The sequence below is a fragment of the Nostoc sp. genome, assembly GCF_036917635.1.
GTDB lineage: Bacteria > Cyanobacteriota > Cyanobacteriia > Cyanobacteriales > Nostocaceae > Nostoc.
Genome location: NZ_JBALCW010000102.1, coordinates 1 through 57,671 on the forward strand (window position 1 = coordinate 1; position 57,671 = coordinate 57,671).

The window sequence follows — 57,671 nt, forward strand, 5'->3', positions numbered from 1 at the left end:
CCTTCCCGAACTCAGAGGTGAAACGCTGCTGCGGCCACGATAGTTTAGGGGTAGCCCTACGCAAAAATAGCTCGATGCCAGGATTTTTAATTCAACTCAAGCCTTCTCAAAAAATGATAATGAGAAGGCTTTTGTTTTTTCTGCAATATACTCCTAAAACAACAGAAAAACTTATTTTTTAAAAGCTGATTTCACGAGCGTTGCAGTAGATGCACGAACTTAAGTGATCGATTTGGGTTCTTCTAGCTACGGAGAGGACAGCATTAATATGAGCAGGGCTTCCAGCCTTACCCAAATGCTTGTACTTGCTCAATTTTTTGGGTTGAGTTGTGGAAAAAATTGGTTTGGTCGCGTGTAATTTATAGTACTAATAAGCTTGCTTATTTCCGCGTGCTTGGTAACGCAAAACACAACAATCAGGTGGTGCTACTTCCCCTGAAGCCTGAATTTGTTGAATAGAGAGTTGTAAAGTCGCAATGGCTTGTTGTAGGAGTTCGGCTCTAGAAATAATGTCAGAGTCAACTATCTGGCATTGAAAGTCCGTATGGTACACGCGAACAAAGTATTCTTTATTCCACCATCTATTTTCCCTTAACCGAGCAGTATTGCAACCAATTGGGGTTTTCCATGCTACTTCCTACCCTTCTCCTGACGCAGAAGGGTTAGAATTTGAGTATTACCTGCCCAAAGTCCTGGCTCAACTTTCCAACACAGAAACTTCAAAAGTCTTGTAGACTACTAAGGGAATGCTAAAAATAAATTTTTCAGCAAAATTTTAATTAGTAAAGTCAGCGTAGCGATCGCCACCCTGGAAGTAACAATCAAAAGTTTTTTGCAGTTGGGGGACACACCGTTATTTAAATACCCATCGTATAATCAGTAATGCCTTTGCCAAAACCTACCTTTAGATTTACATGCAGGATTAAAGCGATCGCCTCTTCGACAGCTAAGAATCTAATCAGAGAATGCTTTAGTGTAGCTTACCGTAGGTATCACTTGTTTTCAATTGGGACGGAAATTTCTCTTACGTTGTTTGTGTCTTGCAACTTCTTTGCGCTTGTGTTTTTCCAAAGGCGTTTCAAAGTGACGATGCTTTCTCATGTCTGGAAAAATACCTGCTTTGGAAACTTCTCTCTTAAATCGACGTAAAGCTGACTCAATTCCTTCATTTTCGCCCACAAATACTTGGGTCATTTTCATCTCCTATTTAATTGGTACTGGGCAATTTTAAGCTATCCAGTAGACCGGAGCGCAAAAAGGGCAGATAATGATTCTGCCCTAAAGACGTTAAAACTTAATTTTTGATCTTAAAGCTTAGTAGCGTCCTCCTCCTCCTCGAGAGTATCCGCCACCGCCGCCGCGACGATCGCCACCAAAGGAACCACCTCTATCTTCCTTGGGTTTAGCCTTATTCACTTTCAGGTCGCGTCCCATCCACTCAGCACCATCAAGAGCTTCAATGGCAGCTGTTTCTTCAGCTTCTGTACCCATCTCTACGAAAGCAAAGCCGCGTGGACGTCCTGTTTCGCGGTCGGTAGGCAACTGAACCCGTTTTACAGAACCATGTTCGGCAAAAACAGATGTGAGGTCTTCTTGTGTGACCTCGTAGGATAGATTACCTACATAAATTGACATGCGTTATCTCCAAAATCATAGGTGTGTAGAGATTTAGATTTCGGAGACAAGCTTGTTAAGACCAAAAGGGAAAAGCCTGTCAATACTAAAAACAAACGCTGTAACCGAATTTTATTCTCACCTAATAACCTTAGCACATCATTGAGTTCTTACCCACCGTAACTAAAGATTGGGGATTAGGGATTAGGGATTGGAGACAAATTTATTTATTACCCAGTTCCCACTCACCAGTCCTCAGTCCCAAGTACCCAATTCCTAGTCCCCAGTCACCTCATAATATTGAGTAGCAGATATTCCCCAATTAATTGCAAAATAAATGCAGTTAGTCATTGTTACTAATTGGAAATGCCGACTACACTTGCTGACGCACAAAATTTACTTTCTGACCTGATCGCCCGCTACTGTGAGCGTGTAGATTATCTGATGATTCGCCTTGAAGAAGCAGAAGGGACTGATATCTTGTTGCGTGGCGACAAGGTAGAAACCCTAAGCGTTGGCATCTCCATTGGTGGACATATTCGCGCTTGTTATAAAGGTGGATGGGGTTTGAGCTGCTTTAACCAACTGGCGACAATTCCGGATCGGATAGAAGAAGCGATCGCTGCTGCTCGGATGGTTGGTGATGAAGAAACTTTACTTGCACCTATTGACCCCGTGCAAGCAGTATGCATTCTACCCCTAAAAGGCACTGATCCTCGAAAAATCCCACTCTCTAAGAAAAAACAATTGTGCGATCGCTATACTGAATTGCTCAAAAGCGTTGATCGCCGGATTACCACTACCTCGGTGCGTTATGGTGACAGCGCCCAAAAAGTGATCATAGCTACCTCAGAAGGCACTTTGATCGAGCAATCTTGGGTGGATATGGAAATGCGCTTTGCGGCTACCGCCAGAAATGGTGAAACCGTACAAACTGGACGGGAAACTACTGGCTCTCGCAAAGCTTATGAAGATTTAACTGATTTAGATGAACAGGTAAAAAGTGCAGCTCAAAGAGCGATCGCAGCTTTATCTCTGCCATCGGTCAAAGGCAATACTTATACCGTAGTCATTGACCCAATTCTCACGGGTTTGTTTGTCCACGAAGCCTTTGGACATCTTTCTGAGGCCGATATGGCTTATGAAAACCCCGATCTGTTGGAAGTGATGACCATTGGACGGCGGTTTGGCCCAGAAGAACTGCAAATTTTTGATGGCGCTGCCCCAGAGGGACATCGCGGGAGCTATTTTTACGATGATGAAGGCACGCCTGCTACTACTACTCAACTAATTAAAGATGGAGTTTTAGTTGGACGTTTACATTCTCGTGAAACCGCAGGCAAATTGGAGGAAGCGCCTACGGGCAACGCACGCTGTCTCAATTATCACTTTGCTCCCATTGTGCGGATGACAAATACCTGGATTGAACGAGGTAAAACACCAGTCAAAGACTTATTCACCGATATCAAAGAAGGAGTTTATGCCCGTAATTGGTTAGGTGGGATGACGAATGGGGAAATGTTCACCTTTAGTGCTGGGGAAGCGTGGATGATTAGAAACGGCAAAATTGCTGAACCTGTGCGGGATGTAACGCTTTCGGGAAATGTATTCCAAACTTTAGCGGATATTGAGGCAATTGGTGATGATTTTTACTGGGATGAATCTGGCGGTTGTGGTAAAGGAGGGCAAAACGGTTTGTCAGTGGGTTGTGGTGGACCTAGTCTCCGAATTCGAGATGTAGTGGTTGGTGGGGAAACGTAAACCCCAACCATTGTAGCATTAGGTCTGTATTGGACAAGTTTGTAGTAAGCACTTTAATCCTGATTTTTAAGCACTAAAGTGCTTACTACCAACCATCAAAACTAACTTGACAGACTATTAGTCTCACGGGATAATGGCTCAATTAAAATCAATTTACTAGCCAGAAAGCGACATTACGCACATAAGTTTTGATATCTTCTAAGGCGCGTGGCTCTTTTTTTATGCCATCTCCTGGTGCTTCATCTACAAAAGTAGGACAGCCTTTGTTAATATCCCAGTTGTAATCTACTAAATGATGAAAGCTAGAGTTTGCTACTGCTCGTCCTAGTATATTCCCTTGTTCATCTTGATGATGCTCGATGGCAACAACCAAATTGAAGTTACGACCTGTAACTAAACTTTTACCCAAAGCAATTACCCGCGCATTAGCATTGCCCAAAGGCACGCCAATACCGCCTTCATGGGGATGTGTTGGAAAAAATTCGATACTTCCCGAAAGGGAATTGGGATTTTTTAAAAGTTCGTGAATGGGTTCAATAATTGTAATCTTTTGATAATCGCCGTTAGCTCCAGAATGATAGTTAGGCCAGGATATATAAGTTGTGTATGAGTCATCTCGGCTCCAGCGCGATTCATCGGGATCGGGATTTTTGGTGTTGAAATAGTGGACATCACCAATGTCAACTAAACCACACATCGAACAGCCCATATCTTGATGATCGCGTGTTGTCAAAATACCGCCGCCGCGTTGCCGAAAAGCATTAATTCCGGCAATGTCTTTTTCGGTTAAACCCTTATTCACCTCTAAGCCAAATAGCCAAAGTTCATCAAAATCTGATTTGTCGAGACTACTTAAAACTGGGTCATTGCCTACTGCATCTGATTCGTAATCGCGTCCGGTAACTTCAAATAACGAGTTTCCTACTTCGTCTTTAATCGATGCTAAGTAATCTTGTAACATCGAGAAACGAAAAATGCTCCAGTCATCTTCAGTTGTCGGAATTGTAGTCTGCAAAAGAATACGAATTGATTTTGCCATAACCTTTGCCAGATGAACACCACAATTGAGTATAGCGATCGCTTTGCACTAATGCTTAATTAAATACCTCAACATCCCTCCCAAGTATGAAAAAAATCACAACTCTAGGTAGTAGCGCTAGTAGTTGAGGATGGCTAATCTAGATAAAAGTGATTCGATATTCACTCCGGTTTGATTCACCACACCAATCCTCCGTGGCGCGTGCTGGGGATTTACTGCCTGTCTGAGTAAGCTGAATATTAATTAAACGTTCCTTAACACAGCGACAGATATGAAAGCAGATCAACTCCTGAAAAACTATGCCGCAGGTGTCAGAGACTTTACTGGTGTCAATTTGAGCGAAGCAAACTTAAGGGAAGCTAATCTCAATGGCATAATTTTAGATAGAGCAATTTTAGATGGAGCTAATCTAAGTCACGCTAATTTAGCCCAAGCCAGTTTGATTGAGGCAGACTTAAATGGAGCGGATTTGAGCAATGCTGACCTCAGTGGTAGTAACTTAAGCGGAGCTATCTTGGATGGAGCTATTTTGGACGGAGCAGCAATGGAAGGAGCTAATTTGAATCAGGCTGATTTGACGGTTGCTAAACTGATTGAAACTAACTTGAGCGAAGCGGATTTGCAGGAAGCTAGTTTGATAGGGGCGAATTTAGATGGAGCCGATTTGAGTGGTGCAGACTTAACTGTAGCCGATTTATCCCAAGCAAATCTCACTCAAGCAGATTTGAACCAGACAAATTTGAGCGGAGCAAATTTGGATGGAGCCAATATAGAAGGAACAATCCTGGATGAAAATATGTAATACGATTTTGAATTTTAGATTTTAGATTTTGGATTGGAAACCGCTTACTGTATCTGGGTTTTCTCTGTCCATCTATCGCAATCATTTTTCAAATTGGTATAACCAAATTCGTAATTCGTAATTAAATTCGCTTTTAACCCATTTCCCAAAATCTCAGCACCTGATTTTACTGATGTACCCAAGGATTTTTGGGCTTATAGCGCTATCTAAATTGCGGCTAGCGGTGGCTTTGTTGGCAGATTTAGACATGTCTAGGATGGTCACGCTCTGTCGTACCAGTTCGTGGAAGCAAGCTACGTGCAGCGTCTCCAAGAGTTGTGCGGGTTATACACACTTTTTGCCCCGAACAAAATGTCCAACGGCTACAGGTGATTGTCTCGCTAGTAAACGGAGTGGGACTTCCAGCTGTTGATAGGGATATTTTAAAAGTTTATAGCCGCCATACCATTCCCGACTATGCCAGAGAAGCTGTTGCCACTACTGCACCATGAAGAACATTTGTCAACTAGTCCAGTTCCAAAACTGCTTGCATCTTGACGTCCGGCATTGCAGCAATGGTTTATTAGGCATTAGTAGCCATTAGGCAAACATCTGCGACTAAATCAGTCTATGTAGGGTTGCATTCTAGAAGTTGACAAGTAAAATAGGAAACACTGCTTATCGGCTTGGTACTCGTGGAAAAAAAACCATGTAGTTAAAAGCACGTTAGGCTAATATGCGATGGGTGAAAAATCTTAGACCTATTGCCTAAAGCTAATAGCCCCATGTTAACAACACTTCCAGATACTTCTGCCAACCTGGCGATCGCTTTATTAATTAACTATAGTTTCGATCTCAGTGGCTATACTGCCAATGAGCTAGTTGAGCGTTGGCAAACGCAATACCCGCTTAATTGGCTACACCTGGCAGTGATTGAGGCACTATATCAAGGTCGTTATAAAGCTGTTTCCGTGCAGCAAATTTTAGTATTTTGGCAGCGCCGGGATCAAGCTACATATCATTTCAACATGGAATTTGAACGGATGATTTGTAGCAAATTTCCCCAAAGTTTAACCTCATCCCCTGCGCCAGTCCTACCGCCAGCGAATAAAAATCCTATTGTGGAGAAAGTCACGAGTCCTCAATTACCACCTGCTAAGATTCGCAACGGCTATCAACACAGCAATACTGCAACTCTACAACTGAAAAGTTCCGAACAAAAAACATCTTTGAGTGACGAAGAGGGGCAGCAAGAAGATGGAGATAATAAAACTGTCTTAAAGTCTGTGCTTTCTAGGAAATTTGCCTCTTCGGCAACCCTTGAGCTATCGTCTGCTGTTAGCCAAAGGCAAACTTCACAAGAAAGTCCACCGCCTTCACCATCACCAATTCCTCATCAACGACAGCCAAAGCTGCTCCCATCTGCTGCTATTCATGCCCCAATCGGGCAATTTACGCCAGAAAAAAGCGATCGCTCTGAATCTTTTACATCTAAACTCAAAGCGATGTCTGGGGAACAGAATCCGTCAGTTGGGGGGAGTGGGGGAGTGGGGGGATGAGGGGGATAAAGAAAGTGTTTTCTCAATGCCCAATGCCTTCTAGATTTTTATTGTGCAACTAACTGCTTGAAGCGCTCATCATCGGCAATATCATCAAAATCTAGGTCAGTTACTGCGTCTTGTTTATACCTGGGATTAAGTTCAATTGCTTGTTGTAAAGTTAACAGAGATAGTTCAACTTGTCTTTGCAGTGCGTAACAGGCTGCTTTGTTATAAAAGGCACTGTCATAATCTGGGTTAATTTCTAAGGCTTTGTTAAAACTAGCGATCGCTTCATCATCGCGTCCCAATCTTACCAAGGTATAACCGCGTTTATCCCAGATTTTGGGAGAATTGGGTTGGAATTCCAGCGCTTTCTCAAAAGACGCTATTGCCTCTTCATATTGTTCTAATGCTACTAGGGAAAGACCGCGATTCAACCAAGCAACTGCATCATCAGGCTTGATTTGTGTAGCTTTGTCAAATGAGTCAAAGGCTTGCTGATGCTGTTGTAAGTTACCAAAAGCAACGCCGCGATCGCACCAAGCTTGATGATAATCTGGTTGAATCGCAATAGCTCTATTGTATGATGCGATTGCATCTTTGTAGCGTTTCAATCTCCCTAGAGTTAGACCTCGTTTTAACCAAGTCACAGGTTCATCAGCTTGGATTTTAACTGCTTGGTTGTAAGCTGCGATCGCATCTTCATAGCATCTTTGGAAAAATAGCTCATCTCCCTGTTTTACATACTCATCAGCAGTGAATTCTGGTTCTTGTGGCTGTTGGTGTATTTCTTCCTCAACTTCAGAATTCACAACCTCTGGAATGGATGCAGGTGTCATTTCAACGTCAACTTCAGAATTCACCGCCTCTAAGATAGATTGACGTGTAATTTCAGTTAGTTCTTGAAGAATAAGATCCTTTCTTTCTTGGGCATCCAATTGTAACTCAGAAAGTTGGGAGACAAACTCACTTTCTAATTTTTCTAACTTCTCAAAAATTAGAATCTTTTGTTGTTGAGCATTAAATTCTAATTCGGAGAATTGCGAAGTAAACTCAGAACTAGATTTTTCTAAATTCTCAATGATTAGCTCTTTGCGTATTTGAGCATCTAATTGTAATTCAGATAGTTGAGCGGCGAATTCTGACTGCAATGCTGCTAAAACCTCAACAATTTGATTCTTTTGTTCCTGAGTATCTACCTGTAATTCAGATAATTGAAATTTAAATTTTTTATCAAATCTTCCTAAATTCTCAAGTGTTATATCTTTTTCTCTCTGAGCATCTACCTGTAATTTTGATAATTCTTCCGCAAATTCTGACTGCAATTTTGTTAAACTTTCAATACCTATATCCTTTTGCTTTTGAGCATCAGACTGCCATCTTGAAAGTTGAGATGTGAACTCCGACATTGATACTTCTAAATCACCAACGGCTAGTTCTTGCTGTTGTTGCACGCCTAACTTTAAATTAGACAGTTCCTCTGCCATGACAGATGCTAATTTTCCGATATTATCCAGTCCTATATCTCTTTGTTGTTGAATATCAAACTCTAACTTAGATAGAACAGAAGCGAATTGTGACTCTAAAGTTTGTATATTCTCTTGAGATTTTTTCAGTTCAGTTTCTAATCTACTTAATACCTGTGCTTTAGCTAAATCTAGTTCAGATGTAAGGTTTGATAAATATTTTTTTTGTTCCTTTTTAATCTGTTCTTGTAAATTAACCGTTTCCTGTTCTAATTCATAATTTATTTTTTTAGCTTCTTGAATAATATTTTCAGCCTCTTGTTTAACGGTGGCTAGCTGATTTTGTAATTTTTCTATTCCCTGTAGTTGTTGCATTGCTCTATCAACAATTTCACGGATTACCACCCGTCGCAGAAGCCAAAATAAAACAATGATTGCGACTGGAAATAGACTTAATATAACTAGCCAGACATTTAGTAAGATAGTTGTCTGGCTAAAAGCGCTATTAAAATCAGATTGGACTTGCTGTTGAATTCGCTTTTCTGCTCGTAGCCGCGTTAATTCTTCCCGTTCCTGATTTGATAACACCAAAGCAGGAGTTAGTGCTGGCGAAGGTGATGATGCAGATTGTCCACTGGCAATTCCAGGGGACAGCAGTAAGGGTAAAAAGACAATGGTGCTTTTTACAATTAAAGCGAAAACAGCTTGATTTTTGCTCTTCATAACAACCATCTCAGTCTGTTGGTCAGTTTTTGAAGCGGCGTGCCTCTCTCCAATCTATAACAGAATTAAGTAGTGAAATGTTGTAGAGGCAGTGGGAAATGCTGAACAATCCTTAACTAATCCGTTCCCTCGCCCTTACTGTACGGACAATTTCAGTCGTGGAGTGCAGTCAAGTTTTTAACATTTTTTGGGAGATACTATTATAACATTACTAGGTGAAAACCAAGTAGCACAAATAATAATTTATCAACCTCTAGAAGACAGATTGCAGGAAAATTGGCGTTTTATCAGAGCATTCATCGAACTAGGCTCGGGCTTTGTTTCTACAGATAGCAGTATGCAAAGTGTCAGATGTGCGGACTTCGCACTAACATTAGATTATCTAGGGTAAGCAGATTACTCGTCCTAGAATTAACTTAACAAAGGCGGTAAAAAATGGGTCGGATAAATCCTTATACACTGCAATTGCAGATTACCCGAATGTTTGAGCAAGGGCAATCATTTTTTGCCACAACCAAGGTACAGGAATGGTTGAAAGAACGCAAACACAATCCAGAAGATTATGACATTCTTTTCCATAAAAAACCCGCGCCTCCTGGTTCTAAAGAAGTGATGGTAGTGGAAATTGAATTGCGCCGCAAAGATGGACAACCTGTAGATCCTTGGTTGCACGAACAAGCAAATCTCCATGCCTGATTTTAAGAACTAGCAATTTTCAATTTAAATTCATATTATCTTAACAGAATTTATCAAAATATAGCGTTCTCAATTGCAGAACGCTATATTTTATCTTTTATTTAGGGATATATATTATCTGTGCGATCGCCCATATCAAAAACGTTAAATTCAATTCCTTCTAACTTTAGCCTCAAAGCCTCTAATAAAAGATTTACTCTTTCTTCAATAAAAATTGTTAGGGCGTTTTCAGGAAGTGCATCGGCTCTTGACCATTCAAGAATAATTGTCGGTATAAGATGAGAGCGTAGGACTACCTCTAAATCAGGCTCGTCATATTCTTTGAGATAATCTAATGGATTTTTATCGCTAATTTTCAAATTAGTTATTTGAGATAGATAGGCAATATTCATCAAGCTGTCACATTCTATTTGACTAGCAATACCACTCTGTTTAATAAAGTTAACTGGAAAGATATGGTGTAAGTTAGGCTTATCTGTTAGCAAATAATAAACATCAGACAAAATATCTCTATAAGGTTTTGCCCAATCTTGCGGCTTGTGGTTTGCATAAAGTGATAGTATTGCTCTGGATAAGCGACCTCTATAACTGTAGAAAGATTTTCTTATCGAATTCTTATCAATATCAAATTGATTGAATGAGTAAGTACTATTAGCCTTTTGGTGATTAACAAAGTATATATGTTCCCAGAGGTGAGTAGTGTTTGTTAGTAATTCTGCATTATGAAAACTATAATACCAAAAATATTTATTTAAAAAACTATAATCAGGTTTATCATTCCGATAAAAGTATGCTGTAATAGTCAGGTATAAATATCGGTAAGGGATTAATCTTCCACCTTTAATATGCAAAATATTATCAAAGAAATCAAAAGTTTTAGCAACGGCTATTTTAAAATTAGACCATATAGCTTCAATATGTTCTGTTTTTAGCTTATTAAGATACATATCAGTAATATTTTGTATCCCAGCTTCGGGAAATTCAAGTTTTACCACTACTGCTAGCATCTGGAGCAATGTCCAATTATCAATACTGGCATATTGACTACTAGAAATAGTTTTTTTAAATTTATCAAATAATTCCCGAAGATAGAACCCAGAGATATTATTTGTCTTATTTTCAGAGCGAAAAGTCTTCGCAACCACAATATCAAAGATATCCAAGGGTTTGCCAGCTTGATTAATCCGCTCAAATATTTGACAAACTTCCGCAACTTCAATACCTCTTAACTCAATAAAGGAAATTTTGTAACTAGCCAAAACTTCCCTAATTCTCCTAAATTGTTGCATATAACGATGATCGAATTGTCCATTAACACTTACATAAATATTTCTTTCTATTTCCCCACGGTCTTTAATTATATCTATTAACCTGACAATTAGTTTATCTTGATAACGTTGTTTTTTTCCAATATTTGCTTTTAGCTGACCATATCTATCATCGATTTCGTCCCAAAACAAAAACCTTTTTGCATAGCTTGTGTCATCAGTTGCATCAGTAAGTTCAATAGTCAAATCTATATATAGTGTTGGATCAAAATTTTCGTTATTAGCAATCTTACCCCCATGTATTGATGTTAATAAAGAAGTTGTTCTTTGTTGTCCATCTAAAATATACTGATATTCATTAGAGTAAAAATTCTCAGCAAATTTTATACCACCTATTTCTCTATGACTTTCTAGCTTTGTATTAGTTTTCCAAATTAGAATACTTCCTAAAGGATAAAACTTATAAATGCTATCCCAAAGTTTTTTTACATTCTCTTTCTCCCAGACAACATCTCTTTGAAAAGTTGGAATTTGATACTTATGTGAGAGAAGATTTTCCAAATAGAGAGGAATACTCTGAGCATCCGGTTTAATACGTTCAGTAGATGTAAACATAGAATTAACCATACCTAACGTTGAGTAAATATCAAGAACGGTGTGTGAATTTTACTTGTTTTAGTAAAATTCCATACAAGGGTAACTGATATTTAATTAAGTGGCAACTCAGATTTTAGAAACTCTCTGCAATCTTTCTTCCATGCCAATGTTGCCTTGTAAGCCTCCTGTGTGTACCAGTAGTAAGGAATTGCCTTTACTAAAAAATCCCTGCTGTAGTAAATCCATCACTCCGTAAAACATTTTGGCGGTATATACGTAATCAAGGGGTAGGCCATGTTCCTCGCTGAACTGTTGGCTGAAAACTAGCAACTCGTCGTTTACCTTTGCATAGCCGCCGAAGTGGTAATCACATACCAATTCCCAGGAAGCGGGAGAACTATATGGTGATGGTAAATCAGAGGCGAGGTAATTTGTCAATAAACTTTCGATTTCTTGGGCGAGAAATGCTCCATTTTTTAGAACGGGAAAAGCGATCGCTCTTTGTCCTTCATGCAACGAAAGCGCAATACCTGCTATTGTGGTAGCTGTACCGCAGGCTACGCATATACGATCAAATGCGTAGGCGTAGCCAGCCGTAGGCATCGCACGATCAATTATCTCTGTGCAACCGCGCACACCATTTAAATTACTCCCGCCTTCGGGAATAATAAACACCTCGCCGAAACGTTGTCGCAGATATTCCTCTAACGCTTGTGTGTTGCGCTGTCGATACATCTCCCGGTTCAGATACGCAAGCTGCATACCCTGTTGTACAGCAAAACTCAGTGTGGGATTCAACGGTAATCTCTCCTCGCCACGAATTACACCAATGGTGCGAAAACCGAAAAGATTACCAGCCGCCGCAGTTGCATAGATGTGATTGGAATAAGCGCCGCCAAAAGTAAGCAGCGTTGTGAAATTTTTCTCCTTGGCCTCCAAAAGATTGTATTTCAGCTTGTACCACTTGTTGCCGTTAACCCACGGGTGCATGAGATCCAAGCGCAGCACATAGAGTTCAACACCTGCGTGACGGGCGATTTCGCTGTTGATTTGTTGTAGAGGAGGAGCAATAAAGGTTAACGACATGCGTAAACATTCTAACTTAGAATTTATATTCTCTCACCTTCATTATTGAACATAAAAGTAATGATAAACATTGAGTAATTCAATGGTAAGTCAATCAAAATGAGCAATAAATCTTTCTGATGGTTATCTTTAGAAATTGGCATTTTACTAATTGAGTGTTTCAGGTAAATATAGAAACATAACACTCGCTCCAGATAATATTATTTTTGGAGAAAATAAATGGTTGCACTCACACAGCTTACTCAAGTTATTCCCAATCCAGGACGTTTGACGATTCAAACTGTTGAAATTGCTCCTCAAACGACTGCTATCCGTTGTCTCGACTGGGATCGAGAACGTTTTGATATCGAGTTTGGTTTACGGAATGGTACAACCTATAATTCTTTCTTAATTCAGGGAGAAAAAATTGCCTTAGTTGACACATCTCACCGCAAGTTTGAGGAATTATATTTTGAGATACTGGTGGGATTAATTGATCCGGCTAAAATAGATTACTTAATTATCAGCCACACGGAACCCGACCATAGTGGATTAGTAAAAAATATTTTGCAATTAGCTCCCTCCATTACTGTTGTCGGTGCTAAGGTAGCTATTCAATTTTTAGAAAATATGGTTCACCAGCCTTTTAAATCAATGCAGGTGAAAAGTGGAGAGCGATTAGATTTAGGCAATGGACACGAATTAGAATTTATTTCTGCACCTAACTTACACTGGCCTGATACAATCTTGACTTATGACCACAAAACTTGCACTCTCTACACTTGCGATGTGTTTGGGATGCACTACTGTGATGACCACACTTATGATGAAAATATTACTTCAATAGAAGAAGATTTTCACTATTACTATGATTGTCTCATGGGTCCCAATGCCCGATCTGTTTTGGCAGCTTTAAAGCGGATTGAAAAGTTAGAAATAGTCACAGTTGCTACGGGACATGGCCCTTTATTGCAACACTATATCTCCGAATGGCTCGGACGCTATCAAAACTGGAGTTTAGAACAAGCAAAAGCAGAGACATTAGTAGCTCTATTTTATGTTGAAGATTACGGGCATAGCGAGCATTTAGTTCGTACCATAGCTCATGGATGCGCGAAAACTGGCGTAGCAGTAGAATTAGTAGAACTTAATAGTGCCGAGCCTCAAGAAGTTCGAGAATTAGTTGCACAAGCTTCTGGTTTGGTAATTGCAATGCCAGCCCAATCTTCGGTGATGGCTCAAGCTGCTTTAAGTACAATTTTAGCTGCTGTTAACAAGAAACAGACAATTGGTTTATTAGAGTCAGGAGGTGGAGAAGATGAACCTGTTTATCCTTTACGGAATAAGTTTCAAGAACTGGGATTAACTGAAGGTTTTCCTCCTATCTTAGTTAAAGAAATTCCTACTCAAGCAACGGAACAGCTTTGTGATGAAGCGGGGACAGATATGGGTCAATGGTTGACCCGCGATCGCACCATAAAACAAATCAAATCTATCAATAGCGAGCTAGAAAAAGCTTTAGGGCGGATTAGCACAGGATTGTATATTATCACCGCCAAAAAAGGAGAAATTCAGAGCGCAATGTTTGCTTCTTGGGTGACACAAGCGAGTCTTGAGCCTTTAGGAGTAGCGATCGCAGTATCCAAAGATCGGGCAATTGAATCTTTGATGCACGTTGGCGATCGCTTCGTTTTAAACGTTTTAGAAGAAGGCAGATATCAAGGATTAATGAAACATTTCCTCAAACGTTTTGCTCCTGGTGCAGACCGCTTTGCTGGAGTGAAAACATATCCAGCAAAAAATGAATCGCCCGTTTTAGCTGAAGCTTTAGCTTACATGGAATGTGAAATCACTAGCCGCATGGATTGTGGAGATCATTGGGTAATTTATAGCACAGTCCAAACTGGAAGAGTTGCCAAACTACATGCACTTACAGCCGCCCATCACCGCAAAATTGGCAATCATTACTAAATTTGCAATGGGGTATGGGGCATTGGGCATGGTTATTCTCCTTGTCCCCTCATCTCCCTCATCTTCACAATTCCCAATTCCTAACTCCTAACTCCCTATAACTATGTATAAATCTGCTGAGAATACTCCGATTAGTATGTACGAAATCAATCGGGCGCGCGTTGTGCGAACCTTGGAATTTATCCAAGATTTAATTGTAATTTCTTTGTGTATCGGTTTATTTAGCTTCATGGTGCTTCAGGTGAGAGATATGTTTCTCTCCTTACTTCCACCTTTAGATTTTCATGCTGTTACTGCCGATATTCTCTTTTTACTTATCTTGGTTGAGTTATTTCGACTACTGATTATCTACCTACAGGAACATCGAGTATCTATTGGTGTAGCTGTTGAAGTTTCCATCGTTTCCGCCTTGCGAGAAGTCATTGTTAAAGGTGTTCTAGAAACTAATTGGAGTCAAGTTTTAGCGACTTGTGCCTTTTTATTAGTGCTGGGAATATTACTGTTTCTCAGAGTTTGGCTACCCCCGACTTTTGAAGGTATCGACCCGGAACAAGAAGCATCTAAACGCTATAGAAGCAAAGTTAAGTCTGAATTAACACAAACCAATGGTCATTAAAAACAAGCAGGGGACGCACGGAAAGTAGAACTATTGATTATTTATCCATCCCCAATGCCCAATGCCCCATGCCCAATTCCTAATTAAAAGAGATTATTATGTCTGTTGCAACATTAACGCCCAACCATAGCAAAGATGTACAAGTTGTTGAAATTGGTAAAAATACTCTGATTCTGCGATCGCGGACTTGGGACAGACTAAAATTTGAGGTGGAGTATTCCCGCCAACGGGGAACTACGGCAAATTCTTATCTGATTCAAGCTGATAAAAAGGCTTTAATTGACCCCCCCGGTGAATCTTTTACTGAAATTTACCTTCAGCAACTAGCACAACATCTAGATTTCACCACTCTAGATTACATTGTTCTCGGTCATGTCAACCCAAACCGCAGCGCAACTCTGCAAGTATTGCTATCTCTGGTTCCCCAAGCCACTATAATTTGTTCTCGCCCCGCCGCCAATGCTCTAAAAACTGCCTTTCCCGAATTTGAGTCACCTATTCAAGCGATGCGATCGCAGGATACTCTAGATTTAGGACAAGGACATCATCTATCATTTACCACCGTACCAACCCCTCGATGGGCGGATGGACTTTGTACCTACGATCCCGCCACAAAAATTCTTTACACAGACAAACTTTTTGGCGCTCATATTTGCGAAGATACTTTGTTTGATGAAGATTGGAAGGCGTTAGATGCGGAACGTCGTTACTATTTTGAATGTCTTCATGCACCCCAAGCTAAACAAGTTGAAGTAGCCTTAGATAAGTTGTCGGTTTTGGGAGCCAGATGTTATGCCCCAGCACATGGCCCTATTGTCCGTTACAGCCTGAGTCGTTTTACCTATGATTACCGTCAATGGTGTCAAGGGCAAAAATCTCAAGAGTTGAGTGTCGCTTTGCTTTATGCTTCTGCTTATGGAAATACAGCAATTATGGCGAATGCGATCGCTCAAGGTTTGATTCAAAATGGAATTAATGTAGAATCAATCAACTGTGAACTAGCCGATTCAGCGGAGATTAACCGCATTGTAGAAGCTTGCGATGGCTTGATTATCGGCTCACCCACTTTAGGCGGACATGCACCTACTCAAATTCAAACTGCTTTAGGAATAGTTCTCTCTGTGGCGGCTAAAACTAAGTTAGCAGGGGTATTTGGTTCTTATGGTTGGAGTGGCGAGGCAATAGATTTAATCGAAAGCAAGCTCAAAGATGCTAATTATCAACTAGGATTTGAAACAATTAGGGTGCGTTTTAGCCCTACTCCTGAGATTCTCCAGCAGTGTCAAGAAGCAGGTGCTTTCTTTGCCCAAAACTTAAAGAAAACTAAAAAACTGCGTTCTTCTCGCCAGGTTGTGACAGAAACCCATGTAGATCGTACCGAACAAGCGGTAGGGCGGATCATTGGTTCTTTGTGTGTTGTGACAACTCGTGATGAAGAAACTCACAAAGGGGTTTTAACTTCTTGGGTATCGCAGGCAACTTTTAACCCACCAGGAATTATGATTGCGATCGCTAACGAGCAAAATGCAGATTTAATGCATCATCCTGGTGATAATTTTGTGCTGAATATCCTTAAAGAAGGAAGAAATGTCCGACGCTATTTCTCTCGTCATAGTACTTTAGGCGATAATCCCTTTGCAAATCTTGACACAAAAACTGCTCTTAATGGTAGTTTGATTTTGAATGAGGCATTAGCCTATTTAGAATGTACGGTGCAAAATCAGCTTGAATGTGGCGATCGATGGTTAATTTATGCCGTCATCGATCGCGGTGAAGTGTTAGAAAATGATGGTGTCACTGCTTTAGAGCATCGTAAATCTGGCAGCTATTATTAACCTGACTTTTTACGGTATGTGGAAAACCTCTCTCTAAATCTCTCTCCTTTTAGGAGAGAGACTTTGAATTTTCCCCCTTCCCGCTACGAGTTGGGGGTTAGGGGGTTAGGTTCTTCCTGCGCTTTCCTACATAACGTGAAAAGTCAGGTACACACAAGTCTTTTAGAGTTGGAATGGCATTGTTTTGGCTGACAATGCCATTGTTTCGGCTAACGATGCTATTGTTCCGGCTAACAATGCTATTGTTTGAGCTGACAATGTTACTTCTTTACTAAAAAAGCCCAATCAAGTATATGTTGTTCGTGTTCTGTGTGTTTATGTCCATAGAACTTTTCGTAAGCGTCCCAAGCCGCCTCACGCGCTAGGTAATGCCCTGATATAGAGTCTATGTCATCTATCAGAGAATCATAGGTGTGTCCATTCCATCCTGTGCGCTTACAGTCAACCGCTAAGTCACCTATATTAGTGTCTTCCCCAGATTGAGAACGTAACCAGTCTCCAAAGCTTATTTCCGGCATAATTGATTCCCCTTTATTGTTTGCACTGATATGTATCGTTTTTTCACCACCAAGGGTCTGTACAATCAATAGACATACTTTTTTCAACGTCATTATTTATGCGGCTACGCTAACTTATATATGTCTAGCGCGTCCACATCCTCATAACCACTTTCGCAAAATTTCTAATTCTCCTCTACTTGGAGTGATAAAAGAGCGATATTCTCATTAAATTTCTGCTGCGCCAGAATGATTTGGGGATAGTTTGTCTGCGTCCATGAAGCAAGCGCCTTAACTGGTTCTAGCAGAGTTAGTCCCAGTGTTGTTAACTGATAATAAACGCTGGGCGGTACAGTTGGCTCAACAGTCCGCGTCATTAGCCCATTACGTTCAAGTTCGCGCAATGTGCGGGTAAGCATCCTCTGAGAAATGCCATCAATCCGTCGGCGTAACTCACTGAAACGTAGCGGGCCATCACTGAGTATGACGACAATCAATACACTCCATTTATCACCGACAAGGCTCAAAACTTCACGCACGGGAGCGCAAGATTGCTCAGTATGGTTGATATTTCTAGACAGAGGAACATCGTTGTAACCTTGTGACATAATTGTGCCTTCTTGCGGTTATTTTGTTAGTTACTATAATAGACCTTGTTACCTTTAATAACTAGATAACTGGCAATAACCGAAATAAGCGAGAAATTTATCATCTGAAGCTTTGACAGACTCGAAAAACGGGCGACTGAAATATCTCATAAGGCAGCGTAATGGTTATGGAAAAATCAAGCATGACATCTTTGCATTTGATGACAGTAGACAGCACTCCCTCTTCCCGCAAGCGCCAGATCATTCATCGCACCAGAGGACAGCGAAGCGGCCCGATTACTCGCTTGGTGAGTCCGTCTGACCTTGGAGAGATGATCAAGCCATTCGTGTTTCTCGATTATTTTGAAGCACAATCTATTACTACATCTGGCTTTGGATGGCATCCCCACTCAGGCATTGCGACAATTACCTTTATGCTGTCGGGTGAAGGATTTTTTTATGAAGATAGCACGGGCAAGCAAGGTAAGCTGCTACAAGGAGGTGTTGAGTGGATGCGTGCTGGCGGCGGTGTATGGCACAGAGGGGAGCCTGCCCCCGGACTCATGCTGGGCTTTCAACTTTGGATCGCCCTGCCGCCTGAGCAAGAGCAAGCTCTTGCACAAAGCATCTATCTGCCTCCGCATCAGGTAGAAGAGTCAGGGGCGGTGCGTGTGGTGTTGGGTCGGTATGGTACTGCAAAAAGCCCTATTCCTGCACCACCATCCATAAACTACCTTGTTGTGCAACTTAAGGATCAGGAGCATTGGCGCTTTGAACCAGATGTAGGTAGCACCGTGTGCTGGGTTGCGGTACAGGCTGGAATGCTGCATACCGATGATAATACGTTGGCATCTGGGGAGCTTGTGGTTTTTGAGGAATCAGATACTGCCATTGATTTCCATGCCCAAGGTGACACCACCTTCATGCTTGGTTCCGCCATCAAGCATCCACACGATTTAGTGTTGGGTTACTACTCGGTTCACACCAGCGCAGATGCCTTATATAAAGGCGAAACTGAGATTAAACGCCTCGGTAACAAGCTTCGGAGTGAAGGTCGGTTGCACTGAGTATATCCGCCATCTCGTATAACTTGACCTTAGAAAATCGCCTTGCTCCCATAATCTTAGTGCCAATCGCTCATACCCAACATCCTGATCTAAGATTGTTGGGTATCTTAATAAATTGCGATCGCCACTATACCGATGATCGAAGTTGAACATCTAAGTAAAATATACGGTTCCACCCCAGCGATTACTGATGTCACTTTTAGCGTCGAACCTGGGGAAATTTTAGGGTTGTTGGGCCCCAATGGCGCTGGGAAAACTACAACGATGCGGATTTTAGCTGGTTATTTACCGGCAACCAATGGAAATGCTCGGATTGCTGGTTATGATGTCCATGAAAATTCCCTGGCTGTACGCCAACGAATTGGTTATTTACCGGAAACACCGCCGTTATATCCAGACATGACGGTAGAGGGATTTTTACATTTTGTCGCCCGAATTAAGGGAGTATCAGCAGGCGATCGCCCCAATAAGGTAACAGCCGCCATCGAACGCTGCAACTTAGAAGATAAGCGGCGGGTGATTATTCGCAAACTCTCTAAAGGATATCGCCAAAGAGTCGGAATTGCTCAAGCGATCGTCCACGATCCACCAGCAATTATTTTAGATGAACCCACCGTTGGCCTCGACCCCAGACAAATAATTGAGGTGCGGAATTTAATTAAAAGTCTCGCTGGGACTCACACAATTATTCTTTCCACGCACATTCTGCCAGAAGTGAGCATGACTTGTAGCCGCGTCGCCATCATCAATCGCGGTAAAGTTGTGGCAACTAATACACCAGAAAACTTAATGACTCAGTTGACAGGTGGCTCAGGGTATGAATTGGAAATAGAAGGAGAAGCTGCCCTAGCAAAACAGGTATTGCAAAAAGTCGCGGGTGTGAGTTTGATAGAATCAATTCCGACAACCGGAGGTCATCAACCCCAGGAAAATCGAGCTTATTTGCGGGTAATATCGCAACCGGGAAAAGAACCAGGAAAGGATATTGTTGCAACCTTGGTGCGTGCAGGATTCGGTTTACATGAACTGAAGCGAGTTAACGCTACCTTAGAAGATGTATTCTTGCAACTGACCACAGAAGAAAAAAATTTCGATACTGAGGTAGACTTAGCAGCAGACAACGAAGGAGAGGCAGCGTAAATGGGTGTAGTGCTGAGTAATATTATTGCCATTTATCGCCGAGAGTTACAGAGTTATTTTGTATCACCTTTGGCTTATGCGGCAGCAGGCATATTTTGGTTCATCGCGGGGTTATTCTGGGTGATGATTTTGCTAGGGCCAGATGGCATTTTGGTAGGAGTCGCGGCAATAGATGCACAAGGGCAACAACAAGGAGTACCAGTACCGCCGATAGATGTCCCCTACGAATTTATCCGGGCATTTTTGGATCGCATGGGGTGGCTATTGTTGTTTATCCTGCCAATACTTTCGATGGGACTCTATGCCGAAGAACGTAAACGCGGCACTTTAGAATTATTAGCCACGTCACCAATCACCAATTGGGCGGTAGCTTTAGGTAAGTTATTAGGAGTGCTAACATTTTTTACCACGATGGTTGTACCCATGCTAGTGTTTGAAGCGATCGCCATCAGTGGATCGAATCCACCAATGGCCCTCTCAATTCCCTTAGTGGGTCATTTTGGATTAATCTTGCTAGCAGCAGCAATTTTATCTTTAGGAATGTTTATTTCTTCGTTAACAGACAGCACAATTCTATCTGCCGTTTTCACGTTTGCAGTAATTTTATTATTGTTATTGATTGATTTAATCGCCAAAATTGTCCCTGGCCCGTTGGGCGAAGCATTAGGTTATCTCTCATTGCTGAAACATTACAACACCTTAATTCAAGGCATTTTTGATACCAGCGCCTTAATTTTATTCGCCAGTTACATTTTTTTGGGTATTTTTCTCACAGCTCAATCAATTGATGCACTGCGTTTTCAAAGGCAATAGTTATTTGTCATTTGTCATTTGTCATTTGGAACATTGCGAATTGAGTTTAGATAGGAGTTTAATTTAGGTGCTAGTTCGTTAATGATTGTTTTTATTGCATTTATCTGTTCGGTAGTTAAAAGATTACGAGTATAAGCCCGTCTTAACCAATGTTGAGTTTCATTCAAAGAGCCTCTCGCTATTTTGATAAAACGTCTATTATCTTGAAAACTACCTCTTCCTACACCTTCTGCTATATTGGCACCGATACTATCTGCCGAACGTACAATCTGTTTACCAATCGTATCTTTTGCAAAAAAATTCCATCCTTCAACAATTTTCCAAATGTTATCTGCCAAGTGTTCTGATAATTGATAAACCTGTAATTCTTGGAAACGCTTTGTTGCCATTTATTCAGTTATATACTTATTTTTAGTCAATCAATTTTCGTCCATATATTTTAAATTGTCACTATTTGTAGACCAATGACCAATGACCAAGGACAAATGACAAATGACAAATGACAAATGACAAATAATATGAAGATAGTTGCAAAAAAGAAACTGTGGAAATATCTGTTTTGGTTGGGGCCGTTCCTAATTACTGTCGGCTTAACAGTTGGGTTAATCTCTGAACAGTGGGGACTAATCCCATTAGTATTTCTGATTACAGGAATTGTCATCAGTGGGTTGGGGATAATATGGCAAAGCTACGAAACTAACTGGTGGAAACGTCGTTCTACCCAAGCTGGAACTAATGCCCTAGTAGCAACTCTAGCAGTGTTGGCAATTTTGGGATTGATTAACTTTTTGGGAACTCGCTACCACTTGCGGGCAGATTTAACAGAGGCTCAATTGTTTACCCTTGCACCCCAGTCACAAGAACTGGTGAGGATTTTACCACAGCCAGTTAAAGTATGGGTGTTTGATATTAACCAAAATCCCCAAGACAAAGAACTGCTAGAAAATTATCAACGCCAAAGCTCAAAATTTAAATATGAGTATATCGACCCCCAAACTAGACCAGGACTTGCAGAAAAGTTTGGCGTTAAAGATTACGGGGAAGTTTATTTAGAATCTGGCAATAAACGGCAATTAGTGCAGACGATAAATGAAAATGAGCGATTATCAGAAATAAGATTAACTAGTCGCCTGCAACAACTAACAAATTCAACCACAGCCAAAGCTTACTTACTGCAAGGTCATGGCGAACGCCAACTTTCGCCCGGTAAAGATGCAATATCACAAGCAGTTCAGGCATTAGGCGATAAAAATTTTGCAACATCACCCTTGAATTTAGGAGAAACTTCCAAAGTTCCTCAAGATGCGGCTGTAGTGATAGTAGCTGGCCCCAAGCGAGGGCTGTTTGAAGGTGAAGTCAAAGCTTTGCAAGAATATCTTAATCGCGGCGGTAACTTACTGCTGATGATTGATCCTAATACCGATCCCAAACTTAACAGCTTGCTACAAGAGTGGGGTGTTAGTCTGGATAATCGTTTAGCAGTCGATGTCTCTGGCGAAAGCATCGTGGGACTTGGCCCTGCTGCGCCCTTAGTCACAGAATACGGACAACATCCAATTACCAAAGATTTCGGTAACGGTAATTCTTTTTATCCGATTGCCCGACCACTGGAAATTACCTCTGTGCCTGGTGTTCAGGCTACTCCACTGCTACGAACCAAACCCTATCCCAAAAGCTGGGCAGAAAGCGACCTCCAAAGCGAAAAATTGGAGTTTAATGAGGGTAAAGACCTGAAAGGGCCTCTAACCTTGGGCGTTGCCTTAACCAGAAAACAAACACCCAAATCTGCTTTCACTCCCCAACCTGCACCGACACCTTCACCCTTACCATCACCAACCACTCAAAGCAAAGCTTCCCCCACTCCCCCTGCCTCCCCTGCCTCCCCTGCCCCCCCTGCCTCCCCTGCGCCCACTCCCTCATCTCAAACAGCCACCGAGTCCCGGTTAGTGGTTTTAGGAAATTCCAATTTCGCCACCGATGGTTTGTTTCAACAGCAATTAAATGGAGATGTATTCCTCAACTCAGTTACTTGGCTGAGTCAACAGGGGGAGCAACCCCTTTCTATTCGCCCCAAAGAACCGAAAAACCGCCGGATAACCCTGACAACCACACAAGGTAATCTTTTAATATTGTCATCTCTGTTACTTTTACCCTTAATTGGGTTTGCGATCGCACTTATTATTTGGTGGAAACGAAGGTAATAAGTGAGTTAAGAGTTAGAAGTTAGGAGTTAGGAGTTATAAATATTAATTCTTTACCAATGATAAATGACAAATGACTAAAAAATGAAATTTCCGAGAACGACTTTAATTTTAATACTGCTAGCGCTAGGTTTAGGTGGTTTTGTTTATTTCCATGAAATTCGGGGTGCGACTGTGCGAGAAGAAGCCAAGGAGCAAAAGCAGCAAATTTTCTCTTTTGGAGAAGATGATGTGCAGTCTTTAACAGTCACGACAAAAAAACTCACTCTGAATCTGGAACGGAACCCTGAATCTAGTAGTAACCACAAGTGGTTAATTAAATCTCCGATCGCACTGCCAGCAAATGATGCTATTGTTTCTTATTTAATGGATTTGTTGGTCAAAGGTAATAGTGAACGCACTCTCTCAACTCCACCAAAAGAGCTTGGAGAATTTGCCTTAGATCAACCCCAAGCAACCATCAATATCACCCTGAAAAACCGACAAAGCCATCAGCTGCTTTTGGGTAAATCTAACTTTAACGGGCATTTCTTGTATGCTCAAGCAGACCCTGCTACAAAACCCGATGGAAATATAAATGTGCTGTTGGTATCTACAGATTTTGCAAATGCCGTAAATCGGGAATTATCAGAGTGGAAACAACCTGTAGATAATAGTCAGAAACTTCCTCCGCTCACCATTCCTAAACCGACTCCGACAAACAGCAAATAATTAATTCAAAATCTGGCGATATTATTATGACAAATCCGACAGCAACATTGCTGATTTCCTGCCCCGATCAACGGGGATTGGTAGCGAAATTTGCCAATTTCATCTATTCTAATGGTGGTAATATTATTCATGCAGATCAACATACAGATTTTGCTGCTGGGTTATTCCTTACCCGCATTGAATGGCAATTAGAGGGGTTAAATATGCCGCGAGAGTTTATTGCACCTGCATTTAGTGCGTTTGCGAAGCATCACGGAGTGTTCGCCCAACCTTTAGGTGCTAAGTGGGAAATACGTTTTTCTGATACAGTACCACGCATTGCTATTTGGGTAAGTCGGCAAGACCATTGTCTATTTGACTTAATTTGGCGACAACGCGCTAAAGAATTTATTGCTGAAATTCCTTTAATTATTAGCAACCATTCTAATTTAAAGGTAGTTGCAGAGCAATTTAATATCGACTTCCAGCACATTCCTATTACTAAAGATAATAAATCAGAACAAGAAGCCCAACAACTAGAATTACTCCGCCAATACAAAATAGATTTAGTTGTATTGGCGAAATATATGCAGATTGTTAGTGCAGATTTTATTAATCAATTTCCGCAAATTATTAATATACATCATTCATTTCTACCAGCTTTTATCGGAGCAAACCCTTATCACCGAGCTTTTGAACGTGGTGTAAAAATTATTGGTGCAACGGCTCATTATGCCACTGCTGATTTAGATGCAGGGCCAATTATTGAACAGGATGTGGTGCGAGTCAGTCACCGCGATGAAGTGGATGATTTGGTGAGAAAAGGCAAAGATTTGGAGAGAGTTGTATTAGCAAGAGCGGTGCGATCGCACTTACAAAATCGCGTATTAGTATATGGTAATAGAACAGTGGTATTTGAGTGATGTCAATTATCTATCTCCCAATCTTCAATCAGCAAATTATTAACCCGCTTAAATTCTCTAGTGTTATGGGTAACAAGGGTTAAGTTATTTGTCAGTGTGATGGCGGCAATTTGTAAATCATAAGCTCCAATTGGAGTGCCTAATGCTTCTAACTGAGATCGAATAATTCCAAATGTCATTGCTGCGAGATCGTCAAACGGTAGTGATATAAATTGAGCTAAAAATTCTTGCTGTAAGGTAAGATTACGTTCTGGGTTGGCACTTTTTATTGCCCCATAAAATAGTTCAGCTTTGACGATTGAGCAAACGGTAATATCTTTGGTAGCAGTGGTTTCTAGTTTCTGCTTTAAGGTGAAATTTTTACCACGTATATAGATAATGCAAGTGTTAGTATCTAGCAGAAATTTCACAGGATGGGTTCGCGTTCTTGTTGTTGTCCTTGGGGATGGCGAAAGAATGTTTCATCTTGGATACATCCATAGAATTTAGTCAGGGGATATTCTGGCGTTTCGATTTGGGTTTCTGGTTGTAGGGACTCAATGAGGGTTTTTAGTAATGTCCAGCCTCGGCTAAGGTCGAGTTCTTCGGTGAGTTCAGCTAGGGGGAATTGACGGAAGAATTCTGAAAGTTTGCTGGGTTGGTCTGGGTGGGTGTTTAGTGCGGTCAGGCTTTGGGCAAGAAATTGGATAATATACAGTTTATCGTTGGGGGAAAGCTGAAGGAGTTGTTGTTCGAGTTCTGGGATAGCCATGATGGGGTTTAAGTGGAGGATAATTTTATTTTACTTTCACTCTTCAGGGATGAAATTAGTTTGACTCGTTTTTTACCTGTTAATAGCCACTTTAGGTATAGTTTGTCAATGAAACTAAATCGGCTAAAAAGCCTGCTGAACAAAGTTTTGAGGCTTTGTAGTAAATTCTCTCCCCCCTGTGAACGGTTATACTAAAAACGGTTTGAAACTTGACTTTTCAAGAATTGTTAAAAGTCTTATTAAACAAAGCTTCCAGCCCCTCAAGCAAAAGTCCAGCTATTAGCCGTTTTCAGTATACCTAAAATTTATGAACTATGAATTACTAATTCTTTGATCATTTGGGTGGATGATGTAGTCCAAACTGTTGAATTTTACGAATATACCAATAAATTAATAGAGAAAATTTATGATTTCAATAATCATACCAACTGTCAATCGTTTTCAGTCACTCCAATTAGCAATAGAGTCGCTAATTAAACAAAATTTTCCAGTTGAGCAGTTTGAAATCTTAATTTTAGATAATGGTTCTACGGATGCAACCAAATCTGTATCAGAAACAATTATAGAGCAGTATCCATCTCATCAAATTTATTATATATATGAACCTGAACCGGGACTTTTATCAGGAAGGCATCGAGGAGCTAACGCTGCTCAGGGAGAGATTTTAACATTTATTGATGATGACATTGAAGCTGATGTTAATTGGTTACAAGCTATTCATGAAGCTTTCACTGATCCTACTGTGCAAATTGTTGGAGGACGTAATTTACCTAAATATGAAGTCGAACCACCCAGATGGCTAAAATATTTCTGGCGTGAAAATGATAACCGCAAACTATGTGCATATTTAAGCTTATTAGACTTTGGAGATCAAGTGCAGGAAATTGATGCCAACTACGTTTGGGGACTAAACTTTTCTATTCGTAAAAAAATACTGTTTGAACTTGGTGGCTTTCATCCAGATTGTATCCCCTCAAATCTACAACATTTTCAAGGTGATGGAGAAACAGGGCTTACCCAAAAATCTAAAAAACTAGGCTATAAAGCAATTTATCATCCTCAAGCTCTGGTATTTCATGAGGTTTCTCGTTCAAGAATGACTCCCGAATATTTTAATAAAAGATTTTTCTATCAAGGAGTTGCTGATTCATATACACAGATTAGGAAAGATGGGGGAAATTTCGTTAAAAATCAAGTACAACCAACCGTAAATCTTACATTTCGCTGGAAATTTTTTCTAAAAAACTTAAAAAAACAAATTCTACATTCTATAAATGAAGGGTTAGAAATATCAATTCTAGCAGACCGCTTTAGACTAGCCTATGAAAGAGGTTATCAGTTTCATCAAAATGCAGTTCGCAAACATCCAGAACTTTTACACTGGGTTTTGAAAGAAAACTATTGGGAATATAAACTACCTAATATCAGTGTAAAACCTCCTCGCAAAAGGTAAATATTGATGGTTTTATTGCTCGCTATTATGACTTGGCTAATACCGCAAAGTGGAAGTTTGTTTAATCACCTTCCTTACAGAGAAAAAATAGTTATTTCAAGAATGGCTAAAATGCTGTAAGAAGCGATCGCACTTTGTTATAGTCGCCAGTTTCATAATGTCATTTACAGATAAACGTCCTCTGAGTTGGTTCTTACAGCAGTTTCAACTCCAGCCAGGTAAGCCCGCCATTGCCTCTGGATTGCGTAGCCTTTTTATACTGGGTGTCCCCATTGGAATTGGAATCATTACAAATCATACTGCTGAAAGTGCGATCGCCACTATGGCAGCTTGGTTCGTTGGCATGGTAAATGTTGACGGAGCCTACCGTCAGCGAGCGATCGCTATGATCGCAGCTACAATTGGGGTAACTGTAATGTTCCTAATCGCAAGTCTGGTTAGCAGTCATCTCTGGTTAGCTGTCCCGACCACGTTCTTGGTAATATTTATTACAGGTTTAGCTAGCCTCTATGGCAACGTGGCTGCATCTGTCAGCTTGATTACTTCAATTATGTATGTGATTGCGCTGGCTAAATTCGCTTCATTTTCTAATTTGTCTACTCTTATTCAACACTGTGGGCTATGTCTGGCTGGTGGAACATGGACAACTGTCTTGTCATTGGGACTGTGGGTGGTGCGTCCTGATGTACCTGCAATACAGACAGTCGCTAACTGTTATCTGTCATTAAGCAGATTTGTGGACTTGGCAAACCAGAGAGCATTAAATCCAAAAAATCATCAACAGTGGGAACAGCGATTTTTGCAAGCTCAGGATACAGTTATTCAAAACTTAACATCTGCCCGTAGCGTCTGGACAACTATCTGGACTAGGCAAAAAGGAGCTAACCTGCGGGGAAATCAGTTACTCGTATTAATTGAGGATATAAATCAAATTGTCAATTCTGTTGTAGCACTGAGCGAACTATTAGCGATCGCATCCGAACATCAACTATTTTCTCGGTTACAGCCAGAAATTCAGCAAGTGATAGAACAGTCGGCAATTGCTCTGCAAATGTTATCACAAGCGATGTCTAACGACAAGCCGCTTCTCTACGAGAGGCTTCCCTTTGGGACGCTACGCGAACGCCAACGCGTCTACGCTAAAGGAAAAAGCTCACCTCACTTAGGGGATCTCGATCGGAGTCTCGAAGCACTAGAACACCAAAGACAAGTTCTGCGTTCTCAAATCCTCAATCAAACCATCAATGCTCAGACAGATAACTATTCCGCTCTCCTCAACCTTGGCAAGATTACAGCCAGTCTGACAAAACTGGCAGAGCAAATTCATACTGATGCAGAGATTGTTACAGATTTAAGCCTGGGAAAACAGCGCAACAGCAATGCCCAGCGAGATATTTCTCCCCCAGCCCAAGCAGAGCGTTCTACAATTATTGATACACTGCGAAATAATTTCACTTTTGATTCAGTCCTGTTTCGTCATGCATTACGCCTCGCACTAATAACAACCCTTGCTGAATTACTTGCCTCGCTATTGCAACTACCTAGAGGCTACTGGATAACGCTAACAGCTTTAGTTGCACTTAAACCCAACTTTGGTGGAACGTCACAGACAACAGTACAAAGAGTTGTTGGCACTATTTTGGGTGGAATTATCGGTATTGCTCTGGTTTTACTAGTTAAGAATTCATTAGCGAGTGCAGTTTGTTTCCTGCTGCTGGTGTTTGTGGCGATGTCGGTGCGATCGTTAAGCTACAGCTTATTTATCATACTGCTGACTCCCGCCATCATCTTGCTACTCAACATTATTAGTGCAGGTGGTTGGAAGGTTGGAATATTGCGGATCTTTGATAGCTTGGCTGGAGGTGTCTTAGCACTGCTTGGTAGCTATTTGCTTTTTCCTCGCTGGGAACGACAGCAACTTCCTGCACAACTGCAAAAGACAATTCGAGCTAATCTTGCTTACTTTCAGCAAGTAATAGCTAACTATCTCCATCCAGAACATAATGCCTTTGCTGATTCTATCAACATGCTACGTCACCAAGCAGCACTAGAGAACGCCAACGCCAACGCCGCAGCTCAACGATTATTCAGCGAACCTCGTCACATTCAGGGAGAAATCGAACCTGTAATGACGCTGATGATATACATTCGTGGCTTTTTCAGTTCGGTAACAACTTTGGCAGAACATCTGCGAGAATTTAGCGGTGAGTACCAATTTCCTGAAATCAAGCTACTTGCTGATACCATTGTCCAAGTTTTGGAAAACTTAGCAGATGCCCAAGGGCAGGGACAGCCACCTCAACCATTACCAGCCCTGGATAGCTATCTCGAAGCAATTCACAAACAAATTGAACAGCTACATACTGCTCGGTTATCAGAAATTGCTACCAATTTCAACACTTTAACTCCCACATTGCAAGCCGTTCTAGAACAAACTCCGCTCTCCACAGAACTGGATCGAATTGTTAATGAAATTAAAGTTATGCACTGTGTAATTGCTCGTCTGCAAGAATAATATCATGTCGGGCTAAAGACTAGACATCTGCGAAAATGAATGTAGAGACGCTTTCTTCGTAGCGGCACGTAGAAGTGCAATTTCGGGTCTCTACAAGAGTTTCAGGTTACGCATATTTAATTTCTGGAGATGTCTACTTATCATTTAGAGCGCAGGGAACAGGGAGAAAGAGGCTTTTCCGATTTTTGCACAGATACGGTAATCATAAGTGATTCACCGGACTTCATATACTTGATATAATTGGTGTTGCAAAACAGTGGGATGAATTGGGGCAAGCTCTTGAGGCAGGGGGGGAATTTTAGAAGTTGCCAGATCATCCCATAAATATGCAACGCCGCATAATTTTATTTACGAAGCTGAAACCATTTTATTTAAGAGATGCCAAAGTCTGGTGTCCAATTATTCCGTCTGCTCTTAATCCTTTAGACTTCTGAAATTTCATCACCGCTGAACGTGTCTTGTTATCAAAAACACCATTCACACTTGCAGTATAGAATCCTTGCTGTTTTAACAAATTCTGAGCAGTTCTAACTCCTTCTCCTCTGCTACCTACTGTGAGTACAGTACTACGGTTTGCCATACTATTATGCTTGGCATTAACCCTGTGGACAGCATTAGCCTTTTTCATGGTGCCGCCAGCCTGGGTATTTTGAGCAATCTGGGTAGCAGTAGCTGTATTGTGGCTTTTATTGCTTAAAGAATAAGCAGGCGCAGCAGTAGCTAAAGCCAAGGCAGGGAGCAACGCAAGTACTTTCCAATTCATTTGTTTTGTTCCTTCTAACTATGAGAATCTGGCAATTTTGATTAGAAGAGTCATCCAAATAAGGATTAGTGCCTTATAGTGATTCTCCTCGGTAGACTGTGGTGTGTGGGTTTAGTATAGAGGGAGTCTATTTTTTAACCCAGAGCTATAGCATCACACGTTATATTGACAGAGCTATTGCAAAATTGTGACAAAAGCATGACTAATTTATTTAGAATTGTGTCGCACAAGGTCTTACTCTTGATTTGTGAGAATTTTCCTAAAATCCTTAAGTCACCGCTAAAAAAATGGCGATCGCACTTGCAAAATCGTGTATTAGTATATGGTAATAGAACAGTAGTATTTGAGTAAATAATGCTCAAGCGACTGGAAGTCGCAGCTATACAAAAAAGTAATATTAAGAGCGATCGCTCAGTTTGCGAAAGCGAAGTTAAATAGTTAACAGCCTAGCAGTAAGAAGATATTATGACCACTGATAATTTCATCGTCCGCCCAATGAACAGGTCGGAAATGGATTTGGCGATTACTTGGGCAGCAACCGAAGGTTGGAATCCAGGAAAGTATGATGCTCAATCTTTTTATCAAACTGATGAGAGCGGTTTTTTCTTGGGTGAGTTGAATGGTGAGCCAGTGGGGTGCATTTCTGCTGTTGCTTACGATCCACACTTTGGCTTTCTAGGTTTTTACATTGTGAAACCCCAGTTTCGTGGGCAGGGGTTGGGTATGAAAATTTGGAAGACAGCAATAGACTATCTAAGTGCCGATCGTAACATCGGCTTGGATGGTGTAGTAGCTCAACAAGATAACTACAAAAAGTCTGGTTTCCAAATCGCTTATAACCATATTCGTTATGAAGGCGTGGGTGGCGGTGTTGTGTCTGCTGGGATCGTGGATCTCAAATCAGTGCCTTTTGAAGAGTTGGTGGCTTACGATTGCCAACTTTTTCCTTCTAAGCGATCGCTGTTTCTGCAACATTGGATTGAACAACCAGAAAGTACTGCTTTCGGGTTTCTCAAAAATGGATATCTTGCTGGTTACGGAGTTATCCGATCTGCCCATACAGGTTTTAGGGTTGGGCCACTGTTTGCTAATGATGAACAGATTGCTGAAGCATTATTTCAAGCCTTGCTTGCCCAAAATCCTCATGCTCCAGTGTTTTTTGATGTGCCGGATGCAAATCTACAAGCGATTGACCTAGTTCAACGTTACCAATTGCAACCAGTTTCTCAAACTGCTCGGATGTATACTAAAGAAATTCCTAATTTACCTATTTATCGCATCTTTGCTGTGACAAGTTTAGAACTAGGTTAAAGACGGACAAAGAACATGTTTACCTAATAGACATCTCCAGAAATTAAATATGCGTAACCTGAAACCCTTGTAGAGACGCGAAATTGCACTTCTCTACGAGACGCTCCGCGAACGTCCCGCAACGAAGAAAGCGTCTCTACACAAGGCTTTTGGTGTTATCCGAGCAGTATTGGGAGTAGTTTACAAGGTCAATTCTTAACAAGGGCTGCGATCGCAGCTACCAATTTGGCAGGATCGGCTGGTTTAGCGATATGTAGTTGAAATCCGGCTGTAAAAACCTGTTTTTGTGTCGTTTCTGCGGCGTAAGCAGTTAGGGCGATCGCCGGAATTTGCCCACCTAAGTTAGCGGGCATTGCGCGTAACTTTCTGATCAAAGTGTAACCGTCAACATCTGGCATCCCTAAATCGCTTAACAGCAAATCTGGCTTTGACTGCATAATTGCAGTCAGGGCTTCACTGGCTGATGCTGCGATCGTCACTATTGCTCCCTGCTGTTCTAATAAAAAAGCCAGAAACTCACGGGTATCAACATTATCATCTACAATTAACAAACGTATTCCTTCTAGTGGAGCATAAAGTATACAAGATGGATAGGAATCACCTGATACATTGTGATTTTCACTTCCTAATTCCAGATGTTGAAATACGGGTAAGCAAACTGTAAACGTCGCACCAAGTCCTTCTCCAGCGCTTTCTGCCAAAACTGTACCGCCATGTAACTCCACAAGTTGGCGCACAATCGCCAAACCAAGCCCTAGTCCACCAAAACTTCGGGTTGTACGACTATCTGCCTGACGAAAATACTCAAATACGTATGGCAAAAAGTCAGAAGTAATACCTTTACCCGTGTCACTAACTCTCAGTTGTACCTCAGAATTAATCTGTTCTAGGTAGACTTCAACCTGTCCACCCGATGGTGTGAATTTAACAGCGTTAGACAGCAAATTCCAAATAATTTGTTGAATACGACTACTATCACCCTTTACTTGTCCAATTTTTCTATCCAAATAAAGATTAATTTGAATGGACTTTGCTTCTGCTGCCAATTGCACTGTCTCTAAGGCAGCTTCAATAGTAAAAACAAGATTAACAATTTCTAAATTAAGTGCTAGCTTGCCTTGCAGAATGCGAGAGATATCCAACAAATCTTCAATCAACTGAGCCTGTAATTCAGCATTTCGTTCGATTGTCTCAATGGCACGCACAGTAGTAGCTTCGTTTAATGAGCGATTCTTTAATAGCTTTGCCCAGCCTAAAATTGGATTAAGAGGAGAACGAAGTTCATGAGAAACAATTGCTAAAAATTCATCTTTAATTCGGTTTGCTGTCTCAGCAACTTCTTTTGCCCGTTGGCGTTGTTCTGCTATTTCTAAAGCCTGATCGCGGAGGATTTTATATTCCTGAACTCGGAACGTTAAATCTGTCAAATCTTCAATTGAAAATAGAGCATAAAATTTATCTCCATCCAATGCAGACACAGCAGTAACAGTTGTGTGCTGAATGCGGTATTTATCTTTGGATATAGGTACTGGAATAATATATTTATGCAGTTGAGAGGAAAAAATTGTCGGAGGGCCGCCTTGAAAAATTTGCTGCAATCGGCTAACATAACGAGGTTGATTCAGATGAGGAAAATATTCATGAATAGAATTTCCCAACATCTTATTTCTGGGAATTTTTGTCCATTCCTCTAAACAGCAGTTCCAAAAGATAACAATATAATCTGGCTGTAGAACAAAAGCTCCCAAAGGAATTTTATCTAAAAGGCTAAATTTTTCCTGAGCTTGTTCAATTATATTCATTGTATTATCAAATTTTAATACTTTCATCAACAATTTTTGCTACTATTATATTATTTTATTATTTCTATTTCCTCCTTTATTGCATTGATCAGCGCATCAAAAGTGCCTACCAGAAAGATTAAAATAATATCTCCAATAATTTCTAAGCGTTCAATCGTGAAACTGGCTTGTGCCAGTAAGATTTTTGAATCACTCTCGTATGCAGATAATAATAAATTTTCAAGGGTATCTTCTAAATAAACGGGCAAGGTGTAGTTTAGATGCTTCTTTAGCACATTACTGAGTGAACCCATAACGCCATTTATGACAATGTTACCAATTTCGCTCAGGGTGCCAATTTTCACCGCATCTAGATCAACCGAACCTGGCTTTTCACCTGTAAGCACTGCAACCAATGTTGATGCGCTGTCGGTTGGAAAAATTAAGCTAGCAGTACCATAAAAAGAGCCTGTAAAGCGTAGTTTTACAGATGCCAAAGTATCATCATGAAATCGTTTTGTTAATTCTTGATATGCATCTGTAGCAGTTAAGACTTTCACAACCGGAATTTTCAGACGAATGTGAGAATCTACCATTTCATTAAGTAGACTCGCTGCTCGACCGACTCCAATATTAATTAACTCTTGCAGGGCATCCAGTTCTTCTGCTGTCACATTCATGAAAACTTATTCCTTGGTATTAAGAACTTCCTGGACTGCCTTTCGCAATTCACTTTCTTTTGGCGGTTTATTAATAAAGTTAACTGCCCCCAAGTTATAGCTTTGATTGCGTGCTTCTTCTTGGATATCGGCAGAAATGATAATGGTCGGGATTTTTAATTCTTTATCTTGCATAGCTTTCAGAAATTCAAAGCCATTCATATCTGGCATGAGAAGATCCACCAACACACAATTTGGCTGATGCTTGTAAACCATTTCTAATCCCTCACGCCCATTAGTTGCTTCGATAATTTCATAACCATCGATTTGCAGAAACTTACGAATCATTCTGCGAGAAAAAGCTGCATCATCGATAATCAAAACCATTGCCATCAACTTTGTCCTTTTATGCTTTAGCTTAATAATTCTTGACTTAGTATAATCAGCCTACATTATTAATGTAAATGGATGAATTAAAGATTAATTAAATATAATTTTACAATTATCAATAATCATAGTTTCGGAAAAATTATCAAACTCGCTTAAACTATAATGCTATGCTGTTTGGCTAGTTTTTTTAATGGAAACTTTTAAAATTTGTTAAGTATTTTAAATCCGATTTAATTTCAGTTTTCCTTTCGGTTGCCAATGCAAAATAGTTCTGTAATAGATATAGGTTAAAGGCTCGATTTATCCCAGGCTCATACCATTAAGATACATGACATAGTTTGAGTAGCACCAAGGTTGTTAGGATTCGATAAACTGACGTTAGCGAAGCGGGGCGGAACGCACGTCGCATTGTTTGCACTTGTAAAATTGTCTGTATTAACGACCATCCTTCTTGAAACTTTGAGTTAATAGCAACGATAATATTGCGTGTCTTTTAACTATATCATTAAGGCAAAATTATGTCTTCAGCCTGACAAAAGGCAAACATCTCTCTTTAGATAGAGATTGCTAAGATTGAATATTAAATTAGTATTAAAATAAGATATACAAATTTTTACTTTATTAACCAATGGAGTTAAATGAAATTGACGATGATATAGAAGCATTTCTCGTTGAAAGCTATGAGAACTTGAATCAAATTGAAGGCGATATTATTGAGCTAGAAAAAGCATCTGGCAATGGAGAAGCATTAGTTCGCATTTATCGCTCACTCCATACGCTTAAAGGGAATTGCGGTTTTTTACCGTTTCCTAATTTGGAATCACTTGCTCATGCTGGAGAGAATTTGCTCTCGTGTCTACGCGATCGCCAACTAGCAATCACTCCTGAGATTATTAGTATTTTACTGCAAACAGTTGACAGCATTGGGCAAATCCTATCTCAAATTCAAGCTACAAAGCATGATGGCGATCGCAATTATTCAGCACTGATTGTGGCTCTAACCCAATTGTCAGAAACTAAACAGACTCCAAAAGTCTCTCAATCGTCTGTTAATACACAAACGCCACAAATAGATGCAGTAGGTGGTGATGTTGAGTCTTTTAATTACGAACTCACAGAAATATCAACTCAGACAACATCAGAATCTGCTTATATCCGAGTCAATGTTAATCTACTAGATCAGATGATGAACCTAGTGGGTGAACTTGTTTTAGCCCGTAACCAGGTAATCGGATTTAGTACGAAGTTTAAAGATAATAGTTTTGCTGCTACTTGCCAGCACCTTAGCCTACTTACAGCCGAGTTGCAAGAAGGGGTGATGAAAACTCGACTGCAACCAATTAGTTCCATTTGGCAAAAGTTCCCTCGCGTCACCCGCGATTTAGCGATCGCTTCCGGTAAACAAGTTGAAGTGGAGATGGAGGGGGCAGATACTGAACTAGACAAAAGTATTATTGAAACAATTAAAGACCCCTTAACGCACTTAGTACGCAACTGTATGGATCATGGGATTGAATTACCAGCCGAGCGGGTTGCTTGTGGAAAGCCAAGCGTAGGACGGCTATTTCTCAGAGCCTATCATGAAAGCGGCAAAGTCAATATTGAAATTGGCGATGATGGTCGCGGTCTGAATTTAGAACAGCTCAAAGGGCGATCGCAGCAACTTGGTTTAGTAAACGCTGTGCAGGCTGCAACCATGAGCGAGTCAGAAGCGATGAACTTAATTTTTTTATCCGGCTTCTCGACTGCTCCCCAGGTAACTTACCTTTCCGGGCGAGGGGTTGGGATGGATATTGTCAAGAGTAATATTGAGAAGATTAACGGAACGGTTGAAATTTACAGCCAACAGGGACAAGGAACGACTTTCAAAATCAAGATTCCGTTGACATTGGCAATTATTCCAGCATTGATTCTCAGCAGTGGCGGCAATAGCTATGCTATTTCCCAAGGGAGTTTACTAGAACTAGTACGCCTAGAAACATTCAATAGTATTGAGATATTATACGATGTGCCTGTGTATCGCTTGCGGGGTAATCTTGTCCCCTTGATTTATCTCAACCAAGTGTTGCAACAAAATAGTGTCAGCAACTTAGAAACACTCAGTCTGGTAATTGTGCAAGTTGATAATTATCGCTTTGGACTGGTGGTAGACACAATCGAAGACATTCAAGATATTGTAGTTAAACCTTTGGGAAGACAGTTAAAGGCGCTATCCCTATTTGCAGGAGCTACCGTTTTAGGGGATGGCACAGTAGCATTAATTATTGATGTTGTTGCTCTGGCAAACCGAACTGGTATAACTGCCAAACAAAAGCATTTGTTGAGCGAAAATGCTGCAAATAGCCAAGAGCAAGCAGACTCACGCCAAACAATTTTACTGTTTGAGGGACCCCAAGGCGCACGTATGGGCATTCCACTAGCGATCGCATTTCGGCTCGAAGAAATTCTTACTTCTGCTGTGGAAAAAGTGGCTAATCAGCATGTCTTGCAGTCTAACGGTCAAATTTTGCCACTGATTGATCTTTATAAAATATTTTCTGATAGCGATCGCTTTTACAATCAGGCTTTGGCAACAGTTGCAGAAACGCTCCAGATAATTATTGTTTCTCCATACTCAGAACTCAGTGTTGGGCTAGTGGTCGATCGGATTCTTGATATTGTGGAAGAACCACTAACCATTAAAGGTATTCCTAGTAGACCTGGTGTGCTTTTCTGTGCTGTAATTCAAGGGCAAATCACAGAAATTATTGACATTGAGACTGTAATTCGGATTGCTAACCCTCATTTGCTGCAACTAGCGACTCATGACTGAACAACAAATTTGCACATTTTTTCTCAAAGGAGTTTACTTTGGTATTGACGTGCAACACGTTCAAGAAGTGATTCGTCCACAAGCAACGACTCATGTACCTTTGGCACCACCAGATATTTGTGGGTTGATTAATTTACGTGGACAAATTATTACTGTCATCGATTTGCAACGTCGATTAGAAATGAGCGAACCGCAGACACAATCAACTACAAAATTTGTAGATGCAGCCCAGGGATTTAATATCATTGTGTGTTGTGATCGTGAAGTAGTCAGTCTGCTCGTTGATGATGTGGGAGATGTTTTAGAGTTCGCACAAGACACCTTTCAACCCCCACCTGCAACGTTAAAAGGTAGAATGCGTCAGATGCTAGCAGGAGCTTACCCGCTCCCAGAGGGATTTCTGTTAGTTCTAGACGCCGAGAAAATTCTAGATGTTAATTTAACAAATCAGATTATCGAATAATTCAGGAGCGCTTTGCAATGACTACAAATCGGACTGGAAAAACAGCCAATTCAAAATCTCCCTCGGTGGATAGTGCAGATTCCCAACCAACCGATGACAGTGTAATAAAAGTGCAATTGCAGGCGTTACTAATAGCACTTAAGGCTGCAAAAAACGGTGATTTTAGCATCCGTTTAACTGATGAAAATAATCAACTGGGTGAAATTACCTCAGTATTTAATGAATTGGTGAGTTTAAATCAAAACTTTGCTAATGAAGTTAATCGCTTGGCATCCGAGATTGGTATCCAAGGCAAACTCGGTTCTCAAGGGGTTGTCAAAGGAGCCGGTGGGAGTTGGAAAGAATCGCTCGAAAACTTGAATCAGATGTCTACAAATTTAAAAGAGCAGATAAAAGGTATTAATGAGGTCAGCCTTGCCGTCGCTAAAGGAAATTTATCCAAGCAAATCGAGGCAAGTAATGCAGGAGAGTTTAAGCAGCTTACGGATAATGCAAATCAGATGATTAGCAGCCTAAAGTCTTCAATTAGACAGATGACAGAGGTGGCAACAGCAGTTGCGTCTTCCGCAGAAGAACTAACCACAGTCAGTAAAGAAATGAGTGAGAATGCCGAACAAACAGCCGAACAGGCCACTTCTGCATCTGCTTCTGCTGAACAGGTAAGTCAGAATACCAATACAGTTGTGACTGCCGTAGAAGAGATGAATGCTAGCATTCGAGAAATTGCTAAGACCGTTACCGAAGGAGCAAAGGTGACGAGTGAGGCAGTTAAAACGGCTGAACGCACGAACGAGACAATTAACAAACTCGGTCAAAGCAGTATCGAAATTGGCAAAGTTATTAAAGTCATTACCGCGATCGCAGGGCAAACAAACCTGCTAGCACTCAATGCTACGATTGAGGCAGCTAGAGCCGGGGATGCAGGTAGAGGATTTGCCGTAGTCGCAAACGAGGTGAAAGAATTAGCCAAACAAACGGCAAGTGCGACTGAAGATATAAGCTTGCGAATTGAAGCAATTCAGACAGATACAAAAAGCGCCGTTCAAGCCATCACTCAAATTACTACTATTATCAATCAAATCAACGACTTCCAAAGTACGATCGCCAGTGCTATTGAGCAACAAACAGCAACTACGAATGAAATTGGTCGAAATATGGCTGAAGCAGCCAAAGGTACATTAGATATTGCCAAAAATATTGGAATTGTGGCACTTAATACTCAAAGTACGACTACTGGAACTAGTAATACATTAGAGGCAGCAACAGAACTATCTCGAATGGCAATAGATTTGCAGAAAGTCGTCAATCAGTTTAAGTATTAAGAGGAGGCAGTCTTGAAGAAATGGCAGGGGAGGCAGGGGAGGCAAGACAATGACTAAAGAAGTTATTAAAGACCATAAAGACTTAGGAATTTATAAAATTGCATTTGAAACAGCAATGAAAATTTTTGAGCTATCAAAAAAGTTTCCTCTGGAGGAACGATATTCTTTAACTGACCAAATAAATTCGCCGTTCTTCTCGCTCTGTATGTGCGAACGTGGCAGAAGCTTGGCGGAAACACCGTTATGAGGCAGCATTTGTAGCTAAGTTGAATGATTGTGAAGCTGAGGCATCTGAAACTCAAACTTGGATTGAATTTGCCGTCAAATGCAACTATATGGATGTGCAAACAGGACGAGAGCTTTACGCAAGTTACAACCAAGTTTTATCTGGTCTAGTAAATATGATTAATCATCCATTGCCTTGGTTAATGAATCGTTAATCTCTCCCTGCCCCCCTGCCCCCCTGCTCCCCCTGCCCCCCCTGCCTCCCCTGCCCCCCCTGCCTCCCCTGCTCCCCCTGCCTCCCCTGCCCCCCCTGCCTCCCCTGCCCCCCTGCCTCCCCTGCCTCCCAATCCCCAATCCCCAATCCCTAATCCCCAATCCCCAATGCCCAAAATCCGGGTACTAATTGTTGATGACGCCGTAGTAGTGCGAAGTCGAGTAAGTAAAATTTTGTCTAGCGATCCCGAACTGGAGGTGGTAGGAGTCGCGGCTAACGGTCGCATTGCCCTTGCCAAAATTTCCCATGTTAATCCCGATGTGATTATCCTGGATATTGAGATGCCAGAGATGGATGGTTTGCAAACCCTGTCCGCTATTCGACAAATGTATCCACGCTTACCAGTGATTATGTATAGTACCTTCACACATAGTGGAGCGATCGCAACGCTGGAAGCTCTTTCTTTAGGTGCTTCAGACTATGCCACAAAACCTAGTAACTTAGGAAATGTAGAGGCAGCAACCCAACATATTCGGGATGATTTAATTCCTAAAATTAAGGTATTTGGTACATTTTTTACACCCAGCATAATTACCCATCCAGTTATTTTTCCTATTCGTAGCAGCTTACAGCAGGTGGAGGTTGTGGCAATTGGGGTTTCTACCGGAGGGCCAAATGCTCTGGCTGTAGTGCTTAAAGAGTTCCCAGCAGATTTATCAGTGCCGATTTTGATTGTGCAACATATGCCGCCAATGTTTACGAAACTACTAGCTAAACAATTAGCTTCTAAGTGTCAAATCCCAGTAGATGAAGCCGTTTCTGGACAGATACTAAAACCGGGACATGTCTGGATTGCACCAGGAGATTTCCATCTAATTGTGCAGCGCGACAATACTGCGGTTCGACTTCTTACCCATCAAGCATCTCCCGAAAATTCTTGTCGTCCTTCAGTTGATGTGTTGTTACGATCGGTTGCACAGGTTTATGGCGCTGGGGCGATCGCAGTTATCCTCACAGGTATGGGGCAAGATGGGTTACATGGCTGTCAGTGTATACACGAGGCGGGTGGACAGGTACTTGCACAAGACAAAGCTACTAGCGTAGTGTGGGGAATGCCTAGTTTTGTCGTTAATGCTGGACTGGCCAATAAAATTCTTCCACTTAATGAGATCGCAAATGAAATTATGCACAGAATTCGTTTCAATCAAGTTCCTCTTTCAGACCTGTAATGACACAGATTATGGGTGTAAGCACCACTGATTTTGAGTATCTTCGGGAATTAGTTCATCATCATTCAGCCGTTGTGTTGTTTGCTGATAAAAGCTATTTAGCAGAGTTACATTTGCAGCCAATTATCGAATCGGCAGGATTCGCTTCTATCGCTGATTTGGTTACTTACTTGCGAACTCAGCCGTTTAATAGTCTTCACGTCCAGACAATCGAGGCGCTAGTCACGAACGAAACCTCATTCTTCCGTGATAGCCACCCTTTTAAAGCACTGAAAGAATACCTTCTACCAGAGTTAATTAAACAACGATCAATTGAGCGATCGCTCAATATTTGGTGTGCAGCCTGCTCTAATGGACAAGAACCTTATAGCATCGCCATATTAATTAATGAACATTTTCCCATGCTTAGTCATTGGTCTGTAAAATTAATTGCAACTGATTTTTCTACTAAGGTTTTAGCGCGTGCTTGCGAAGGGCATTATAACCAACTTGAAGTGAATCGTGGACTATCTAAAAATATACGCGATCGCTACTTTCAAAAGCTAGATACTGACTGGCAAATAAAGGAACAAATCCGCCAGATGGTTGATTTTCGTCAGTTAAATCTTTTGCAATCTTGGTCATCTCTGCCGCAATTTGACGTTATATTTTTACGCAATGTTTTAATCTACTTTGATGTTGTTACCAAAAAAACCTTGCTAAAAAAGATCAAGCAGCAATTAAGGCCAGATGGCTACTTATTTTTGGGTAGTGGTGAAACGACTATTAGCCTAGATGAATCATTTAAACGGGTTTTATTTGACAAGGCTATCTGCTATCGATTGGACAATCCTGAAGTTAAAATTGCCGATTGAGATAAAAGGAGTTAATAAAAATCTACTTTTTTTAACTCCTTTTAAACCTCATCTATTTTGAGAACCGTAGTTTTTGCCCTCACCCTAAATCCCTCTCCCAAGAAGGGAGAGGGACAACTTTGCGGCTCTCCTTCTCCCAAATTTGGGAGAAGGGGCTGGGGGATGAGGGTTTTTTCTTTTCATCATGGAATATCTACAGTTTTCAAGATGGACGCGGTTTACCTATTTACTTTTAGGTTTTTCATCTAAAAATTTCAGCAGCCTTTTTACATATCCCCAAACTCCCCTATCAAGAACTGTACTTAAATATCAAAATAGCGTGTAATAACCTGATAATCAAGGTAAAGAAAAAACATCCTACTTTTCCCACTTTTATTACTTTTTATCCTATATTTTTTCCTAACATTATTCCTCTAATTTCCTCAGAGCATCAGGCTTGTGAGCAGCTTGTTTTCCTGTGCGATCGCTTTCAACTAAGTACTCAGGTTTTTCTTCACTTGCAGCAATATGGTGTTCTTTAATATCTGTAGGTGAAGTGAGTTTCTTTACTACTTTGCCAGTTGTCTTGCCTTGTGAAGTGTTCCATTCAACCCGATCGCCATTTTTGAATTGTTCAGCCACATTCATCTCCTAAGCTGAAAATCATCTAAATTGAATAATCAAATAAAATAAAACTCTTGTGGGGTGGGCAACATGAGCGCCCTAATTATACAAATTAAATGCAGAACAGCTTACTTAATGTTTTATACCTACTAAAGCGGTTCCCAATATCGCCAGGTGTAGGGGCATAGCCCTTACCGATGTACCTCACATAAACTAGAACCGCTATAACGTCACATTATGTCTGCGATTGGAAAAGCAGCCATCATTCTAGTGATAGAGAAAACATCCCTTATTAAGCCAGTAATTTAATTAGGTGTGAGATGAAATTAGGCGATCGCTACAACCACCTTGATACAAAAGCTGTGCGTGGGCGTAGCCCGTCGTAGACATTGCCTGATAATGAAGAAAGATTAAGCAGATTCTCAAAAAACTCTCAATGAGCCAGACTAGCCTAAATTTAGTTGCAATATCTATTTTTCTGATGACCCTATCGGTACTGCTGGGGCCATTCTTGAATTTATCGCCCGCAGTACCGGCGCTTGCTACCTTCGCTATTTTGGGAGTAGCCACTTTTGACAGCTTTAGTTTGCAAGGCAAGGGTGGTACTATCTTTTTAGATTGGATTGCTGGATTTTCAAGTGAACACCGCGATCGCATCGTCCATCATGAAGCAGGGCATTTTTTGGTTGCTTACCTGTTAGGTATTCCCGTTACCGGCTACACCCTCAGCGCTTGGGAAGCCTGGAAACAGGGACAACCTGGGCAAGGTGGCGTTAGCTTTGATGATGGCGAATTAGCATCTCAACTAGAAGTGGGTAAAATCAGTTCCCAAATGCTAGACCGCTACTGCACTGTTTGGATGGCGGGTATTGCTGCTGAAACCCTAGTTTTTAATAATTCTGAGGGGGGATCTGATGATAAAAATAAGCTGATAGGAGTCTTGACAATTTTGGGATTTCCTGAATCAGTTTATCAGCAGAAATTGCGGTTTCATACCCTCCAAGCAAAAACCCTACTCGAAGAAAATCGGTCTAGCTACGAGACTTTAGTTAATGCCATGCGACAACGCACTTCGGTAGAAGATTGTCATGCTGAGTTAAAAGTTAGGAGTTAGGAGTTAGGAGTTAGGAGTTAGGAGTTAGGAGTTAGGAGTTAGGAGTTAGGAGTTAGGAGTTAGGAGTTAGGAGTGGGGGAGAAATCAATTAAAAATTAAAAATTAAAGAACTTCTGCCTTCTGCCTCCTCTTTGCCAATGCCCAATTCCTACTTTTAAGAAGAAACAGCTTTTAGATGTGGGACATGACATAAATAGTTCGAGGCAATAACCCGATTACGTCCAGCAGTTTTAGCTTCTAGCAAGCATTGATCGGCACGGTGCAACAGACTTACTCCTTCATCGTCATCCTCAGCTTGCAGAGAGGCTGCGCCTAGACTAATGGTGATATTAATTGTCAGTTTATTGCTGAGTGAAAATGGTTCCTCGCTGACTACCCGATTGAGACGACGGGCGACGACTACTGCTTCCTCATCGTTGGTGTCAGCCAGAAGAATCACAAATTCTTCGCCACCATAGCGAAATGCTGTGTCTTGAGAGCGCAGATTGTGTCGCAGACGCTTACATAGTAGCTGCAAGATGCGATCGCCAACTAAATGCCCGTGAGTATCGTTAACTTTTTTGAAATGATCTACATCCAGAATAATCAAACTCATCCAAGTTTTTTGACTTATAGCTTTTTTAATTTGCCTGGGTAAGTCCCATTCTAAAGCACGACGATTATTTAATTCTGTCAAGGAATCAGCTAAGGCGATCGCTGATAACATATCATTTCTCCGAATCAAATCTCGGTATTTTTGTGTTTTTCGGAAGCCAACAGTCAATTGAGCAAGTATTAGTCCATGATTGGCAGTCAATTCTGTAAAGCTATAATCTCTTTTTTCAGCAATAAAATACCAAATATAAGCATCGGCTCCTTGTTTTAATGCCGTAGCACTCATCTCTAATTCCCTGTGCCAACCCTTATTTCTATCAGTAAGCTGCTGGGGACGATCCTCGAAGAGAATACAGTATATCCAGGATAGTTTTGTCTGGTCATTCAACCAACTGCAAAGTTCTATACTGCCATCCAGACTAGCCTGCACAAGTATTATATCGGGGGGCATCATTTGAATCCGCGACACTCCTTGATTAAGATTGTCTATAATTTCTACACTAAAAGCAGTCGCATAACGGATTTGATCTGGAAGGGTGGCAATAAAGTTATTTTTTCCAAAGACCATAATAGACATATTCATTGCTTTATTTTTTACCTTATTTAACTTTTAAAGAGATTAATTTTCTAATACTTGCTGCTCTTTTTGGCTAATACAAAATATGATTTTTTATCTTGAGTTCTATTTGCTAATATATTAACTATTTTGTCGCCGAATATAGATTTTTACAATTTCAATCTCCTTCTCAGACTTTATTTTTACTACTAACGTTTCTGAAACATCCTCTGCTGACAACTAATTTCTTCTTTACAGAATATTTTTAAAACAGTAAAAATACTGAATATTTTTTAAAAAAATAAATAATATTTACATACTTTTCTAGGTGTGATTTTGCTTTGATTACCCAAATAAAAAGTTGGTAATAAGTGTCACATTAGGCGGCGAAATTTTTTCCTAAGGAGAAAAATAACTAAGTCATAAAAATTTTCATTTAATTGTAGAACAACACAGTTCAGTTAAGCCTAAAACTCAACTTCTACGTAGGTTGAATTGAGGAACGTAGAACCAAAGGGGTTTAAGGCAGCATCTAAGCAGAGGTCGATGTCTCCAGACGCGTTATAATTGAGGAACGTAGACTCAAAGGGGTTTAAGGCAGGGTTACCCAACACTTCCGTGATGTTGGGTAACACGAATGTTCTAACCAACAAAGCAATTTTCTTAAGCGAAGCGTATTGAATGATAAAAGCCAACACTTTTAAATTCAATGAAAAATGTTATTAACCAAACAGAGGTTAAGCATTTTTCTTTAAAAAATAGGCTTTTATTAAGTATCAAGGTAGAGATTGAATTGCAAAAAACGTGAATCAAATAGACGGCAAAACTCACCGAAAAGCTATAACCCTCAAGACCATAACCAGCAGCAACAATTACCTGTTTGATCGACTCTTCAGAAACTGCGGATTCTACCGTAATTTTAGCATTAAAATCGATATCCACCTTCGCTTCAGGTTCCATAATGGGGGTTGATTCCGTAATTATTTCTGCACATCTCTCACAAGCAATATTTGATACTTTCAGTTTTAGTTGCATTTGCTACTCTAGTATGGGATTTTTAAAGTATTTCTTAAGGATTAATCTTTAAGATTAAAATGCGATATTTACCACGGGCGTAGCTGCGGCACATCCTGCTAGAGTCGGGTTATGTTGTAAAAGCGTCCTAATCACTGCATTTTGCTCACCGATTGGCACAATTGGCTGGCAGTAATATGAAACAAAATGCAAGAATATATAAAGCTATTTATGAAAATACACTCCTAATTCGTAATTCGTAATTCGTAATTCGTAATTCGTAATTACCTGTTTGCGAGGATTTCAGACATTTCAAATGGTGAGACAGCTCGATCTTGGGGGTTTCCTCCATGAGCGACTGCGAATCCGAAGGGGTGGCTTATATCCCCCCTGATGCACTAGTGCCGCTACGCCCAAGTCTAAAGTCTAAAGTTAAAAATACCTATGTCTTCAAATCCCCAGTACCTAAGCGGTAACGAAATTCGCAACATATTTCTCGACTTCTTTGCCCAACGGAATCACCAAATTCTCCCAAGTGCCTCCCTCGTGCCAGAAGACCCAACCGTGCTGCTGACGATCGCGGGGATGCTACCATTTAAGCCGATATTCTTGGGGCAGCGCACATCAGAATTTAAGCGTGCGACAACTTCACAAAAGTGTATCCGTACCAACGATATCGAAAATGTCGGACGCACCAAACGGCATCACACGTTTTTTGAGATGCTGGGCAATTTCAGCTTTGGTGATTATTTTAAAGAACAAGCGATCGCTTGGGGTTGGGAAATCTCTACACAAATCTTTGGCTTCTTTCCTGAAAATCTTGTCGTCAGCGTTTTTGAAGATGATGATGAAGCCTTTGGCATTTGGCGCGATCAAATCGGTGTGCCGGTAGCGAGAATTAAACGCTTGGGCGAAGACGATAACTTTTGGGTATCTGGGCCGACTGGCCCTTGTGGCCCTTGTTCAGAAATTTATTACGACTTCCACCCAGAACGCGGTGACGAAAATATAGATTTAGAAGATGATTCCCGGTTCATCGAGTTTTACAACCTCGTGTTCATGCAATATAACCGGGATGCTTCTGGGAATTTAACGCCACTGCAAAACAAGAACATCGACACCGGCATGGGTTTGGAGAGAATGGCGCAAATCCTTCAAAAAGTCCCCAATAACTACGAAACTGACCTGATTTTCCCAATTATCCAAACAGCAGCCGAAATTGCTGGTATTGATTACCACAAAAGTGATGAAAAAACCAAAGTTTCCTTAAAAGTTATTGGCGATCACGTTCGTTCTGTTGTCCACATGATCGCGGATGAAATTCGCGCTTCCAACGTGGGACGGGGTTATGTGCTACGGCGGTTAATTCGGCGGGTGGTACGTCATGGGCGCTCAATTGGGATTTCTGGCGAATTTACTACCCAAGTTGCCGAAACTGCGATCGCTCTTTCTGAATCAGCTTACCCCAATGTCCGCCAACGGGAAGCAGCAATTAAAGCTGAGTTGCAACGGGAAGAATCGAATTTCCTCAGAACTCTGGATAGAGGCGAAAAACTCTTAGAAGAAATCATCCAAGAGGTGAAACAGCGAGGGGAAACTCAAATTAACGGTGAAAGTGCATTTACCCTTTATGATACCTACGGATTTCCCCTGGAACTTACTCAAGAAGTTGCCGAAGAAAATAATATCACAGTCGATGAAGCGGGATTTGATGCCGAAATGCAAAAGCAGGTGGAACGCGCCAAAGCCGCATATCAAACCATCGATTTAACTGTGCAAGGTTCCCTCGACAAATTAGCAGAACACATCGAAGTCACCGAGTTTTTAGGCTATACCCAATCGGCGGCAACTGCAAAAGTCGAAGCGATTTTGGTAGAAGGTGTTTCTCAAGAGGAAGCAGAAGCGGGAACAGAGGTGCAAATTGTTCTTGACAAAACGCCATTTTATGCTGAATCTGGGGGGCAAATTGGCGATCGCGGTTATATCTCTGGTGATGGTATCGTAGTTCGGGTGGAAGATGTGAAGAAAGAATCTGATTTCTTTGTTCACTTCGGACGCATCGAACGCGGTACACTGCGCGTAGGCGATCGCGTCACCGCCCAAATCGATCCAGCTTGTCGCCGTCGCGCCCAAGCTAACCATACCGCAACGCACCTGTTACAAGCGGCTTTGAAAAAGATTGTTGATGATAGCATATCTCAAGCTGGTTCCTTAGTGTCCTTTGACAGGTTGCGCTTTGACTTCAACTGTAAGAGTGCTTTGACAGCAGAGGAAGTGCAACAAATTGAAGAACAGGTGAACACTTGGATTGCCCAAGCACATGCAGCGAAGATAGAAGTATTACCTTTAGCAGAGGCAAAAGCTAGAGGTGCTGTTGCTATGTTCGGCGAAAAATACGGCGACGAAGTGCGCGTGATTGACTTTCCTAGCATATCAATGGAACTGTGCGGTGGAACTCATGTGAGTAATACGGCTGAAATTGGCGTATTTAAAATTATTTCTGAAGCTGGCGTGGCTTCTGGGGTGCGGCGGATTGAAGCTGTTTCGGGGCCAGCAATACTAGATTATCTCAATCTGCGGGATAAAGTAGTTAAAGATTTGAGCGATCGCTTTAAAGTTAAACCCGAAGAAGTACCAGACAGAATCACAAGTCTGCAAAACGAACTGAGAAATAGCCAAAAGGAATTGGAAACCTTGAAAGGACAGTTAGCGATCGCAAAATCTGACAGGTTGCTGCAAACTGCCGAAACTGTAGGCAATCATAAAATTATTGTCGCCCAATTAGAAGATGTTGATCCAGAATCATTAAAAACCGCAGCCGAACGCTTATTGCAAAAAATCGCTAACGGTGCAGTGGTACTGGGTTCTGTTCCCGAAGAGGGGAAAGTTAGTATAGTTGCAGCTTTTAGTGCAGAAGTTAACAAAAAAGGTTTGCAAGCTGGTAAATTTGTAGGTGCGATCGCTAAAATCTGCGGTGGCGGTGGCGGTGGAAGACCGAACTTAGCCCAAGCAGGCGGAAGGGATTCGAGTAAATTACCAGAAGCCTTGGAACAAGCCGAAAGTGAGTTAAAGTCCGCGTTGGGTTAACCATCTTCTGCTTTAACGAGACAGACAAGTGTAGCGCACCAAGCGAATTGGTGCGTTACGGCTTCGCCTAACACAACCTAGATTTTAGGTGAGGTTATGAAAATTGTTGCTGCTCATCTTCTAGGTAGTTATCATTGGGAGATATAGCAATCCTATTTGAGTTGTGAAAAATATAGATTAGGAAACAAACCGCAAAGGAAGGAAAGGAAGGAAAGGAAGGAAAGAAGAAAGAGAGATGTAATTTTCACGAATGATTTAGGACTGCTATATTACCCAACCAAAGTTTAGAGGTATTTATAGCATTTCTTTGTCAGGCTGCGCCAAACCCTTTTAACTTCTTTCTTTGTGTCCTTTGCGCCCTTTGCGGTTCGTTTTTCTTTATTATACTTAGGATATGGTTTAGCGCATCTTCATACAGAATTGGTATTAGGTTTCCCACTAATCGCCCTAAAGATGGTTTGCGGGTAGATTTCAACCTCGGTGAAATATTTTATGGCTTCCCAAATAGACCTACATTTAGCTAACGGAGTTTTGCAACACTTACAAAATATGAAAAATTTTGTCGGTGAAAATGTTAACTCTCTAACTAACTCAGCACAACAAGTTGAGGAGTCTTTGAAGGCAACAGCAACTACAACGACCGATAAAGCAATTGATACAGTTACAACAAGTTTACAGGAAACTTGGCAATCTGCTGAGAAATTTAAAAGTACAACATCAGGCGCAGTTAAAGATGCGATGGCATCTTCTGTAAGTGATTGGCTGACACAACACCCGATATTTTTTAGGTTAGTTCAAATACTCGGTTGGGCGGCTAATCATCCAATTATTAGTATAGTGATTTTGCTGTTTGCGATCGCTCTCATCTGGAGTATCATCAAAACAATTGTCCGCTTGATAGAAACAGCTAGTTGGTCAATACTGCAAGTTCCGTTAAAATTGTTTCAGGCTTTAATTAAAGTTAGCTTTCTATCCTTAACTAAACTTAGTAGTTTTGCTGTTCAACGAATGACAGCTACTAAAACAATTGATAATTTGCCAGTTTTGTTACCTGAAAACTTTCAACCAAGTAAGCAACAAAGATTAGCAGAAATTTCTCATCGATTACAAGCAATTCAAAAAGAACAATATGAGCTTTTACAAGAAGCCGCAGATTTAATTGCTTCCGACACAATTGATATAGAAATATCAAAAATTCAACAGCTAAAAAGCATTGAATCACATCTTGGCTGAGTTCGGCTGTAAAACCGGAGGCGACAATGCCACCTTTTTGCATAGTGTAATAGTAATCAGCCTGACTTTCTTTCTTTCGTTCTTTCTTTCTTTGCGTCCTCTGCGTCCTTTGCGTCTTTGCGGTTCGTTTTTATTTCTTATACTTAGATATGGTTTAGTGCATGTTCATAGAAAATTGGTATAATACACCTACGTCTATACGTAGCACCAGTTTCAGTCGGGGTTTAAATCCCCGTGTGAAAATGTCTAAAATGTTTGAATGCGTGAATTGTTAATTGATGCAGTTTCTTTAACCCAATTCTCGAATTGTAGATACATCACATACAGTCCTTTCTTGTGGCACATTTGAATGTGGCACAAGCAACTGAAATTTCACTGTAATTTTTTCATTAAAATATGTATATATCATTACTAATGTAACAGCCTGTTGGAGGGCTACTATGAAATACTGTCGCCCCCGACTTAAGTTTAGCAGTGGCTGGTTGCTGGCTATATTTACCGCCATCACAGCTACGCCTGTAATAGCACAGACAGCAAATTTTGGTACTTTCACCCTGTCAAAAAACTCCGATTTAGCACAAGGAACAGTGCAGGGGTTTACAGGTGGTTCTTACTCATTGTCTGCCATAAGAAACCGCGATCGCGATCAAAAAGCCTGTATCGGTTTTGCCGATCCCAATCCAGATCATATTATGGTTTTGAAAAAGGACTTTCCCCAGATGACAATACAAGTCGATAGCAACGGCAACGATACCACTTTACTGATCCAAGGGCCAGACCAAACTACGATTCGTTGCGGCGATGACACTGGTAAAAGTAAAGATGCTAGCGTTAGCGATCGCAACTGGAAAAGTGGCACCTATCGGATTTGGGTGGGTACATTTAATCCTGGGGTCAAGCGCGATTACACTCTGAAAGTGGAGCAGCAGTGAAGTGGGGAGCAGGGGAAGCAGGGGAAGCAGGGGGCAGGGGGCAGGGGAGGCAGGGGAGCAGGGGAGGCAGGGGAGGCAGGGGAGGCAGGGGAAGCAGAGGGGCAGGGGAAGCAGAGGGGCAGGGGAAAAATACTAACTCCAAACTCCAAACTCCAAACTCCTAACTCCTAACTCCTAACTCCTAACTCCTAACTCCTAACTCCTAACTCAGCACTGTTTTGGCCAATGCCCAATTCCCAATTTTGAGGTATAACGTCTGAGAGGATAATATGGGAGAGTAGCTTGTTGTGCTTTCCGAGGGTGCTATCTCGTGCTATCTATACTGCGTGCTGACTTTCGTATCATATTTGAACGTGACCCAGCTGCTCGTAACTGGTTGGAAGTTTTATTTTGTTACCCTGGTTTGCAAGCCCTGCTATTCCATAGGCTGGCTCACTGGCTGTATACTGTTGGTCTTCCCTTTATTCCCCGTCTGATTTCTCACTTGGCTCGGTTTTTGACTGGAATTGAAATCCACCCTGGTGCAGCAATTGGAAAAAGTGTATTTATTGACCACGGGATGGGTGTGGTAATTGGTGAAACTGCGATCGTGGGAGACTATGCCCTAATTTATCAAGGTGTCACCCTTGGAGGTACTGGTAAAGAATGTGGCAAGCGCCATCCCACTGTGGGTGAAAATGTCGTAGTTGGAGCTGGAGCGAAGGTGCTGGGCAATATCCAAGTTGGAAATAATGTCCGTATTGGCGCTGGGTCTGTTGTTCTAAGGGATGTTCCTTCTGACTGTACAGTAGTGGGCGTACCTGGGCGCATTATATATCGTTCTGGAGTCCGGGTTGCACCTCTTGAACACAATAATTTACCAGATTCGGAAGCCGAAGCGATTCGTGCTTTAGTAGACCGGATTGAGGCGCTGGAAGAACAAATACAAGCTCTTGGGCGCACCAACTCTTCTGAAAAAACTCCTGTATTGCTAGGTTGTGTAGCTTTTAACCAAGCTGATTTTTCACAAAATGCTCCTGTGTGTAGTCTTAAAGATAAGTCAATACAGCAGTTTCTAGATGGTGCGGGTATTTAAATCAAGTTAGGAGTTAGGAGTTAGGAGTTAGGAGTTAGGAGTTAGGAATTAGGAGTTTGGAGTTTGGAGTTAGGAATTAGGAGTTTGGAGTTTTCCCCTGCCTCCTCTGCCTCCCCTGCCTCCCCTGCCTCCCCTGCCTCCCCTGCCTCCCCTGCCTCCCCTGCCTCCCCTGCCCCCTGCCCCCTGCCCCCCTACTCCCCACTCCCACTCGCCTTTCAAAAAATTAAGGATTAATTTCTTCACAAAACCATTCTTGATTCTCATCGCGGCGATAAAACCTTCTATTTTGTGGTTCGCCGCGTAATTCTAAGTGGTCTAGTTGCACTGGGTCGAGTAGGAGTAGGCAAAAATTAGGCAATGGCTGCACTGGGTCGGGTGCTGCTGATGCAAAAGCTTCTGGGTTTTCAATGGGTTTACCAGGATGAGGCCAAGTAAACTGTAAACGTGCTGCATCACTCAGTTGTTGCCAAATGGAAATGCGGGCTGGCTGTAAATCCTGGTGAGAATCATCACTGCTGACCAGAGTCAAACAGCCAGAGATGCGGAATTGTTCGCGTGTATTGGGAAAGTACCAGCAAACTTCTGCCCAAGGTTGTTGCTGTATCTGGTCGGCTTTAGCGCTACGATTATCTGTAATAAATTTTAGCTGGTTTGTATCTTCCAAAAAACCGCGAAAGACTAGGGTACGATTAGCGGGGCGACCGTTTGCCTCTACTGTTGCTAGTTGGAGGTAACGGGCATAAACAAGGCTGCGGTTGCCATCGAGTGCATGAGCGATCGCACTTCGCCAAGGAGCAAGAGTCATTAGACATCTCCATAAATTAAATATGCGTAACCTGAAACCCTTGTAGAGACGCGAAATTTCGCGTCTCTACATTCATTGTTGGAGATGTCTATTGTAAAGTTCCGTACCTAAGTAATAAAACAAAAACACAATTTTTATAAATATAATATCCAATAAATGGTTACAATTCCAATAATAGATTTAACTGCCTTTACCAATGGCAACACAATAAATCGGCAAAATATTATCAAAATCTATCAAGCTTGCCATGAAATTGGCTTCATGTATTTACAGAATGCAGGAATATCAAAAGACTTAATAAGGCAAGTATTCAGTTACAGTAAATCTTTCTTCAATTTACCCTTAGAAGTTAAGCAAAAGCAAGCTTGGAGTGATGAGTTTAATAATACAGGATACGTTAGTCTTGAGAGAGAACGTCTTGACCCCAACAAACCAGGCGACTTGAAAGAGGCGTTTAATGTAAACAAACAAGCGGCTATAAGGATAGATGCTTCTATTCTTGCCTTTTATGATAGTTGCACAGAACTTGCTAACACAGTGTTACAAGCTTATGCTTTGGCGTTGGAATTGCCAGAAGATTTTTTTATCACAAAACACAATCAACAAAATCATACCTTGCGATCGCTCCACTATCCCCCATTGCAGACACCACCCAAATCTGGACAGGTGCGGGCTGGTGAGCATTCTGATTATGGCAGTATTACTTTACTTTTTCAAGATGACGTTGGCGGGCTGGAAGTACAGACAGCATCTGGAGAGTGGATTGCCGCACCTGCGATTCCTGATACTGTGGTAGTTAATACTGGCGATTTAATGCAACGGTGGACAAATGATATGTTTTGCTCAACCAAGCATCGAGTAACAATTAAGAGCGATCGCAGTGTGAACCAGTCCCGTTATTCTATCGCTTTTTTCTGTCATCCTAATGATAATACAGAAATAGCTTGTCTGGAAAGTTGCCAGAAAGAACAACCAGCTATTTATCCGCCTATCCTGGCAAAAGAATATCTTTTAAGTCGTTTACAAGCAACTTATGGTAATTCGTAATTCGTAATTCGTAATTCGTAATTAACTTGAGTTTAGACTAATTTTAGCCATAAAACCGCCAAACTTTTATCCAGACAGGCTTTGATCATTTATAGGCTTGATATGATTCAGAAGTAAATAATGCTTCCCACAGAGGGGTTGTATCCTTAAAAAAAAGAATTTATTGTCAACTCCAGTATATAAATGAGTCGTCTGCATGCTAATTAGGCTTTTGTAAAACTTATGCTTAATTTTCTATTTCAAATAATTTTACCTCTAGTATTACTGAGTCCTATAGTTTTTATAACTTTTTATGTACTCAGGGGCATTTTTTATATGGTAGACTCCACCTTTCGTCCCTGCTTTAAATGTACAGGCACAATTGCAAAAAAAGGATATAACCCAGTATCCACGACAATGCTACCAATACAACTAGACGAGATTACCATCTTTATTCCTGAAACAATCCCAGAAAGTTATTCGTTATTGATTAGGATAAAGGCTGGATCTGGTTGGCTCAAAGTTAAATCAGCTTTCTACAATTCAGTTGTAGAAGGTAATCTCGTTTATGTATCTTACTCAACCGGGCGATTTTCCAACCGTGTATACCTTTTAAATGTATGGAATGTATAGAAATGTAGGAATATAAACCAAAAATGGTAGGCGTGGAAGTTAGTGAGGGTGTGGGTCAAGTTTAGCTCGAAATACTATCAACTGAAGTTTAGACTAAAGAGAAACGATTTTCTAACCGCTTCTCTTTAGTCTAAACTCCAGTAATTAGGAAAGATATTTAATATGAAAACCTACGACTGGATTGTGGTTGGCGGTGGAATTGCGGGTGCTGCACTGGCATACGAATTAGTAAAAACAGGTTTTTCTGTTCTTTTGCTGGAGCAATATGAAACACCACAGAATGCAACTCGTTATAGTTATGGTGGACTTGCTTATTGGTCAGGTACTACACCACTAACTCGTGTATTGTGCGAAGAAGCGATCGCGCGTTACCATATCCTATCTCAAGAGTTAGACGCTGATATCCAATTTCGGGAATTAGATTTATTACTTACTATTTCAGCCGCTAATGACCCAGAAGCAACGGCTGCATCATATAATCATTTTGCCATTCCACCTCGTTTACTGAGTGTCCAAGAAGCTTGTGAGTTGGAACCACTGCTAAATCGAGAGGCGATATCTGGGGCTTTAACTGTCAAACACGGTCATATTCACCCAGAAAAAACATCACTTGCCTACATCCAAGCCTTTCTGCGGGCTGGGGGGGAAATCCAGATTACCCAAGTATTGCAAGTACTGCAAGATGGTGTAAAAACAACTACTGGAACTTTCCACAGTGCGAACATTGTCATCTGTGCGGGTGGACTCAGCCGCCAGCTTTTAAAATCTGCTGGTATTCCCGTCAAACTGTATTTTACCCATGCAGAAATTATTGAAACCCCACCTGTGGATGTGCAGTTACGCACCTTAGTTATGCCAGCTAATCTGCAACGATTTCAACTAGAAGCTGAATCTACTCAAGTTGATGAATTGTGGAATCAACCAGGTAATGAGCCAGTAGCGCCAATTTTAGATGCGGGTGCGATTCAGTTTCAAGATGGTAGCTTTCGCATCGGTCAAATTAGCCGTGTTCTCACAGATCCTTATGCCAATGTAAACTCAGAGGCGAGTGAAAAATGGTTGCGAAAAAGTGTTGGTGAAGTTTTACCAGCTTTGGAGAATTTACTAGGAACTTGGCATGATTGCTTGGTGGCATTTAGTAGCGATCGCCTCCCCTTGATTGGTAGTATTCCAGGATTTGAGAGGATTCATTTATTTTCTGGTTTTAGCAATCCTTTGGTGATTATACCACCTTTGGCAAAGCGTTTTGCTAATTTTGCATCTGGCAAGAAAGATGATATTTAAGAAAATGCACAAGGTTATAGGACTTACGCATCAGGTACAAAATGTAGGGGCAATTCATGAATTGCCCCTACGGAAAATCAAGGCTTTGACTACCTTTTTGCGTAAGTCCTGGGTTAAACATTCTTTGACCTTCTACACTTGAACTTTTTAGTACTTACGCAAAAAAACTTTCTTTCCTCTTATTCCTCCGTGGCGCCAGTTGCTTCAAGTCGGTGAACCCGCAAGGGCGCACTGGCTTCTCTGCGTCCTTGCGGGTTCGATTTTCCGTTCCTTGTGCGTAAGTCCTGCTTTTATGAAAACCTCACGAATTATTGAGTTTGAAGAAAACGCCACCTTTGAGCGATCGCGTATCAGTTCCATAACTACTGACTGTGAGCGATCGCAGATTATTAAAAAACGGTTTACCTAAAACTTCCACTAGCTTGAGAACCGGTACTTGACGCTCTAACAAATTTTGGCTCTTTGTCCAGTCAAGATATATATAGCCTTGATTTGGTAAGGGAATCGCAGCAATACTATCTTTGAAATTGCGATTGTCAATTAAAGAATTATCCTTGGTTGTGAGAATTTTATCCATCGTTTCTAAGTCAGATGTGAAAATTTCGTAATTTCCTAAAGTTGTATGCAATCCTCGCACTTTTGTTTCAATACTAAAGGATGTTCCCTCTTTAACATCGCTTTTTTTGGTAGCCGTAGTTAACTCTGTCCAAGCAGAGATTTTTTGCTTGGACAGAGTTAGGGGATTAATGCTGAGTCCATTTGATGAGGCGATCGCATCTAATCGAGCAATACCTTTATCCACACTCTCGGATTTTTCCACCGCAAAAATCCAATGAGGGATTGTTTGCTCTTTCTCGGGTAACAATGCTATAGCATATTCTCCTTGTACCCAGCTAAAAATATCCTCTGCTAAGTTTATACCCCAGCTTTTTTGAACATCCGCCAAAGGTTTTGCTAACCGAGAAACCACATCTTCTTCAGAACCATATATAGTAGCTGTTGCTTGTCTCCAGAGTTTGGCTAAATCACTGTTAGCCAAATTACTTAAATTTGAGCCAGAAATTGCCAAACCTGCGGACGCTGGAACATATTGCAATGCTCCTACAGGTTTAGATAGTGGTGAAGATGGGGAAACAATTTCCGATGAAGTTAAAAAGCTGGTTTCTGCTAGCAAACCTTTGGGGTTCAACGCCAGGGAAATAATTTCGCTGTGATATGTTTGTTCTGGCAATTCTAAACCTTGCCATTTTGCGACGATGGGAAGATTCAAGAATGCTACAGCTAAACCCCCTTTAGGAAGTTGTTTTGTCGCTTTTTGGTATTCGGGAGAGCTAGTCAAATTTAGATCGGGCGCTTGGACATTATTGATGGCGTCTCGCAACACTTTCGGATCGTTGGCAAACAACACAAAGCCTTCCCCAACAACAGCACCTGCAAGCAAGTCTTGTTCTGGTTGAGAATTGTCAGAAATCAGTTTTACGCCTTTGTATTGTTCAACAGCTAAGTTTGCTCCAGCTAAGGCTCGTTTAGAAAACAACAACTCGACAAACTCGCGGCTTTTCTGTGGTTGCTTGGTTGCTAGTGCCAATAGATACCCTGGCTGCTGTCCGTTTTCTCGGTCGCGATCGATATCTAGGGTGGTGATAGCTAGTGTAATTTCGTTCCCTAACCAGGGTTGAACGTCTTGTTTGTAATCTATGCCACTTTTGGCAAATAAACTGGTTTTGAGTTTAGATAGTTCTCCTTCACCCTCCAACGCCTGCAAACGGTCAGGATTCACCAGTAATGAAACCATTGCTGGGGAAAGTTTAGACACGAATATGGCTGCACTAGGCTGTCGGGTAGAAGCAATCAGGTTAGCCGGACTTTTGGCGAAAAACCAGTAAAAGCTTGCGATGGCAATTACTAGCAGTGCGATCGCACCAGCTACGATAAAACTAATAAATGAGCGTTGCCTATTCACATTAAACCTTTAAAAAGACGGTTTACAGCCATTTAAGCAGAAAGCCTACCAGAATCTATCAGCCTTCTTGAGAATGGATACTCATGCAAAGGCAGAGATTTTCTGTCACCATAAATAAG

Annotated in this window: 51 protein-coding genes and 3 pseudogenes; 32 read left to right on the top strand and 22 right to left on the bottom strand. The window is 41.2% G+C overall.

From position 1 onward, the window contains the following. On the top strand, positions 1-182 hold a 182-nt coding region (locus tag V7K32_RS25485; protein ID WP_334997197.1), incomplete at its 5' end, for a hypothetical protein. A 185-nt stretch (positions 183-367) separates the two neighbouring features. Here the strand turns inward: V7K32_RS25485 and V7K32_RS25490 are convergent. From V7K32_RS25490 to V7K32_RS25500, 3 genes are all read right to left on the bottom strand, one after another. Further along, positions 368-553, bottom strand: coding sequence for a hypothetical protein (locus V7K32_RS25490; protein WP_334997199.1), 186 nt, complete (start codon positions 551-553; stop codon positions 368-370). Positions 554-1,002: 449 nt separating this feature from the next. Continuing rightward, positions 1,003-1,194, bottom strand: coding sequence for a 30S ribosomal protein S21 (gene rpsU, locus V7K32_RS25495; protein WP_229457305.1), 192 nt, complete (start codon positions 1,192-1,194; stop codon positions 1,003-1,005). Between the two features lie 120 nt (positions 1,195-1,314). Next, positions 1,315-1,635 (bottom strand): RNA recognition motif domain-containing protein, encoded by a 321-nt coding sequence (locus V7K32_RS25500; protein WP_334997201.1) that lies wholly within the window; start codon positions 1,633-1,635, stop codon positions 1,315-1,317. Positions 1,636-1,980: 345 nt separating this feature from the next. Between V7K32_RS25500 and V7K32_RS25505 the strand changes: the two genes are divergently transcribed. Beyond that, positions 1,981-3,375 (top strand): TldD/PmbA family protein, encoded by a 1,395-nt coding sequence (locus V7K32_RS25505; protein WP_334997203.1) that lies wholly within the window; start codon positions 1,981-1,983, stop codon positions 3,373-3,375. A 148-nt stretch (positions 3,376-3,523) separates the two neighbouring features. Here the strand turns inward: V7K32_RS25505 and V7K32_RS25510 are convergent, their stop codons facing one another. Then, the gene (locus tag V7K32_RS25510) at positions 3,524-4,414 is read right to left on the bottom strand and encodes a hypothetical protein (protein ID WP_334997205.1); all 891 of its coding nucleotides are present in this window, start codon (positions 4,412-4,414) and stop codon (positions 3,524-3,526) included. A gap of 271 nt (positions 4,415-4,685) precedes the next feature. Here V7K32_RS25510 and V7K32_RS25515 point away from each other — a divergent pair, with 271 nt between their 5' ends. From V7K32_RS25515 to V7K32_RS25525, 3 genes are all read left to right on the top strand, one after another. After that, positions 4,686-5,216 carry a pentapeptide repeat-containing protein gene (locus tag V7K32_RS25515; protein ID WP_334997207.1) on the top strand — a complete coding sequence of 177 codons (531 nt, stop codon included), beginning with the start codon at positions 4,686-4,688 and terminating at the stop codon, positions 5,214-5,216. 317 nt (positions 5,217-5,533) lie between these two features. Further along, positions 5,534-5,707 (top strand): hypothetical protein, encoded by a 174-nt coding sequence (locus tag V7K32_RS25520; RefSeq protein WP_334997209.1) that lies wholly within the window; start codon positions 5,534-5,536, stop codon positions 5,705-5,707. A gap of 273 nt (positions 5,708-5,980) precedes the next feature. Continuing rightward, a complete protein-coding gene (locus V7K32_RS25525) occupies positions 5,981-6,754 on the top strand; it encodes a hypothetical protein (protein ID WP_334997211.1) in 774 nt (257 codons plus the stop codon). A gap of 47 nt (positions 6,755-6,801) precedes the next feature. Here the strand turns inward: V7K32_RS25525 and V7K32_RS25530 are convergent, their stop codons facing one another. Next, entirely contained in the window at positions 6,802-8,925 is a 2,124-nt protein-coding gene (locus V7K32_RS25530) for a tetratricopeptide repeat protein (RefSeq protein WP_334997213.1), read from the bottom strand. A 435-nt stretch (positions 8,926-9,360) separates the two neighbouring features. Here V7K32_RS25530 and V7K32_RS25535 point away from each other — a divergent pair, with 435 nt between their 5' ends. Beyond that, on the top strand, positions 9,361-9,621 hold the full coding sequence (locus tag V7K32_RS25535; RefSeq protein WP_334997215.1) for a hypothetical protein: 261 nt from the start codon (positions 9,361-9,363) through the stop codon (positions 9,619-9,621). Positions 9,622-9,722: 101 nt separating this feature from the next. Here the strand turns inward: V7K32_RS25535 and V7K32_RS25540 are convergent, their stop codons facing one another. Continuing rightward, positions 9,723-11,504 carry a GmrSD restriction endonuclease domain-containing protein gene (locus tag V7K32_RS25540; protein WP_334997217.1) on the bottom strand — a complete coding sequence of 594 codons (1,782 nt, stop codon included), beginning with the start codon at positions 11,502-11,504 and terminating at the stop codon, positions 9,723-9,725. A 108-nt stretch (positions 11,505-11,612) separates the two neighbouring features. Continuing rightward, positions 11,613-12,572, bottom strand: coding sequence for a 1-aminocyclopropane-1-carboxylate deaminase/D-cysteine desulfhydrase (locus V7K32_RS25545; protein ID WP_334997219.1), 960 nt, complete (start codon positions 12,570-12,572; stop codon positions 11,613-11,615). 219 nt (positions 12,573-12,791) lie between these two features. On the opposite strand from V7K32_RS25545, the gene V7K32_RS25550 reads away from it, so the two are divergent. The 3 genes from V7K32_RS25550 (at position 12,792) to V7K32_RS25560 (ending at position 16,973) form a co-directional block, all read left to right on the top strand. Further along, positions 12,792-14,522 (top strand): diflavin flavoprotein, encoded by a 1,731-nt coding sequence (locus V7K32_RS25550; RefSeq protein WP_334997221.1) that lies wholly within the window; start codon positions 12,792-12,794, stop codon positions 14,520-14,522. A 103-nt stretch (positions 14,523-14,625) separates the two neighbouring features. After that, the gene (locus V7K32_RS25555; RefSeq protein ID WP_334997223.1) at positions 14,626-15,138 is read left to right on the top strand and encodes a phosphate-starvation-inducible PsiE family protein; all 513 of its coding nucleotides are present in this window, start codon (positions 14,626-14,628) and stop codon (positions 15,136-15,138) included. A 98-nt stretch (positions 15,139-15,236) separates the two neighbouring features. Next, complete coding sequence (locus V7K32_RS25560) at positions 15,237-16,973, top strand: diflavin flavoprotein (RefSeq protein WP_334997225.1); 1,737 nt, start codon at positions 15,237-15,239, stop codon at positions 16,971-16,973. A 260-nt stretch (positions 16,974-17,233) separates the two neighbouring features. On the opposite strand, the gene V7K32_RS25565 is transcribed toward V7K32_RS25560, so the two are convergent. After that, complete coding sequence (locus V7K32_RS25565) at positions 17,234-17,491, bottom strand: hypothetical protein (RefSeq protein ID WP_334997227.1); 258 nt, start codon at positions 17,489-17,491, stop codon at positions 17,234-17,236. Positions 17,492-17,655: 164 nt separating this feature from the next. Then, the gene (locus tag V7K32_RS25570) at positions 17,656-18,078 is read right to left on the bottom strand and encodes a winged helix-turn-helix transcriptional regulator (protein ID WP_334997229.1); all 423 of its coding nucleotides are present in this window, start codon (positions 18,076-18,078) and stop codon (positions 17,656-17,658) included. Positions 18,079-18,260: 182 nt separating this feature from the next. Here V7K32_RS25570 and V7K32_RS25575 point away from each other — a divergent pair, with 182 nt between their 5' ends. From V7K32_RS25575 to V7K32_RS25585, 3 genes are all read left to right on the top strand, one after another. Beyond that, positions 18,261-19,124, top strand: a complete 864-nt coding sequence (locus tag V7K32_RS25575) for a pirin family protein (RefSeq protein ID WP_334997231.1) — start codon at positions 18,261-18,263, stop codon at positions 19,122-19,124. Between the two features lie 135 nt (positions 19,125-19,259). Further along, positions 19,260-20,264, top strand: a complete 1,005-nt coding sequence (locus V7K32_RS25580; RefSeq protein WP_334997233.1) for an ABC transporter ATP-binding protein — start codon at positions 19,260-19,262, stop codon at positions 20,262-20,264. Then, the gene (locus V7K32_RS25585) at positions 20,265-21,077 is read left to right on the top strand and encodes an ABC transporter permease (RefSeq protein WP_334997235.1); all 813 of its coding nucleotides are present in this window, start codon (positions 20,265-20,267) and stop codon (positions 21,075-21,077) included. Between the two features lie 14 nt (positions 21,078-21,091). Here V7K32_RS25585 and V7K32_RS25590 read toward each other — a convergent pair whose 3' ends face one another. Then, positions 21,092-21,466, bottom strand: a complete 375-nt coding sequence (locus V7K32_RS25590) for a four helix bundle protein (RefSeq protein WP_334997237.1) — start codon at positions 21,464-21,466, stop codon at positions 21,092-21,094. 129 nt (positions 21,467-21,595) lie between these two features. On the opposite strand from V7K32_RS25590, the gene V7K32_RS25595 reads away from it, so the two are divergent. From V7K32_RS25595 to purU, 3 genes are all read left to right on the top strand, one after another. Continuing rightward, positions 21,596-23,278 carry a GldG family protein gene (locus V7K32_RS25595; RefSeq protein WP_334997239.1) on the top strand — a complete coding sequence of 561 codons (1,683 nt, stop codon included), beginning with the start codon at positions 21,596-21,598 and terminating at the stop codon, positions 23,276-23,278. Positions 23,279-23,362: 84 nt separating this feature from the next. Next, positions 23,363-23,989 carry a DUF4340 domain-containing protein gene (locus tag V7K32_RS25600; RefSeq protein WP_334997241.1) on the top strand — a complete coding sequence of 209 codons (627 nt, stop codon included), beginning with the start codon at positions 23,363-23,365 and terminating at the stop codon, positions 23,987-23,989. Between the two features lie 26 nt (positions 23,990-24,015). Then, positions 24,016-24,891 (top strand): formyltetrahydrofolate deformylase, encoded by an 876-nt coding sequence (purU, locus tag V7K32_RS25605; protein ID WP_334997243.1) that lies wholly within the window; start codon positions 24,016-24,018, stop codon positions 24,889-24,891. A 2-nt stretch (positions 24,892-24,893) separates the two neighbouring features. On the opposite strand, the gene vapC is transcribed toward purU, so the two are convergent. Together vapC and V7K32_RS25615 are read right to left on the bottom strand one after the other, a co-directional pair. Continuing rightward, complete coding sequence (gene vapC / locus V7K32_RS25610) at positions 24,894-25,301, bottom strand: type II toxin-antitoxin system tRNA(fMet)-specific endonuclease VapC (protein WP_334997245.1); 408 nt, start codon at positions 25,299-25,301, stop codon at positions 24,894-24,896. Then, positions 25,298-25,642 (bottom strand): hypothetical protein, encoded by a 345-nt coding sequence (locus V7K32_RS25615; protein ID WP_334997247.1) that lies wholly within the window; start codon positions 25,640-25,642, stop codon positions 25,298-25,300. Before V7K32_RS25615 ends, vapC begins: the two co-directional genes overlap by 4 nt. Before the next feature lie 406 nt (positions 25,643-26,048). Between V7K32_RS25615 and V7K32_RS25620 the strand changes: the two genes are divergently transcribed. Together V7K32_RS25620 and V7K32_RS25625 are read left to right on the top strand one after the other, a co-directional pair. Then, the gene (locus V7K32_RS25620) at positions 26,049-27,095 is read left to right on the top strand and encodes a glycosyltransferase (RefSeq protein WP_334997249.1); all 1,047 of its coding nucleotides are present in this window, start codon (positions 26,049-26,051) and stop codon (positions 27,093-27,095) included. 157 nt (positions 27,096-27,252) lie between these two features. Next, on the top strand, positions 27,253-29,610 hold the full coding sequence (locus tag V7K32_RS25625; protein WP_334997251.1) for an FUSC family protein: 2,358 nt from the start codon (positions 27,253-27,255) through the stop codon (positions 29,608-29,610). A gap of 367 nt (positions 29,611-29,977) precedes the next feature. On the opposite strand, the gene V7K32_RS25630 is transcribed toward V7K32_RS25625, so the two are convergent. Continuing rightward, positions 29,978-30,373, bottom strand: coding sequence for a peptidoglycan-binding domain-containing protein (locus V7K32_RS25630; protein ID WP_334997253.1), 396 nt, complete (start codon positions 30,371-30,373; stop codon positions 29,978-29,980). A gap of 465 nt (positions 30,374-30,838) precedes the next feature. On the opposite strand from V7K32_RS25630, the gene V7K32_RS25635 reads away from it, so the two are divergent. Beyond that, the gene (locus V7K32_RS25635) at positions 30,839-31,684 is read left to right on the top strand and encodes a GNAT family N-acetyltransferase (protein WP_334997255.1); all 846 of its coding nucleotides are present in this window, start codon (positions 30,839-30,841) and stop codon (positions 31,682-31,684) included. Between the two features lie 188 nt (positions 31,685-31,872). Here V7K32_RS25635 and V7K32_RS25640 read toward each other — a convergent pair whose 3' ends face one another. From V7K32_RS25640 to V7K32_RS25650, 3 genes are read right to left on the bottom strand one after another with little or no spacing between them, the layout of a single operon-like run. After that, a complete protein-coding gene (locus V7K32_RS25640) occupies positions 31,873-33,486 on the bottom strand; it encodes a hybrid sensor histidine kinase/response regulator (protein ID WP_334997428.1) in 1,614 nt (537 codons plus the stop codon). A gap of 50 nt (positions 33,487-33,536) precedes the next feature. Further along, on the bottom strand, positions 33,537-34,145 hold the full coding sequence (locus V7K32_RS25645; protein ID WP_334997257.1) for a chemotaxis protein CheC: 609 nt from the start codon (positions 34,143-34,145) through the stop codon (positions 33,537-33,539). Positions 34,146-34,151: 6 nt separating this feature from the next. Continuing rightward, positions 34,152-34,517 carry a response regulator gene (locus V7K32_RS25650; RefSeq protein WP_334997259.1) on the bottom strand — a complete coding sequence of 122 codons (366 nt, stop codon included), beginning with the start codon at positions 34,515-34,517 and terminating at the stop codon, positions 34,152-34,154. Between the two features lie 625 nt (positions 34,518-35,142). Between V7K32_RS25650 and V7K32_RS25655 the strand changes: the two genes are divergently transcribed. The 6 genes and pseudogenes from V7K32_RS25655 (at position 35,143) to V7K32_RS25680 (ending at position 41,633) form a co-directional block, all read left to right on the top strand. Then, positions 35,143-37,326, top strand: coding sequence for a chemotaxis protein CheA (locus V7K32_RS25655; protein WP_334997261.1), 2,184 nt, complete (start codon positions 35,143-35,145; stop codon positions 37,324-37,326). Continuing rightward, complete coding sequence (locus V7K32_RS25660) at positions 37,319-37,789, top strand: chemotaxis protein CheW (RefSeq protein WP_334997263.1); 471 nt, start codon at positions 37,319-37,321, stop codon at positions 37,787-37,789. The genes V7K32_RS25655 and V7K32_RS25660 overlap by 8 nt, the downstream gene beginning before the upstream one ends. 17 nt (positions 37,790-37,806) lie before the next feature. Next, a complete protein-coding gene (locus tag V7K32_RS25665) occupies positions 37,807-39,111 on the top strand; it encodes a methyl-accepting chemotaxis protein (protein ID WP_334997265.1) in 1,305 nt (434 codons plus the stop codon). 49 nt (positions 39,112-39,160) lie between these two features. Further along, positions 39,161-39,551: pseudogene (locus V7K32_RS25670) on the top strand (four helix bundle protein). A gap of 166 nt (positions 39,552-39,717) precedes the next feature. Continuing rightward, the gene (locus V7K32_RS25675; protein ID WP_334997268.1) at positions 39,718-40,779 is read left to right on the top strand and encodes a protein-glutamate methylesterase/protein-glutamine glutaminase; all 1,062 of its coding nucleotides are present in this window, start codon (positions 39,718-39,720) and stop codon (positions 40,777-40,779) included. Further along, entirely contained in the window at positions 40,779-41,633 is an 855-nt protein-coding gene (locus tag V7K32_RS25680; protein WP_334997270.1) for a CheR family methyltransferase, read from the top strand. Before V7K32_RS25675 ends, V7K32_RS25680 begins: the two co-directional genes overlap by 1 nt. A gap of 405 nt (positions 41,634-42,038) precedes the next feature. On the opposite strand, the gene V7K32_RS25685 is transcribed toward V7K32_RS25680, so the two are convergent. After that, complete coding sequence (locus V7K32_RS25685; RefSeq protein ID WP_334997272.1) at positions 42,039-42,254, bottom strand: DUF2945 domain-containing protein; 216 nt, start codon at positions 42,252-42,254, stop codon at positions 42,039-42,041. A gap of 418 nt (positions 42,255-42,672) precedes the next feature. On the opposite strand from V7K32_RS25685, the gene V7K32_RS25690 reads away from it, so the two are divergent. Next, positions 42,673-43,350 (top strand): ATP-dependent Zn protease, encoded by a 678-nt coding sequence (locus V7K32_RS25690; protein WP_334997274.1) that lies wholly within the window; start codon positions 42,673-42,675, stop codon positions 43,348-43,350. A gap of 154 nt (positions 43,351-43,504) precedes the next feature. On the opposite strand, the gene V7K32_RS25695 is transcribed toward V7K32_RS25690, so the two are convergent. Together V7K32_RS25695 and V7K32_RS25700 are read right to left on the bottom strand one after the other, a co-directional pair. After that, complete coding sequence (locus tag V7K32_RS25695; protein ID WP_334997276.1) at positions 43,505-44,527, bottom strand: GGDEF domain-containing protein; 1,023 nt, start codon at positions 44,525-44,527, stop codon at positions 43,505-43,507. Between the two features lie 813 nt (positions 44,528-45,340). After that, a pseudogene (locus V7K32_RS25700) lies at positions 45,341-45,535 on the bottom strand (heavy-metal-associated domain-containing protein); the annotation flags it as partial. A 423-nt stretch (positions 45,536-45,958) separates the two neighbouring features. Here V7K32_RS25700 and alaS point away from each other — a divergent pair. Together alaS and V7K32_RS25710 are read left to right on the top strand one after the other, a co-directional pair. Continuing rightward, positions 45,959-48,601 carry an alanine--tRNA ligase gene (gene alaS / locus V7K32_RS25705; protein WP_334997278.1) on the top strand — a complete coding sequence of 881 codons (2,643 nt, stop codon included), beginning with the start codon at positions 45,959-45,961 and terminating at the stop codon, positions 48,599-48,601. A gap of 492 nt (positions 48,602-49,093) precedes the next feature. Further along, the gene (locus tag V7K32_RS25710; RefSeq protein ID WP_334997280.1) at positions 49,094-49,834 is read left to right on the top strand and encodes a hypothetical protein; all 741 of its coding nucleotides are present in this window, start codon (positions 49,094-49,096) and stop codon (positions 49,832-49,834) included. On the opposite strand, the pseudogene V7K32_RS25715 reads toward V7K32_RS25710, so the two are convergent. Further along, a pseudogene (locus tag V7K32_RS25715) lies at positions 49,800-49,898 on the bottom strand (ABC transporter ATP-binding protein); the annotation flags it as partial. The gene V7K32_RS25710 and the pseudogene V7K32_RS25715 overlap by 35 nt on opposite strands. A gap of 376 nt (positions 49,899-50,274) precedes the next feature. Here V7K32_RS25715 and V7K32_RS25720 point away from each other — a divergent pair. Beyond that, positions 50,275-50,766: a hypothetical protein gene (locus tag V7K32_RS25720; RefSeq protein ID WP_334997282.1), complete on the top strand. Its 492-nt coding sequence runs from the start codon at positions 50,275-50,277 to the stop codon at positions 50,764-50,766. 310 nt (positions 50,767-51,076) lie between these two features. Next, positions 51,077-51,841, top strand: a complete 765-nt coding sequence (gene cysE, locus V7K32_RS25725; RefSeq protein WP_334997284.1) for a serine O-acetyltransferase — start codon at positions 51,077-51,079, stop codon at positions 51,839-51,841. Positions 51,842-52,064: 223 nt separating this feature from the next. Here the strand turns inward: cysE and V7K32_RS25730 are convergent, their stop codons facing one another. Then, the gene (locus V7K32_RS25730; protein WP_334997286.1) at positions 52,065-52,646 is read right to left on the bottom strand and encodes an Npun_F5749 family FMN-dependent PPOX-type flavoprotein; all 582 of its coding nucleotides are present in this window, start codon (positions 52,644-52,646) and stop codon (positions 52,065-52,067) included. 156 nt (positions 52,647-52,802) lie between these two features. Between V7K32_RS25730 and V7K32_RS25735 the strand changes: the two genes are divergently transcribed. From V7K32_RS25735 to V7K32_RS25745, 3 genes are all read left to right on the top strand, one after another. Then, positions 52,803-53,693 carry an isopenicillin N synthase family dioxygenase gene (locus V7K32_RS25735; RefSeq protein WP_334997288.1) on the top strand — a complete coding sequence of 297 codons (891 nt, stop codon included), beginning with the start codon at positions 52,803-52,805 and terminating at the stop codon, positions 53,691-53,693. 315 nt (positions 53,694-54,008) lie between these two features. Continuing rightward, the gene (locus V7K32_RS25740) at positions 54,009-54,305 is read left to right on the top strand and encodes a hypothetical protein (RefSeq protein ID WP_334997290.1); all 297 of its coding nucleotides are present in this window, start codon (positions 54,009-54,011) and stop codon (positions 54,303-54,305) included. 162 nt (positions 54,306-54,467) lie between these two features. Continuing rightward, complete coding sequence (locus V7K32_RS25745; RefSeq protein WP_334997292.1) at positions 54,468-55,589, top strand: NAD(P)/FAD-dependent oxidoreductase; 1,122 nt, start codon at positions 54,468-54,470, stop codon at positions 55,587-55,589. A 301-nt stretch (positions 55,590-55,890) separates the two neighbouring features. Here the strand turns inward: V7K32_RS25745 and V7K32_RS25750 are convergent, their stop codons facing one another. Continuing rightward, complete coding sequence (locus tag V7K32_RS25750) at positions 55,891-57,552, bottom strand: DUF3352 domain-containing protein (RefSeq protein WP_334997294.1); 1,662 nt, start codon at positions 57,550-57,552, stop codon at positions 55,891-55,893. Positions 57,553-57,671: the final 119 nt, after the last annotated feature.

Excerpts from the sequence above, each read along its gene's own strand:
- V7K32_RS25690 (WP_334997274.1), top strand. The coding sequence starts at position 42,673 with ATGAGCCAGACTAGCCTAAATTTAGTTGCAATATCTATTTTTCTGATG.
- V7K32_RS25650 (WP_334997259.1), bottom strand. The coding sequence starts at position 34,517 with ATGGCAATGGTTTTGATTATCGATGATGCAGCTTTTTCTCGCAGAATG.
- V7K32_RS25570 (WP_334997229.1), bottom strand. The coding sequence starts at position 18,078 with ATGTCACAAGGTTACAACGATGTTCCTCTGTCTAGAAATATCAACCAT.
- V7K32_RS25525 (WP_334997211.1), top strand. The coding sequence starts at position 5,981 with ATGTTAACAACACTTCCAGATACTTCTGCCAACCTGGCGATCGCTTTA.
- V7K32_RS25595 (WP_334997239.1), top strand. The coding sequence starts at position 21,596 with ATGAAGATAGTTGCAAAAAAGAAACTGTGGAAATATCTGTTTTGGTTG.
- V7K32_RS25730 (WP_334997286.1), bottom strand. The coding sequence starts at position 52,646 with ATGACTCTTGCTCCTTGGCGAAGTGCGATCGCTCATGCACTCGATGGC.
- V7K32_RS25660 (WP_334997263.1), top strand. The coding sequence starts at position 37,319 with ATGACTGAACAACAAATTTGCACATTTTTTCTCAAAGGAGTTTACTTT.
- V7K32_RS25560 (WP_334997225.1), top strand. The coding sequence starts at position 15,237 with ATGTCTGTTGCAACATTAACGCCCAACCATAGCAAAGATGTACAAGTT.
- V7K32_RS25695 (WP_334997276.1), bottom strand. The coding sequence starts at position 44,527 with ATGAATATGTCTATTATGGTCTTTGGAAAAAATAACTTTATTGCCACC.
- V7K32_RS25740 (WP_334997290.1), top strand. The coding sequence starts at position 54,009 with ATGGTAGACTCCACCTTTCGTCCCTGCTTTAAATGTACAGGCACAATT.
- V7K32_RS25635 (WP_334997255.1), top strand. The coding sequence starts at position 30,839 with ATGACCACTGATAATTTCATCGTCCGCCCAATGAACAGGTCGGAAATG.
- V7K32_RS25510 (WP_334997205.1), bottom strand. The coding sequence starts at position 4,414 with ATGGCAAAATCAATTCGTATTCTTTTGCAGACTACAATTCCGACAACT.
- V7K32_RS25735 (WP_334997288.1), top strand. The coding sequence starts at position 52,803 with ATGGTTACAATTCCAATAATAGATTTAACTGCCTTTACCAATGGCAAC.
- V7K32_RS25665 (WP_334997265.1), top strand. The coding sequence starts at position 37,807 with ATGACTACAAATCGGACTGGAAAAACAGCCAATTCAAAATCTCCCTCG.
- V7K32_RS25655 (WP_334997261.1), top strand. The coding sequence starts at position 35,143 with ATGGAGTTAAATGAAATTGACGATGATATAGAAGCATTTCTCGTTGAA.
- V7K32_RS25565 (WP_334997227.1), bottom strand. The coding sequence starts at position 17,491 with ATGCCGGAAATAAGCTTTGGAGACTGGTTACGTTCTCAATCTGGGGAA.
- V7K32_RS25555 (WP_334997223.1), top strand. The coding sequence starts at position 14,626 with ATGTATAAATCTGCTGAGAATACTCCGATTAGTATGTACGAAATCAAT.
- V7K32_RS25540 (WP_334997217.1), bottom strand. The coding sequence starts at position 11,504 with ATGTTTACATCTACTGAACGTATTAAACCGGATGCTCAGAGTATTCCT.
- V7K32_RS25500 (WP_334997201.1), bottom strand. The coding sequence starts at position 1,635 with ATGTCAATTTATGTAGGTAATCTATCCTACGAGGTCACACAAGAAGAC.
- V7K32_RS25625 (WP_334997251.1), top strand. The coding sequence starts at position 27,253 with ATGTCATTTACAGATAAACGTCCTCTGAGTTGGTTCTTACAGCAGTTT.
- V7K32_RS25675 (WP_334997268.1), top strand. The coding sequence starts at position 39,718 with ATGCCCAAAATCCGGGTACTAATTGTTGATGACGCCGTAGTAGTGCGA.
- V7K32_RS25620 (WP_334997249.1), top strand. The coding sequence starts at position 26,049 with ATGATTTCAATAATCATACCAACTGTCAATCGTTTTCAGTCACTCCAA.
- V7K32_RS25590 (WP_334997237.1), bottom strand. The coding sequence starts at position 21,466 with ATGGCAACAAAGCGTTTCCAAGAATTACAGGTTTATCAATTATCAGAA.
- V7K32_RS25600 (WP_334997241.1), top strand. The coding sequence starts at position 23,363 with ATGAAATTTCCGAGAACGACTTTAATTTTAATACTGCTAGCGCTAGGT.
- V7K32_RS25720 (WP_334997282.1), top strand. The coding sequence starts at position 50,275 with ATGAAATACTGTCGCCCCCGACTTAAGTTTAGCAGTGGCTGGTTGCTG.
- V7K32_RS25545 (WP_334997219.1), bottom strand. The coding sequence starts at position 12,572 with ATGTCGTTAACCTTTATTGCTCCTCCTCTACAACAAATCAACAGCGAA.
- V7K32_RS25575 (WP_334997231.1), top strand. The coding sequence starts at position 18,261 with ATGACATCTTTGCATTTGATGACAGTAGACAGCACTCCCTCTTCCCGC.
- V7K32_RS25630 (WP_334997253.1), bottom strand. The coding sequence starts at position 30,373 with ATGAATTGGAAAGTACTTGCGTTGCTCCCTGCCTTGGCTTTAGCTACT.
- V7K32_RS25745 (WP_334997292.1), top strand. The coding sequence starts at position 54,468 with ATGAAAACCTACGACTGGATTGTGGTTGGCGGTGGAATTGCGGGTGCT.
- purU (WP_334997243.1), top strand. The coding sequence starts at position 24,016 with ATGACAAATCCGACAGCAACATTGCTGATTTCCTGCCCCGATCAACGG.
- V7K32_RS25710 (WP_334997280.1), top strand. The coding sequence starts at position 49,094 with ATGGCTTCCCAAATAGACCTACATTTAGCTAACGGAGTTTTGCAACAC.
- V7K32_RS25645 (WP_334997257.1), bottom strand. The coding sequence starts at position 34,145 with ATGAATGTGACAGCAGAAGAACTGGATGCCCTGCAAGAGTTAATTAAT.
- V7K32_RS25535 (WP_334997215.1), top strand. The coding sequence starts at position 9,361 with ATGGGTCGGATAAATCCTTATACACTGCAATTGCAGATTACCCGAATG.
- V7K32_RS25580 (WP_334997233.1), top strand. The coding sequence starts at position 19,260 with ATGATCGAAGTTGAACATCTAAGTAAAATATACGGTTCCACCCCAGCG.
- V7K32_RS25640 (WP_334997428.1), bottom strand. The coding sequence starts at position 33,486 with ATGAATATAATTGAACAAGCTCAGGAAAAATTTAGCCTTTTAGATAAA.
- rpsU (WP_229457305.1), bottom strand. The coding sequence starts at position 1,194 with ATGACCCAAGTATTTGTGGGCGAAAATGAAGGAATTGAGTCAGCTTTA.
- V7K32_RS25515 (WP_334997207.1), top strand. The coding sequence starts at position 4,686 with ATGAAAGCAGATCAACTCCTGAAAAACTATGCCGCAGGTGTCAGAGAC.
- V7K32_RS25530 (WP_334997213.1), bottom strand. The coding sequence starts at position 8,925 with ATGAAGAGCAAAAATCAAGCTGTTTTCGCTTTAATTGTAAAAAGCACC.
- V7K32_RS25505 (WP_334997203.1), top strand. The coding sequence starts at position 1,981 with ATGCCGACTACACTTGCTGACGCACAAAATTTACTTTCTGACCTGATC.
- alaS (WP_334997278.1), top strand. The coding sequence starts at position 45,959 with ATGTCTTCAAATCCCCAGTACCTAAGCGGTAACGAAATTCGCAACATA.
- V7K32_RS25615 (WP_334997247.1), bottom strand. The coding sequence starts at position 25,642 with ATGGCTATCCCAGAACTCGAACAACAACTCCTTCAGCTTTCCCCCAAC.
- V7K32_RS25550 (WP_334997221.1), top strand. The coding sequence starts at position 12,792 with ATGGTTGCACTCACACAGCTTACTCAAGTTATTCCCAATCCAGGACGT.
- V7K32_RS25680 (WP_334997270.1), top strand. The coding sequence starts at position 40,779 with ATGACACAGATTATGGGTGTAAGCACCACTGATTTTGAGTATCTTCGG.
- V7K32_RS25585 (WP_334997235.1), top strand. The coding sequence starts at position 20,265 with ATGGGTGTAGTGCTGAGTAATATTATTGCCATTTATCGCCGAGAGTTA.